We start from the raw sequence: 48,288 nt of genomic DNA on the forward strand, positions 1-48,288 counted from the left end.
GCGACGACGAGCTCGAGGCCAGGCGGCGCTCCGCCGGGCTCCGCGACCTCGCCACCATCATCTACACCTCGGGCACCACCGGCAGGCCCAAAGGCTGCGAACTGACCCACGGAAACTTTGTGGAGCTGTCCGAGAACGCCCTGGCCACCTCACTGAGGGGCATAGTCAATGAGCAGTCCCGCACCATCATGTTCCTGCCGCTGGCACATGTCTTCGCACGCTTCATCTCGGTCCTGGCGGTGGCCGCCGGCGTCACCGTGGCGCACACCCCCGACATCAAGCACCTGCTGCCCGACCTGCAAAGCTACAAACCGACGTTCATCCTTGCCGTGCCGCGCGTGTTCGAAAAGGTGTACAACTCGGCCCTCACCAAGGCCGAAGACGGCGGCAAGGGCGCAATCTTCCACAAGGCCGCCGACACGGCGATCGCCTACTCCCGTGCACGGCAGTCCGGCAGCATCGGCCTGGCCCTGAAGATCAGGCATGCAATCTTCGACAAACTCGTCTACGGCAAACTCCGCGCAGCCATGGGCGGGGAGGTGGCCCATGCGGTGTCCGGCGGCGGCCCGCTGGGCGAGCGGCTGGGCCACTTCTTCCAGGGCATCGGCCTGCAGATCCTGGAGGGCTACGGCCTCACCGAGACCACGGCCCCCGTCAGCGTCAACACGCCGGAGCGGATCAAGATCGGGACGGTCGGGGTCCCGATTCCCGGCAACAGCGTTCGGATTGCCGACGACGGCGAGATCCTCGTCAAGGGCTCCTGCGTCATGCGGGGGTACTACCAACGGTCCGACCTCACAGACGAGTCGTTCGCCGATGACTGGTTCCGCACCGGTGACATCGGCCAGCTCGACGAGGACGGCTACCTGCTGATTACCGGCCGCAAGAAGGAAATCATTGTCACCGCGGGCGGGAAGAACGTGGTTCCCGCGCTGCTCGAGGACCAGATCCGGGCTGATGCGCTGGTGTCACAGGTCCTCGTCGTGGGTGACAACCGCCCGTTCATTGGCGCGCTCGTGACGCTCGACGAGGAGGCCCTGCCGGGCTGGCTGCAGCGCCACGGCCTGCCGGCGGATACGAACCTGGGCGACGCCGCCGGGCATGCCGAGGTCAAGGCCGCCGTGCAGGAGCTCATCAACCAGGCCAACCAGTCGGTGTCGCAGGCGGAGGCCATCAAGTCATTCCGGATCGTGCCGAGTGACTTCACCGAAGCCTCCGGCCACCTGACCCCGTCCATGAAGGTCAAGCGCGCGCAGGTCATGAAGGACTTCGAAAGCGTGATCGAGGACATGTACAAGTCGCCGAAGCCAACCCGCGCCTGATCGGACTTCGCGGCCGGCCGGAGTTTTTGTCCACTTATCGGGACTTCCGGCGCCTCCAGAGGCCAATAAGTGGACAAAAACTCCCGACGGCGCCGGGTCAGGCCTGCTGCAGCTCGTCCACCACCAGCGCGGCCAGCTCCACGGCTGCGGCGCGGGTTGCCGGCTTCAGCTGGCCCAGCCGGATCCGCGAGCCCTCCGCCAGGTGCCGGTCATGCGGAATCCGCACCACGTTCTTCACCCGTGACAGGAAGTGCTGCTCGATTTCGTCGATGTTGACCAGGGTGCGGTTACCGGCAGCCATATTGATGACCACTGTGGCCTTGGCGACCAGATCCTGGCGGCCGTGGGCTTCTAGCCAGGACAGCGTTTCGGACGCCAGCCGGGCCTCATCCACGCTGCCGCCCGAGACGAGAACCACGGCATCGGCCTTCTCCAGCGTGCCCTTCATGACCGAGTGCACCATGCCGGTGCCTGAGTCTGTGAGCACGATCGAGTAATACCGGCCCAGGATGTCGGTAACTGCGCGGTAGTCGGCGTCGTCGAAGGCGTGCGCCACCATAGGATCGGTGTCCGAGGCGAGCACATCGAGGCGCGAACCGTCCCGCGCCGTGTAGTTGGACAGCTGCGCGAACGAGTCAACCGTGAACCTGTCCTTCACCAGCTGGCGGGCCGTGAAATCAGCCCTGCCCGGCGACCGGTCCGAAAGGGTGCCCCGGTCCGGATTCGCGTCCATCGCGATGACCCGGTCCTCACGCAGCTCAGCCAGCACCATGCCGAGCAGGGTTGTGACCGTGGTCTTGCCCACGCCGCCCTTGCGCGAGAGCACCGGCACATACCGGGTCCGCTTCCCCAGGCGCATGGCGATGCGGTGCTCCATGGCCCGCTGGATCCGGACCTGGTCCGAGTCGCCAAGGTTCACGTAGCCCAGCGTTGCCTGGTACAGCCAGCGGCGCCAGCCCGACACCGGGGCGGCTGCGGCCCTGGTCAGGAGGCGGTCAGCGGTCAGGGCGGCAGCAGGCTCCGGCCCCTCGGGCCGTTCACGGCGCCCGGGAAGGTCCTTGGACTCTTCACCTTCATCAACTGGCGCGGGAAGCGGTTCAACGGGGGCCGGTGCGTCAGCTAGGTCTTTGTGCTCCGCGATGGCTCCACCGGGACCGGCGGTCACAACGGGCATGGCCGATGTGACCGTCCCCCGCTGCACCACGCCGCCGACTGCCGGGAGCGATCCGGCAGACGTACGGTCCTGGGCGTCGGAAACGGTCACCACACTGATGTCCCCTGCCGAAGCCACGTCACTGGTCAGCGCGACGTCTGCCAGGTCCGCTGCGTCCGCCGGAGACACCCCTCCGGGACCGGTGACGGGCTCCGCCGCAAGGTCGACGACGCTGCCTTGGGAGATCGAAGGCCTCCGGTCAGGGCGCGGCCCGGGCTTGGGCGTATTGGTCTGCGTCATGGCTTCCGCTCTGTTTCGTACTGGCTGCCGGATGGGTTTGCGGCAGCCAGTGTGGTTCGGAAATAGCTGTGGGGGCGGCTTAGCGCCGTCCCCCACAACCTTTTTCTGTCTACCACCCTACCTGCAGGGCGGCCACCGGCCGCCCTGCAGGCTATTCAGCGGTCATTCAGCCGCCAGTCACGTGCTCAACAGTCATCTATTCGACCGCCGTTTATTCAACAACGATCAGCAGGTCACCGCCCTGGACCTGTTCCACGGCGGAAATGGCCAGCCGCGTCACCTTGCCGCCCACCGGCGTCGTGATGGAGGCCTCCATCTTCATCGCCTCAATGGTGGCAATGGTGTCGCCGGCGTTGACGGTGTCGCCCGCCTTGACGGTGACCGTCACGGCGCCAGCGAAGGGAGCGGCGACGTGGCCCGGCACGGACGCGTCAGCCTTCTCCGCCGCCTTCACATTGCTGACCACGGACTTGTCGCGCACCGAGACCGGGCGGGACTGGCCGTTGAGCGTGCACATGACCGTGCGCATGCCCTTCTCGTCCGGCTCCGACACAGCTTCCAGGGAGGCGATGAGGCGCACACCCTTTTCGAGCTGGATCACGTGTTCTTCGCCGCGCTGCAGGCCGTACAGGTAGTCGCGGGTGTCCAGGACCGAAACGTTGCCGTACGTCTCCCTGCTCTTGAGGTAGTCCTTGGTCGGACCGGCGAAGAGCAGCCGGTTCAGCGTCTGCTGGCGGGTCTTCGAGTCACCGCGGAGAGCTTCGCTGTCCTCGGCGCTCAGCTCGACGTCGCGCACCTTGACGCTGCGGCCCTGGAGGGCCTTGGTGCGGAACGGTTCCGGCCAGCCTCCCGGAGGATCGCCCAGCTCGCCGGACAGGAATCCGATGACGGAGTCGGGGATGTCGTAGTTCTGCGGGTTCTCGTTGAAGTCGGCCGGGTCTGCGTTCAGGCCCACGAGGTGCAGGGCGAGGTCGCCCACCACCTTCGACGACGGGGTCACCTTGACCAGGTGGCCCAGGATCCGGTCCGCAGCGGTGTACATGTCCTCGATCGCCTCGAAGCGCTCGCCCAGGCCAAGCGCGATGGCCTGCTGGCGGAGGTTGGACAGCTGCCCGCCCGGGATTTCGTGCTGGTACACGCGTCCTGTCGGACCCGGCAGGCCCGATTCGAAGGGGGCGTAGACCCTGCGCACAGCTTCCCAGTACGGCTCGAGGGAGCTGACTGCCGCCAGGCTGAGCCCGGTGTCGCGTTCGGTGTGGGCCAGGGCCGCAACAAGGGCCGACGCCGACGGCTGGCTGGTGGTGCCGGCGAGGGATGCTGAGGCGACATCCACGGCGTCGACGCCCGCATCGACTGCCGAGAGCAGGGTGGCGAGCTGGCCGCCTGCGGTGTCGTGGGTGTGCAGGTGCACCGGAAGGTCAAAGCGTTCCCGCAGCGCGGAGACGAGCTTCGCCGCAGCTGCCGGACGCAACAGGCCTGCCATGTCCTTGATGGCGAGGATGTGGGCGCCCGCTTCGACGATCTTGTCCGCCAGGCCCAGGTAGTAGTCCAGCGTGTAGAGCGTCTCGTTCGGGTCCAGCATGTCACCGGTGTAGCACAGTGCCACCTCGGCGACGGCGGTGCCGGTGGCCCGGACGGCGCGGATGGCCGGCGCCATCTGGCTGACGTCGTTGAGTGCATCGAAGATGCGGAAGATGTCGATGCCGGTGGCCGCTGCCTCGTTGACGAAGGCCTCGGTCACTTCCTCGGGGTACGGGGTGTAGCCCACGGTGTTCCGGCCGCGAAGCAGCATCTGCAGGCAGACGTTCGGCAGGGCCTTGCGCAGCGCGGCAAGCCGGTCCCAGGGATCCTCGCCGAGGAACCGCAGCGCGACGTCGTAGGTGGCACCGCCCCAGGCCTCGACGGAGAGCAGTTCCGGCAGCAGGGTGGAGACCGCAGGCGCGGCGGCCAGCAGGTCCCTGGTGCGGACGCGGGTGGCCAGCAGGGACTGGTGGGCGTCGCGGAACGTGGTGTCGGTGACGGCGACGGCCTTCTGCTCGCGCAGCGCCTTGGCGAAGCCCTCCGGTCCGAGTTCCAGCAGCCGCTGGCGGGAGCCGGGGCGTGCCTCGGCGCCGGCGACGGACGGGAGCTTGTCCGCGGGGTCGGTGCGGACCGGAAGTTCGCCGTTCGGCTTGTTCACCGTCACCTCGGCCAGCCAGGTCAGCAGCTTGGTGCCGCGGTCGGCGGACACGCGGGCCTTCAGCAGTTCGGGCCGTTCGTCGATGAAGGACGTGGCCACGTTGCCGGCGATGAAGTCGGCGTCGTCAAGGACGGCCTGCAGGAAGGAGATGTTCGTGGAGACACCGCGGATGCGGAACTCCGCCAGCGCACGGCGTGCCCTGGCCACCGCGGAGGGGTAGTCCCGGCCGCGGCAGGTGAGCTTCACCAGCATGGAGTCGAAGTGCGGGCTGATTTCGGCACCCGAGTAGACGGTGCCGCCGTCGAGCCTTACGCCGGCACCGCCGGCGGAGCGGTATCCGGTGATCTTTCCGACGTCGGGCCGGAAGCCGTTGGCCGGGTCCTCGGTGGTGATGCGGCTCTGAAGCGCGGCGCCCTTGAGGTGGACGGTCTCCTGGGAGAGCCCCAGGTCAGCCAGGGTCTCGCCCGCGGCGATGCGCATCTGCGACTGGACGAGGTCGACATCGGTGACCTCTTCCGTAACCGTGTGCTCCACCTGGATACGGGGGTTCATTTCGATGAAGACGTGCTGGCCGGCGCGTTCGCCCACGGTGTCCACCAGGAACTCGACCGTACCGGCGTTGACGTAGTTCAGGGCCTTGGCAAACTTCACGGCGTCCCGGTACAGGGCCTGGCGGATGCCTTCGTCCAGGTTGGGGGCCGGGGCGATCTCGATTACCTTCTGGTGGCGGCGCTGGATGGAACAGTCACGCTCGAAGAGGTGCATGACGTTGCCCTCGGCGTCAGCCAGGATCTGGACCTCGATGTGGCGCGGGCGCAGCACCGCCTGCTCAAGGAACATGGTGGGGTCACCGAAGGCGGCGTCGGCCTCGCGCATGGCAGACTGCAGCGCCTCCGGCAGGGCTTCGCGGGTGTCGACGCGGCGCATGCCGCGCCCACCGCCGCCCGCCACAGCCTTGGCGAAAATGGGGAAGCCGATCTCATCCGCAGCAGCGATCAGTTCGTCAAGGTCCTTCGAGGGCGCGCTCGACTTCAGCACGGGGACGCCGGCCTTGCGGGCGGCCTCCAGTGCCGCCACCTTGTTGCCGGCGAGTTCCAGGACCTCCGCGGGCGGACCCACGAAGGTGATGCCTGCGGCCTTCGCGGCACGCGCCAGGTCCGGGTTCTCGGAGAGGAAGCCGTAGCCGGGGTAGATGGCGTCCGCCCCGGCCTCCTTCGCCACGCGCACCACTTCGTCGACGTCCAGGTAGGCGCGGACGGGGTGGCCCTCTTCGCCAATCAGATACGCCTCATCGGCCTTCTGGCGGTGGATCGAGTTGCGGTCCTCGTTGGGGAACACGGCGACTGTCTTGGCGCCCAGTTCGTAGCCGGCGCGGAAAGCCCGGATTGCGATTTCTCCGCGGTTGGCCACCAGAATCTTGGAAAACATACTTCTCCTGCATCATTGCGGGTGTATCGGTGAGTGGTCACAGTGTGTAAGACGGGCCGGACGAAACACAAATCATTGTGTCTACCGTCACAGAATTATCCGTCATGTCCGGGCCATATTCACTGCCAAGCCCGTATTTAGTGCTGTTTTCTGCCGCCGGACGACGACGGAGGGACGTCCGGCCGGCGAGGCATGCCCGGATCCGCAGAAGAAGGGAATCCGGCCGAGGTCAACATATGATGAATGGGGCGGCGGAAGCCTGCCCCTGTTCCTGCAGCCGGTTCCGGCAGCACCGGAACGGAACGTACCCCAACACGGCAACCGGCGTTAGGTATTGGTCTCTCAAGTGCAAGTAGTCAGCATCAGCAGCCTCAAGGGCGGTGTCGGCAAGACATCCGTTACAACCGGACTGGCGTCTGCGGCACTGGCCGCAGGCATCCCCACCCTCGTAGTGGACCTCGATCCCCATGCCGACGCCAGCACAGCCCTCGGCGTGCAGCCCAGTCACAAGCTGGACATCGGCAGGATGCTGAAGAATCCGCGCAAGGCCAAGATCGCCGAGAACGTCGTGCCCAGCGGCTGGATCAGCCGGGCAGCCGTCAACGGTTCCGGCCCAGCGGTGCTCGATGTCGCCGTCGGGTCCGCGTACACCGGTATCTACGACCGGCCGGACCTCGGCAAACGTGATTTGCGCAGGCTGTCCGCGGTGCTCTCCGGCGCAGACGCGTATGAACTCGTCCTGGTGGATTGCCCGCCGTCCCTGAATGGCCTGACCCGTATGGCCTGGTCCGCCAGCAACAAGGTGGCGCTGGTCGCTGAGCCCGGGCTCTTCTCCGTGGCCGGCACTGAACGCACCATGCGGGCCATCCAGCTGTTCCGGCAGGAATTTGCCCCGAATCTCTCCCCCGCCGGGATCGTCGCCAACCGGGTACGCTCCGGGTCCTCCGAGCACGCCTTCCGGCTTTCTGAGATGCAGGCCATGTTCGGCGACCTCCTGCTGGCTCCGCACATACCGGAGCAGGCGAACTGGCAGCAAATCCAGGGCGCGGCGCACTCCGTCCATCACTGGCCCGGGGACTCAGCCAAGACCGCGGCCGGGCTCTACGACACGCTGCTGGGAAATCTTCTGGCCGCCAACAAGACCAGCCGCAGCCGCAGCGCCCGGTAAGCAGCCCTGGTTCCGGGGCCAGCCTGATGCCGGATCACGCCGAAATGTTGAGACAGAGAAGGCCGCCTCCCGACGGGAGGCGGCCTTCTGCTTATTCTCGTGGCTGGCGCCGCTAGCCGATCTTGCGGGCCGCGCGGCGCTTGCTAAGTTCGTCGTCCGGGAACGTCTGGTCGCCGGCGTGCTCGCTGGGCAGCGAGGCGAGGCTCCCCTCGACTTCGCGCCACACCCGGCCCACAGCGATGCCGAACACGCCCTGGCCGCCCTGCACGAGATCGATGACCTCGTCCGCGGAGGTGCATTCGTAGACGCTGGCGCCGTCGCTCATGAGGGTGATCTGGGCCAGGTCCTCGACACCACGTTCACGGAGGTGCTCCACCGCGCTGCGGATCTGCTGCAGCGATACGCCGGTGTCCAGCAGCCGCTTGACGACTTTCAGGACCAGGATGTCGCGGAAACCATAGAGCCGCTGGGAACCGGAGCCTGCTGCGCCGCGGACTGCAGGCTCCACCAGGCCGGTGCGGGCCCAGTAATCGAGCTGCCGGTACGTAATGCCGGCGGCCTTGCAGGCAGTGGGGCCGCGGTAGCCGGCGTCCTCATCCAGAACCGGGAGATCCTCAGTGAAGAGAAGGCCCTGAGCACCGCTTGCGGGCACGGCTACGCCGGCCGTCGAGGGTTGCTTCAGCTCGCCTGCTTCGCCTTTCGGACTCACGTGGATCCTCCTTGTCATGAGCTCCCCTGGGGAAGTTGCCGCAACAGCTGCTACGCGCATGAAGTCCGGTTGAAATTCACGCTTGTAATTCGGCCGGAGTAGCACTTTCCAGTGTGACTTGCGCCGCTGTCGTATGCAATGGGAACTTGGTACCTTCGACGTTAGGCCTGCCATGGCCCAAGGTCAAAGACGTTCGCATGATTGGTGGGGCGTGTCGAAACTTTCAGCCTTAACTTTAACCTTAACGTGACCTTAGCCGTCGAAATCCTCGGGCTCGACGTCGTCAAGGAACTCCCGGAACCTGCGGAGCTCGCGCTCCTCCTCCACGGTGGGAGGACCGGGTTCCGTGTCCTCGCCCTCGTCGTGTTCGGTGATGCGCACGCCGGCCTCGTCCATGACGGAGTCAGCGCACCAGATCCGGCATTTGGCCCGCAGCGCGATGGCCAGGGCGTCGGATGCCCTGGAGCTCACAGTGGCCCCGTTGTCGAACTGGAGCTGGCCGTAGAAGATGTTGTCCTCCACGGCCACGATGTTCACGCTGACCACGGAATGGCCAAGCGTCTCCACCACGTCCACGAGCAGGTCGTGGGTCATGGGCCGCGGCGGCACCACGCCCTGCTGCGCCAGCGCGATGGCGCTTGCCTCGGGCGTCCCGATCCAGATGGGAACGTGCCGCTCTCCATGCATCTCGCGGAGCAGGACCAGGGGCTGGTTTGAGGGCAATTCGATGCGGACGCCTACAATCTCGACTTCGATCATCAGATTTCCATCCGCGAGATACGGTCCTGGACAAGGGCGCGGTGCAGGGTGAGGCAGAGGTCGCTGATTTCCCTGGCTGCTTCCGCCGCGCGGGCCTGCGACGCAGCGTCCCTGCGCGAGGTCAGGGTGGCCACGGCGCGTTCCACGAGTCCGAACTCGCGCTCCGCGGCAGCCTGGAAGGGGCGGAGGTGCCGGGGCTCCAGGCCGTGGCTCTCCAGCTGGACACAGGCGCGGGCCACCTGGAGGGCGTGCTCGTCGAATTTGCCGTCGGTGTGCCCGATGAGGCCGAAGCTGAGCAGGGACTGCAAAAGCGGCACGCTGGCACCCGACTCCGCGCGCAGCTGCTCCTCGCTGAGCCTGCGCGCCTTGTTCTGCAGTTCCGCGGCGAGCTCGTCCGAGACGATCCGCGGGGACACGGTGACCCCGGGCGGGAGGTTCTCGGGCCGCTCACCCCGGTCGATCGCGTCAAGGTAGTCCTTAATGACCTTGAGCGGCAGATACTGGTCGCGCTGAAGCGACAGGACGAAGCGCAGCCGTTCGACGTCGCTGTCCGAGTACTGCCGGTAGCCCGCGGGCGTACGCCGGGGATTGATGAGCCCTTTTTCCTCAAGGAACCTGATTTTCGACGCCGTCATGCTCGGAAAGTCGTCGCTCAACTGAGCGAGCACTTCCCCGATGTTCAGGACCAGTGGTCCCCGGCGCTCCGGTTGTGCCATTGCCACAGGCAGCCGCTCCGAATCAGACGCGTCCTGCTGCGCGGGCAGGGCTCAGGTAGAAGGTGAGGCGGAACTTGCCAATCTGGACTTCGTTTCCGGACCTCAGTTCCACGCTGTCCACGCGGTCATGGTTGACGTAGGTGCCGTTCAGGCTTCCGGTGTCCACCACCTCGAAGCTCCGCGGTGTGCGCCGGAACTCGACGTGGCGGCGGGAGACCGTCACGTCGTCGAGGAAAATATCAGCATCCGGGTGCCGCCCGGCCGTGGTGACATCGGAGTCAAGGAGGAAACGGGCACCCGAGTTCGGCCCGCTGTGGGCCACGAGCAGGGCCGAACCGGAGGGCAGTGCCTCGACGGCAGAGCGTTCCTCCGGGGAGAGCTTGGGTACGATCGTCGGCTCGTCATGAACCGGAGTGAGGTTGATCGAGGTGGTTTCCGAGGCCCTGCCCGCACCTGTGCCGTAATCGCCGCTGGTGTGGTTCTGTTCGCCGCCAACCATGGATTCCTCCTCTTTCGTTGCAGATGTCCCCCTGCAATCAACGCGTACCGTCCGGAACTGCCTGGCAGAACCGATATGCCGCCCGCCGTCCGGCCACAGGACTCCATGGCTGGACTCCGGTGGCCGGGCAGCGGGACCGGTTAGCTTTAGCCTACCTGTTGTTCGTACTCCGATGCACTGAGCAGGGAATCCACTGCATCAGGTTCGGCCAGCTTGACTTCAATGAGCCAGCCGTCCCCGTACGGATCGGAGTTGATGAGCGCAGAATCGCCGTCGAGCGCCTCGTTGCGGGCCACAATCTCGCCGGAGACAGGAGCATAGATGTCGCTGACGCTCTTCGTGGACTCCACCTCACCGACGACGTCGTTTGCCTTAACAGTGGTGCCAACTTCGGGCATCTGGGCGTAGACGACATCCCCGAGGGCGTCCTGTGCGAAGTCGGTGATCCCCACGCGGACAACACCATCGGCGTTCGGTGCGGTCACCCATTCATGTTCGGCGGTGTAGGACAGATCAGAGGGAATGTTGCTCATCAGGGGCCTTTCATCGGGTCAATCACCAATGTCAACGGAGGCGTAGGGAACAGCCACCGGTTGAAAGTATATGCACAACTCCCTGGCCGCCGGATGCGCCGGTATGCCTGCGGGAACCGCCCAATCCGGCCTACCGTGTGGCAAAGTGGTGCCATGCCGGAACTACCCGAGGTGGCCGCACTGAGCACGTTCCTCGACACACGGCTGCGCGGCGCGGTGCTGGAGAAGATGCAGATCCTGTCCGTGGCGGTCCTCAAGACGGCCGACCCGCCCTACACGGCGCTGGCGGGCCGGGTTATCACCGGAGTCGAGCGGTTCGGGAAGTTTGTCAGCATCAACGCTGACGGCCTGTATCTCGTCTTTCACCTCGCCAGGGCCGGCTGGGTCCGCTACACCGAAAATCCCTCGCCCGATCCGCTCCGGCCCGGCAAAGGTCCCATTGCGGCCCGGCTGCACCTTGCGGACGGCGACGGCCGGAAGGTGGGCATCGACCTGACCGAGGCCGGCACCAAGAAGGGCCTGGCAATCTACGTGGTGTCAAAGCCCGGCGACGTTCCCGGCATCGCAGACCTCGGGCCGGATCCGCTCGTGCCGGCCTTCACCCGGGAGATGTTCGCCGAGATCCTTGCCGGGCACGCGCACCAGATCAAGGGCGTGCTGCGGAGCCAGAGTGTCATTGCCGGCATCGGAAACGCGTACAGCGACGAGATCCTGCACGCAGCGAAAATTTCCCCGTTCGCCATGGCCAATTCCCTGGAGCCGGCGAAGGTCGGGGTCCTGTTCGACTCCATCCACACTGTCCTGGGAGCCGCAGTGGCCCAAGCCCAGGGAAAGGCGCCCGCGGACCTCAAGGATGCGAAACGGAGCGGCATGAACGTGCATGGCCGCGCGGGCCAGCCCTGCCCGGTATGCGGGGACACGGTCCGGGAGGTGTCCTTTGCGGATACTGCACTGCAGTATTGCCCAACCTGCCAGACCAACGGCAAGATCCTGGCCGACCGCAGGACGTCGCGCTTCCTCAAGTAGCACGCTGCCGCGTGGACGACGGCGGGCAACCAGCCGGCGTCGTTCTCCAACCTCAGACTCGGGGCAACAGAAAACCCCGCCAACCCTGTTGGGTTGGCGGGGTTTTCATGCGGTCGGGCTGACAGGATTTGAACCTGCGACCCCTTGACCCCCAGTCAAGTGCGCTACCAAGCTGCGCTACAGCCCGTCAGTTCCGCCGTTCTCCGCCAGATGAATCTTCCGAAGAATTTCATCTAAGCAGTCCGGCCGAACCACCTAGAAGAGCTTACACGATTCCGGCGGGTGCCAGTGACACTTTCCGGTATTCGCCGCCCGGTGTGTCGTAATTAACGCTTCTTGCCGCGCTTTTCACGAACCCGCATGCTGACTTCGATGGGCGTACCCTCGAAGCCGAAGGTTTCCCGCAGGCGGCGGGTGATGAACCGGCGGTAGCCCGGGTCCAGGAATCCCGTGGTGAACAGGACGAACTTCGGCGGCCGGCTGGAAGCCTGCGTGCCGAACAGGATGCGGGGCTGCTTGCCGCCGCGGACCGGGTGCGGGTGCGCCGCCACCAGCTCGCCCAGGAAGGCGTTGAGCCGTCCGGTCGGAATGCGCCTGTCCCAGTTTTCCAGCGCCAGCTCCAGCGCCGGCACCAGGCGGTCCTTGTGCCAGCCCGTCTTGGCGGAGATGTTGACGCGCGGCGCCCACTCCACGTGGGCCAGGTCCTGCTCGATTTCGCGTTCCAGGTACCGGCGCCGTTCGTCGTCCAGAAGGTCCCACTTGTTGAAAGCGAGCACCAGGGCCCGCCCCGACTCAATGGCCAGCTGCAGGATGCGGACGTCCTGCTCGCTGAGCACCTCATCAACAGCAAGAAGAACGACGGCGACCTCCGCCTTTTCCAGCGCGCTCTGGGTCCGGAGCGAGGCATAGAAATCGGCGCCCTGCGCCATGTGCTGGCGCCGGCGGATGCCGGCGGTATCCACGAAACGCCAGGTTTGGCCGCCGAGCTCGATGAATTCGTCGACCGGGTCGCGGGTGGTGCCGGCAGTGTTGTCCACCACCACGCGCTCGGAGCCGGCAAGCTTGTTCAGCAGGGAGGACTTGCCGACGTTGGGGCGTCCGATCAGGGCAATCCGGCGCGGGCCGCCGGAGCGTTCTATGCCCTCAACGGTGGAGAACTCCGGCAGGGTGTCCATAACGTGGTCGAGCAGGTCGGCGACGCCGCGGCCGTGCAGCGCGGAGACGGGGTACGGCTCGCCGAAGCCCAGGCCCCACAGGACTGCGGAGTCGGCTTCCTGCACGAAGTCGTCCACCTTGTTGGCCACGAGGATGACAGGCTTCTTGCTCCGCCGGAGCATCTTCACCACGGCCTCGTCGGTGGCGGTTGCGCCAACTGCCGAGTCGACGACGAACAGCACTGCGTCAGCCAGCTCCACTGCCATTTCGGCCTGCTCCGCCACCCGGGCATGGATGCCGCGGGCATCGTGCTCCCAGCCGCCGGTATCCACCAGCGTGAAGTTGCGCCCGTTCCAGTTCGCCGAGTACATCACGCGGTCGCGCGTCACACCGGGGGTGTCCTCCACGACCGCCTCGCGGCGGCCCAGGATGCGGTTGACGAGGGTGGACTTGCCAACGTTCGGGCGGCCGATGATGGCGAGCACGGGGTCGAGCTTGAGCGGACCCTCGAACTCGTCCTCGTCGTGCAGGCCGCTGAGGAGCGCGGCGTCTTCTTCGTCGAGTTCGTAGTCGTCCAGTCCGGCGCGGAGGGAGGCGGCACGAAGCTCCGCCTCGTCGTCGTCCATGGCCGCCAGATGTTCAGCCACCTGGTCTGTGCCGGTGGGCGTGTATTCGTCTTCGCCGGCGCCGGAGTGGCCGGAAGTTTGAGTCGTATCGCTCATTGCGCTTTCCTTAATGGTGGTCTGCCGGCGGTCCGGCTACTGCGGTGGAACGTTGGTGCGGATGATCCGCGGAGGGCAAAGGGATTCCGCTGTGCCGGACGGTAGTCCTGACATGCGCGGCCAGAGTGTCCCGGATTTGCGTAGCCGCCCTGTCCATTGAAGCACGCCCGGTTTCACCCGGATTCCGGCCGAGCGCGAGGGGTTGGCCGAAGCTGACGTGCAGCCGGCGGCCGGGTTTCGGGATGCTGTCCAGGTGTTCGCCGCCCTGCCGGGTGCCCAGGATGGCCACGGGCACCACAACGGCGTCCGAATTCAGGGCGAGCCATGCCACCCCGTTGCTGATGCCGGTTGCCGTGCCGCTCCCCCGGGTCCCCTCGGGCAGGATGCCGATGCAGCGCCCGGCGTCGAGCACATCCTTGCTGAGCTGCAGGACGGACCGGTCCCCCGCACGGTCAACCGGAAGCTGGCCCGAGGCCCTCAGCACGCGGCCAAGGAAGCCCTTGAACATCTCCTTCTTAACGAGGATGTGCATCGGCCGGGGTGATGCGCCGAACATGACGGGTCCGTCGAGGAAGCTGATGTGGTTTCCTGCGAAAATCACCGGCCCCGCGGCCGGAACGTTGTAGCGCCCGGTGACGGAGGTGCGGTAGACGGCGTTGTTCAGGAACCCGCCGACCGGCCGGCTCCAAGCCATGGTCCACAGGCCGGGAACAACAGTCCCCGGCAGCCCGGCCCGGGTCTCCCTGGCGGCATCACTCATGGTTGATGACCTTGGTGACGATGCGGAGCGCGGCAACCACGGTTTCCTCGAAGTCCAGGTCGGACGAATCCAGCGTCACCACACCGTCCGCCGCCTGGGTGAAGTTCACCACGGTGGAGTCCTTCGCGTCCCGCTGGGTAACCTGGGCGGCCAGTTGCTCGGCGCTTTGCGTCCCGCCGAGCTGGATACCGCGGCGGCGGAGCCGGGCTTCCTCGCTGGCGGTCAGGAGCATGCGCACCTGTGCACCGGGCACGACGACTGTGGTGATGTCCCGGCCCTCCACCACCATGCGGCGGTTGTGCTTTTCGATCAGGGCGCGCTGGCGGCGGATGAGTTCGGTCCGGGCACCAAGCGTGGTGGCGATGGCGCTGACGGACGAGGAGATGCCCGGTTCCCTGATGGCGTCGGTGACGTCGGCGCCGCCGACCCGCACAAACTCGGTGTGCGGGCTGGTGCTGATGTCCAGCGGCAGTTCTTCGGCTGCCAGTTCGACGGCGGTGGCGTCGGCAAGGTCCGTTCCGCGGTCGAGGCAGTACCAGGTGAGGGCCCGGTACATGGCACCGGTGTCCAGGTAGGCGAGGTTCAGGCGCCGTGCCACTTCCTTGCTGACGCTGGATTTGCCCGAGCCTGATGGCCCGTCGATGGCCACGACCAGCGGCCGGCCCAGCCGGAGGGCAGGCAAAGTGTCGATCAGTTCCTGTGTCATTACTGAAGTACCCGCCATCCACGGTCGCTTAGTGCTTCTACAAGTAGGTCATGCGCGCTCGGCAGCACCGAGATCTCCACCATGCCCACGTTCTGTCCGGAGGAGTGGTCCAGCCGGAGGTCTTCGAGGTTGACGCCAATCTCACCGATCTCGGTCAGCAGCCTGGCGATCTGGCCGGGCCGGTCATCGACAAGCACTGTGAGCCAGGAATAGGCCTGCGGAGGTCCGCCGTGTTTACCCGGGATTCTGGCCTGCCCTGCATTGCCTTCGCTCATCAGCTGGGCCAGGTCAAGACGGGCCCCGGCAGCCGCGGGGTCTTCCAGCGTCCCGATCAGCCGGTTGAGGTCTTCGCGCACACCGTAAAGAATCTCCACCACCTTTCGGGCATTCGCCCCCAGGATCTGGACCCACAGCGTGGGGTCGCTGGCTGCGATGCGGGTGGTGTCGCGGAGCCCGTTCCCGGCAAGGGAAAGGGCATGCATCGGAGTGTCCTGCAGCCGGCTGGCCAGCAGCGAGGACATCACCTGCGGCAGGTGCGAGACCAGGGCCACGGCCCCGTCATGTTCCTCGGCCGTGAACTGCGAAACGAGGCCACCCAGGTCGGTGGCCAGCGCCCGTGCGGCCTGGACTGCCCCCGCCGAGGATTCCTCGGTCGGGCACATGACCCACGGCATGGAGGTGAAAAGCTCGCCCCGGGCGGCGACGGGCCCGGACTTTTCGCGTCCAGCCATGGGGTGGGTACCCACGTAGCGGCTGAGGTCCGCGCCGCGGCTCCGCAGGTCATGCAGGATCGCTGCCTTGACGCTGGCGATGTCGACGACGGTCGCGTCCGGATAGTCTGCCAGCGCACGTTCCACAACGTCCGCGGTCACGTCCGGCGGAGACGCGACCACGACGAGTTCAGGACGTTCGTCACCCATGGCAGCCAACGGGACACCCGCGCCGATGTCGACGGCGACGGCCTGGTTGGTCGGCGACGGATCGGACAGGTACACGGCAACGCCGCGGCCGCGCAGGCCGAGGCCGATGCTGGTGCCGAGCAGGCCCGTGCCGATAACGACGACCGGGCCATTCAGATGGCCGCGGCCGTGCGTACGGAAAGCCGACATCCCTTACAGCCCCACGGATGCCAGCAGGTGGCCGACTTCCTGCTTGCCGAGGTTGCGGATGCTTCCCTGGCGCTGATCGCCCAGGCCGATGGGGCCGACCTTGACGCGCACCAGGCGCAGTACCGGGAACCCGACGGCGTCGAACAGGCGCCGGACGATGCGGTTCTTGCCAGAGTGGAGCACCACTTCGATCAGGACATGGCCCGGGGTCGAGTCGACCAGGCGGAAGGAGTCGACCGAGGCAAAGCCGTCCTCGAGTTCTATGCCCTCCTTGAGCTGCGCGCCGATGCCCTGCGGGAACGGCCCGCGGACCTGGACCAGGTAGGTCTTGGGGACCTCATAGGACGGGTGCGTCAGCCGGTTGGCCAGCTCGCCGTCGTTGGTCAGCAGCAGCAGGCCCTCGGTGGCGACGTCAAGGCGCCCGACGTGGAAGAGCCGTTCGCCTTGGTTGTTGCGGATGTAGTCACTGATGCACGGCCGGCCTTCGGGGTCCTCCATGGTGGACACCACGCCCTTGGGCTTGTTGAACACCATGTAGACCAGCGTGTCATCGAGCTGGATGCGCAGGCCGTCCACGTGGATGACGGCGGTCTTGGGATCGATGCGTACACCGAGCTCGGTGACGACCTTGCCGTCGACCTCAACACGGCCCTCGGCGATCATGTCTTCGCAGACGCGGCGGGAGGCGACGCCGGCGGAGGCCATGACCTTCTGCAAGCGGACGCCGTCGGCGTCGTGGACTTCGGACTGCGGCACCTCGGCGCGCGGTCCGCGGGTGCGGGAGGGCCGGCGGACCGGCCCCAGGTTCTGACCGAAGCGTTCGCTGCCGAAGGCGCGCGAACCCGCTGCCTTGGGGGCGCCCGACTTGGGCTTCAGTGCGCCGGGGGTGCCGGGGGCCCTGTTCGCGCCGGGCTTCCGGGCGGCGGCGGCATTGCGGGCGCCGGTCTTGGGTGCACCTGTCCTGGCTGCGGGGGCCTTGGCGCCGCCCTTCCAGTCACCGGCGGGCCGCCGGCCGGCGGGTGCCTCGTCGGGATCGACGAAGCGCTCCTCGCGGGGCTTGGCCTTGAAGGTGCGGTCGCCGAAGGGGCGGTCGCCGCCCTTGGGGAAGTCGCGCTTCCCGGCGCCTGCGCCTGCGCCGCGGCCTTGTGCCGCGCCGCGTGGAGCGTTGCGCTCCGGACCTTTACGTCCGGAGCTGTTACGTGGTGAACCCTGGCGTCCCGCCTGTGTCATGACCCGTCCTCTGTGATTTTTGACCGGCAAAGGTTGTCCAAAGACAACACTAGCCAGCCGTGCAGATTAAATCTGCCCTGGTAAAAACTGCTTTGCAGGCGTGCCGCCTACATACTTCCGGCGTCGTAGAACTCTTCAATTCCTTCAAGCCCCGGAAGGTGCGGTGAAAGCTGAGGCAACTCAGCCACCGAGCCGATTCCCATGCGTTCAAGGAAATACGACGTCGTGCGGTACAGGACAGCGCCCGATTCCGGATCTGTTCCGCCATCCTCGATTAAGCCGCGCTGGGTTAGCGTCCGCACAACAGAGTCAACGTTGACTCCCCGAATTGCAGAAACCCTTGCCCTGGATACCGGCTGCCGGTAAGCGATGACGGCCAGTGTCTCGAGCGCCGCCTGGGTCAGCCTGGCCGTCTGCCCCTCAAGGACAAAAGCACCGACGACGTCGGCGAATTCAGCCCGTGAGTAGATGCGCCAGCCGCCGGCGACATTCCGCAATTCAAAACCCCGGGGGCTATAAGCGACGTCATGTTTAGGTCCGTTGCTGCCAGTTTCCAAATCCGGGGCTTTAACAGTATAGCCGTCATAGTCGCGCTGCAGATCCAGCAGCAGTTCCTCGACGGCTGCCACCGTCAGGTTCAGTCCGGCGGCCAGGTCGGTGGCAGAGGCGGGCTCGTCCAGCACCATCAGCACCGCCTCAAGTGCGGCGCGTTCCCGGCCCGCAACTGGATCCGTCATTGCTGCTCCTCGTATTCTTCGCTCAGGTGCTCCCCCGTCCATCCGGTGCCATCCGCGGTCCAGCGGACAGTCAGGTCTCCCAGCGGCGCCACCTGGTCGAAGGCCACCACCTGGTCCCTAAACAGCTCCAGCAGCGCCAGGAAGCGCGCCACCACAACCAGCGTGGATTCGGCGTCGGCTATCAATGCACGGAACGTCAGGGGCCGGCCGTCCTGCAGCCGCAGGCCGATGAGTTCAGCCTGTTCCCTGACGCTGACCGTGCTGCCGTGCAGGTGGGCCACGCCCACCTCTGTCGGTGCGGGGTCCTTTGGCTTGAGCGCTGCCTCGGCCAGCGCCGCGAACTGTGCGGGGCTGTGCTTCCAGACCAGCTCCGGCAGCATCGCTGCGAAGTGTTCCTCGAGGGCCACCTGCCGCGGATAGCGCCGGGACTCCAGTTCCAGGGTGGCGTCCATCAGCGCGGCAACCTTCTTGAAGGCCTTGTACTGCAGCAGCCGGGCAAAGAGCAGGTCACGTGCCTCGAGAAGGGCGATGTCGTCATCGTCCTCCACTTCCCCGGCCGGCAGCAGGCGCGCCGCCTTCAGGTCCAGCAGCGTGGCCGCGATGACCAGGAACTCACTGGCCTCGTCAAGGGCCCACTCCTCCCCCAACTCCTGGAGGTTCCGGATATACCGGATGAACTCGTCGGTGACCGTGGCAAGCGCCACCTCGGTGATGTCCAACTGGTGTTTGGAGATCAGCCCCAACAGGAGGTCGAAGGGGCCGCTGAAGTTGGCCAGGCGTACTTCGAAGCCGGACCGCCTGGCCTCGGCGGCGGGCGTTGCCGGCTCTGCGGTCATCCGGGCTAGGGCGCGCCGCCGCGCGAAATCAGTTCCTTGGCGAGGCGGCGGTAGGCGTCGGCACCCACGTGGTTTCCGGCATAGCTTGTGATGGGCTCGGCAGCCACGGTAGCGTCAGCGAACTTGATGGAACGCTTGATGACGGTTTCGAAGACCTTGTCGCCGAAGGCCTCCACCAGGCGGCTGATGACCTCACGGCTGTGCAGCGTGCGGGCGTCGTACATCGTGGCCAGCACGCCGTCCACCTGCAGCCGCGGGTTGAGCCGGTCCTGGACCTTGTCGATGGTTTCGACCAGCAGGGCCACCGCGCGCAGGGCAAAGAACTCGCAGATGAGCGGGATGATCACGCCGTGGGCCGCGGTCAGGGCGTTGACGGTGAGCAGACCGAGCGAAGGCTGGCAGTCGATGAGCACGACGTCGTAGTCGTCCTCGACCTTCTTGAGCGCCCGGTCCAGGACCTGCTCACGGGCCACCTCGTTGACCAGCTGAACTTCCGCCGCCGAGAGGTCGATGTTGGCCGGCAGCAGGTCCACGTTCTCCACGCCGGTCTGGTGGATGGCGTCCCGGATGTCAATCTTGCGGTCCATCAGGACGTTGTAGACCGTCAGATCGAGTTCATGGGGGTTGACGCCGAGCCCGGCGGACAGCGCACCCTGCGGGTCGAAATCCACCAGGAGCACGCGGCGGCCGTACTCGGCCAGCGCTGCGGCAAGGTTGATGGTAGAGGTGGTCTTGCCCACCCCGCCCTTCTGGTTAACCATGGCTATGACGCGGGCCGGTCCATGGGAGGACAGCGGCGCGGGCTCCGGAAATTCGCGGTGGGGACGGCCGGTAGGACCCATGACGGCGTCTTCCAGGTCGAGGTCCGTGCCTTCCAGAGTTGCTGAACCCTGTTCGCTGCTCACGTATCTATCCACACTTTCGATGACGGTGATTCTTCTGCCGCTGTCTGCCAGCGCCCCTGCTTCTTCCACCCCAAGGCTACAGCGCCCGACACGGCATTCCATGAACCTTGACTTTTGACGGCGTTTGAGCCTTTACCTTGTACCTGAGGTCGAAGGTTGACTTTTCTGACGGCATGAAACCGCCCGCACAGGCGAGGCCTGTGAGGGCGGTTTCACTTTGTCTGTACTGGCGCCGGGCCCTAGGCCTTGGCCGGCATGGCGGGAGCGGCTGCTTCCACCGCGCCGTGGTGGTGCGCCACCATGGTCTGTTCGTCGAACGGTTCCTGACCGGACAGCACCCGGTTGACCTGTTCGCCGTCGACCTCCTTGACCCAGGTGCCGACCAGCAGGGTGGCGACGGCGTTGCCGGTGAAGTTGGTCAGCGCACGGGCCTCTGACATGAAGCGGTCGATGCCGACGATCATGCCGACGCCGCCCAGGAGCTCGGGCCGGTGGGCCTGCAGGCCGGCGGCCAGGGTGGCCAGTCCGGCGCCGGTAACGCCGGCCGCGCCCTTGGATGCAATGATCATGAAGATCAGCAGGGAGATCTGCGCGCCGAGGTCCAGCGGGGTGCCCATCGCGTTGGCCACGAACAGCGACGCCATGGTCAGGTAGATGGCCGTGCCGTCCAGGTTAAAGGAGTAACCGGTGGGAACCGTCACGCCGACAACCGGCTTGGAAACGCCCAGGTGCTCCATCTTGGCGATGAGGCGCGGCAGGGCGGCCTCGGAGGACGACGTCGAGAAGATCAGCAGGTATTCGCGGGCCAGGTACTTCATCAGCTTGAAGATGTTCACGCCGGTGACAACCTGCAGCAGGCCGCCCAGGATGACGACGATGAACAGCGCACAGGTGATGTAGAACGCGATCATCAGGGTGAACATGCTCACGATGGCCTGGAAGCCGGTGGCGCCGACCACGGCGGCGATGGCACCGAAGGCACCCACCGGGGCAAGCCACATGATCATGATCAGGATGCGGAAGACCAGGGCCTGGCCGTGGCCGATGGCCTTCAGGATCGGGGCGCCCTGCGGGCCCATCTTCTGCAGCGCGAAGCCGACGAGGATGGCGGCGAGCAGGGTGGGAAGCACCGGAATGTCGCCGGGGATGATGCCCAGCAGGAAGTCGACGGTGCTGTCCGTGGCGGCCTTCTTGTTGGGGTCGTACGGCGTGAGCTTCAGGCCTTCGCCCGGGTGGATGATGTTGCCGACGACGAGGCCGATCGCCAGCGCGAAGGTGGACATCACGACGAAGTAGCCCAGTGCCAGGCCGCCGACCTTACCGACGGTGGCCGCCTTGGCGATGGAGCCGATGCCCAGCACGATGGTGCAGAAAATGACCGGGGCGATCATCATCTTGATCAGCTTGATGAAGCCGTCACCAAGGGGTTTGAGTGATTTTCCGACCTCGGGGAACAGCAGTCCCACCAGAGCGCCGAGGATGACGGCTGCGATGACCGCGATATACAGATAATGGGACTTGTCGAGTCCCTTACGCTCGGCTTTAGCCGGCGCTGCCGACTCTCCTCGTTGAGAAGCCATCTTGTCTCTCCTTATGGATAATCTGGAAGACGCTTCGGCACAATCTCTGGGCTCCGCGCGTCGGTCCTTTGTGATTTCCATCATTCGCCACAGGGTGACTTGGCTCACCGTTGCGTTCATATTGGTCATGGGAGGTGTTGATGATCCACCGCTGGAGCATCGCGAGGCGGCTGTTCGTCGCGAACCTGCTCTTTATGCTGGCCCTTACGGCTATCGTCGGCACGGCGGTCTTTGTAGACGCCAGGGACCATGCCTACGAGGAGGCCGGCCGGCGAATGGGCGCCCTCGCTACGTCCATTGCCGATAACCCGCTGGTTCTGCAGGCTGCCGGCTCCGGGAACCCCTCGGCGCAGCTGCAGCCGTACGCCCTGAAAGTCATGGCCGATTCCGGAGCGGATTTCATCACCATCATGGCGCCGGACCGGACGCGGTGGACGCACCCGCTGGACGAGGAGCTTGGCCGGCCCTACATCGGTTCGATCGAGGAGGCCCTCCAAGGACGGGTGTTCACCGAGATCACCGCCGGAACGCTGGGTCCGTCGGTGCGGACGATCGCCCCGGCCAAGGACGCCCGCGGCACGGTCCGCGCCCTCGTGGCAGCCGGGGTGACCGTCAATACCGTGGACGTGGCCATCTCTGGCAGGCTGCCGGCGCTGCTGGCCGTCTCAGGCTTCCTACTCGCGGCCGGATCGCTGGCGTCGTGGTTTCTTGGCCGCTACCTGCGGCGCGTGACAAGGGGGTGGGGTCCCGAGCAGCTGGCCCAGCTCTTCGCCTACTACGAATCGGTGCTGCACTCGGTCAGGGAAGGTGTCGTACTGATCGACCCGGCCGGAAGGGTGGTCATCTACAACGACCAGGCGGCCGAACTGCTGGGGCTGGAGCCGCGGGAAGCTGAGGACGATCACGCGGCCACGCCATTGCTCGCCGACCTGCCTTTGGCCCCCAGTCTCAAGGAACTCTTCGAGTCGGGACGCACGGCCCACGACGAAATCCACCTCACGCGTGACGGCGTGCTGGTGGTTAACCAGCGGCCGGCAGTGGGGCCGGGATCCTCCGCCGGACGGCAGCGGGGCCCGCTGTTCGGCACCGTTGCCACTATCCGCGACCGCACGGAGATCGAATCCCTGGGCACCGAGCTTGAGAGCATGCGGACGCTTTCCGATGCCCTCCGTGCGCAGACCCACGAGCACGCAAACCGCCTTCACACCATGGTCTCCCTGCTGGAGCTGGGCCGGACTGATGAGGCCCTCGACTTTGCCACGAAGGACCTGGAGCTGAGCCAGCAACTGACGGACGACGTGGTCGGTTCAGTCCAGGAGCCGGTGCTGAGCGCACTGGTCATGGGCAAGGCAGCCGAGGCCCACGAGCGCGGCGTCGAGCTGGTGGTCGAGGCGTCCGGGCCGGCCCTCAGCGGAGACTTGGCCGTACAGGACCTGGTCACCGTCCTTGGTAATCTGCTGGACAACGCCATCGACGCTGCCGCCGAGGTCCCCGCACCACGGCGGGTGGAGCTGCTGGTGGACACGGCGGGCGGAAGCCTGGACATCACCGTGCAGGATTCGGGCAAAGGCATTGATCCAACAGCTGTGGACGACGTGTTCCGCTACGGTTTCAGCACCAAGACGGCCGGGCCCTTCGGACGGGGCCTCGGCCTGGCACTGGTGAAACAGGCCGTCCAGCGCCTGGCCGGTACCATGAGCATCAGCAACTCGAGCACCGGCGGGGCGCGCTTCCACATCGCGCTTCCGGCCACGATCGCTTCGGACACGTTGCTCCCAGACACACTGCTCCCAGACACCTTTCCACCTAGCACACCGCCGTCCGGCACAATTCCATCCGGCACATTCCCGTCCAGCACATTCCCGTCCAGCACGGCCGCATCGAGCCCCCCGGAGGAGCACGCGTGACAGACATCCGAGTCCTCGTCGTCGAGGACGAGCTCATAGCGGCTGCGGCACACGCCGCCTACGTGGGCAGGGTGGACGGCTTCACGCTGGCGGGAACGGCCCCGGACGGCCAGTCGGCGCTCCGCATGCTCACCGAATTTTCCGCCGCTGGCAGCCCGGTGGAGCTGGTTCTGCTGGACATGAACCTGCCGGACCTGCATGGCCTCGACATCGCCCGGCGGATGCGCTCCGCCGGGCACTTCGCCGACATCATCGCGATTACGGCTGTTCGGGAACTGGCGATTGTCCGCAGCGCCGTCTCCATCGGCGTAGTGCAGTACCTCATCAAGCCGTTCACCTACGCGACGTTCGCGGACAAGCTGGAGAGCTACCGGCAGTTCCGTGAGCAGTTGGCAGGACCGGCGGCGGGGTCGGCGAAGGCAGCCGCCTCGCAGAGCGATGTGGACCAGGCCTTCGCCAGCCTGCGGGCGCCGTCCGAGCTGCCGCTGCCGAAGGGCCTGGCCCCTTCAACGCTCGACGCCGTCCGCGATTTCATGAAGGAGCAGCCCGGGGCCGTCTCGGCCACGGAAGTCATGACGGCGTTGGGGATGTCGAGGGTTACGGCGAGGCGCTACCTCGAGTACCTTGCCGACGCCGGAACGGTCTCCCGCACGGCACGGTACGGCGCTCCGGGCCGCCCGGAGAACGAGTACCGCTGGTCCCGGGCCTGACTTCTGCCGGGCACCGTGATACGCAGATCCGCCCTCAGGCGGCCGTGGGTGAGGACCAGTAGGGCCAGGGATCCAAAGGCAGCGGTGGATCCAGGCCGTCGGGCATATCCGGAGGCTCCAGCTCCTCGTCCGGCTCAAGCCAATCCTGGCCGGGTGGCAGCTCCCGCCAATCCTGGCCGGCTGGCAGTTCCTGCAAGTCTTGGATTGGCGGCGGTTGTGGCCATTCCGGTGGTTCCCAGTCCTGGTGTTCGGCGGGGTAGTGACGGCCGGATGGTGAGATCCAGCCGGGCGGGCCTTCCCGGGTGGCGCCGACCGGTCTCCATGCCGTGGTGTGTTTGAGGCGGTGGTGTTTGGGGCAGGGCTGGCCGAGGTTGGTCACGCCGGTGCCGCCGCCGTCTGCCCAGGCGAGGATGTGGTCGGCGTCGTTATCGAGGGAGTGGTTGTTGCAGTTGGGGAATGTGCATTTGGCGTCGCGGAGGCGGAGCCATTGGCGCATCGGTTTGGTGAGCCGGTAGCTGGTGCGTCCGATCTCCAGCGGTGCGCCGTCCTGCGGATCAGTCAGCACCCGCAAAAACGAGGTCGCGCCGTTGGCGACGAGCCGGCGGGCCGTGGAGGCCGGGATCGGCCCGTATCCGTCGAGCATGGCTGGCTCGTCGGTCTGACCGAGCAGCGCGAACACCGGAACGGTGACAAGGACCTGCGCCCGCGGGGACTGCACATCACCGGGGACGGAGTCCGCGGAGGATCCTGCAGCTACGCCGTCACCACTGGAACCTGCCGTTAACAGCCATCCTGCAGTGACATCGGCGCGCAACTGCGACAGGGTCCGGGATTCGGTGGGCCCTTGAAGCCCACGTGCGATGGCTGTGGTGTGATTCCAGATCCCGGCGGCCTGGTCAGCGGGCAGAAACACCGACAGCCAGGCCATGCCGTCCCGGTCCGGCTGGTACTCCAGCCGGCGGTCCTTGGCACTGCTGCGGTGCCGGGCTTCGATGCTGTCCTGGTGGTGCCGTTCCCGCCAATACCTTGCCTTCGCCCGGAACCTCGCCGGTGTCAGCTCCCAGGCCGGGCAACCGCGCGCCGGATTGGGAGCCTCCGGGTCCAGGAAGTGGGCCTCAAAAGCCGCCGCGGTTTCGGGTGTCAGCCCGTCGGTTTCGTCGCACATGATCCGCCCGTGCTGCCAGGACAGCGTTCCCGCCTGCATCGCGGCCAGCGTCAACGGCAAATCCGAACTCAATTTGGCGGACTCAACCAGAAACCGTGCCGCCGCACCCTCACTCACCGTCAACGCGCCGGCCACCTCCGCGGTCACGGACATCTGCCGGACAGAACGGTCCTGCGGGGTCAAAGCCGGCGCTGCCATCGCCGCATCCGCCGTGGCGTATCCGGTGGCCAGCTGCACCTTCACAGCCGCAAGCCGGGCTTCCATCCCGGCCACATCCGTCAGGCCGTCCAGGAATGCAGTCGCCTGCTCTCCAAGAGGGTCAACATGATCCGGCAGCGAATCCGCGTCCCCCGGACCCGGATCAGCCGTCCTGCGCAGCTCGGCAGCCAGCGCCAGGGCCGAGGCACTAATGGCCTCCAACGCCTCCGCAGCAGCCGTGCTGTTATCCATGTCCACAGTATGAGCGGGGGCACTGACATTCTTAGCCGCACTAGCGGAGGTCACCCGGCTGCCCCTGCCATCGCCGTCGTTCCCTGCCATAGAAGTCAGGCCACCGCCTCCCGGCCCCACGGCCCGGTGCGGGGTGCCCCCAATACCTTTCATAGACCCATTCTGATCCCAGGGACTGACATTCTTGCCGGCCCGACCGGGGGCCGGGCCATACCTGTCCCTCTGGTGCAGCCCCACCGCCAGCAACGGCATCCTGCCCCGCACTCGAGTCCACCTAGCAACAGGCTTGTGTATACAGAGAATGAGGGGATTCCCTGTTTCGCCTGCTGAGGCTAGGCAAACTCGCGCCCTCTGTATACACTCGGGATAGATTCAAGCGAAGAAAGGAGGCAAGATGCGTGCCAGTGACAGGGCCTATGCCGCGCTGCGCGAAGACATCATCGAATGGCGCCTCCTCCCAGGCACCGTACTCGCCGAAGTCGAACAATCCGAACGCCTCGGCGTCTCACGCACCCCGCTCCGGGAGGCGCTGAGCCGCCTGACGGCGGAAGGGCTGACGACGGCGGGCGGCCGCGGCGTCGTCGTCACCGATATCTCACTGGAGGACATCGACGAGCTGTTCGAACTCCGTGAAACCCTCGAGGGAAAAGCTGCCGCACTGGCAGCCCAGCGCGGGGATGCCGACATCTTCCTCCAGCTCCAGAGCGAGCTGCTGGACGCGCCCGCCCTGCTCAGCTCCCCGGATCCCGCCCGCCACGACTATTACGAGCTTGTCGGCCGCCTGGATGCAGCCATCGATGCTGCCATCGCAAACTCCTACCTGGCGCAGGCCATGCGGAGCCTGCGCGTCCACCTTGTCCGGGTCCGCAGGCTGGCCGCCGACGACCACGCCCGGCTCACAGCCGCAGCAGCTGAACATGCCGCCATCGCCGAAGCCATCGCCGAAGGCAACTCAAGGCTTGCCGAAGCAGCCACCACCGTCCATCTGCACCGCAGTCTTTCCCATGTCAAAGCCGCCCACACATCCGCCCAGAAGGAGTCCCATGGTTAAGGAACACCACGTCCGCGTGTACAAGAGCGAGGAAAACCTCCCCCGCGAGGATCAGCTCGCCCACAAGATCGCCGTGGTCGCCGCCGACCCGGTAGCGGTTACCGCCGACGTCACGGACATGGTCATCAACCGGATCATCGACAACGCCTCCGTCGCCATCGCCTCTCTGAACCGCGCTCCGATCGTTGCGGCCCGGGCCCAGGCGCTCACACACGCCCCGTCCAGCGGCGGTAAAGGGGCCAAGGTCTTCGGCATCGGCGAACGCGTCTCCCCGGAGTGGGCAGCATGGGCCAACGGCGTGGCGGTCCGGGAACTGGACTACCACGACACGTTCCTCGCCGCGGACTACTCGCACCCGGGCGACAACATCCCGCCGATCCTCGCTGTCGCCCAGCACGTGGGCTCCAGCGGCCAGGACCTGATCCGCGGCATCGCCACCGGCTACGAGATCCAGGTGAACCTGGTGAAGGCGATCTGCCTGCACAAGCATAAGATCGACCACGTCGCCCACCTCGGCCCCGCCGCGGCGGCCGGCATCGGCACCCTCCTGGGCCTGGATGTGGAAACCATCTTCCAGTCCGTGGGGCAGGCCCTGCACACCACCACCGCCACGCGGCAGTCCCGCAAGGGCGAGATCTCCACCTGGAAGGCGCACGCCCCGGCCTTCGCAGGGAAAATGGCCGTCGAAGCCGTCGACAGGTCCATGCGCGGACAGACCTCCCCGGTACCGATCTACGAAGGCGAGGACGGCGTGATCGCCTGGATGCTGGACGGCCCGGACGCCTCCTACGAGGTACCCCTGCCCACGCCCGGCGAGGCCAAGCGCGCCATCCTGGACACCTACACCAAGGAACACTCGGCCGAGTACCAGGCGCAGGCGTGGATCGACCTTGCCCGCAAGCTGAACAGGGAACACCCCGAGGCGACCGATCCGGCCAACGTGAAGTCCGTCCTGATCAAGACGAGCCACCACACCCACTACGTGATCGGCTCCGGCGCCAACGATCCCCAGAAGTACAGCCCCACCGCGTCCCGGGAAACCCTGGACCACTCCATCCCGTACATCTTTACTGTCGCGCTGCAGGACGGGGCCTGGCACCACGTCGACTCCTACTCCCCCGACCGCGCCGGCCGCCCGGACACGGTGGAGCTGTGGCAGAAGGTGTCCACGGTGGAGGACCCGGAGTGGACCCGCCGGTACCACTCCCTGGACATCAGCGAAAAGGCCTTTGGCGGTTCGGTCGAAATCACCCTGTCCGACGGCACCGTCATCCGGGACGAGATCGCCGTCGCCGACGCCCACCCGCTGGGCGCCCGGCCCTTCACCCGCGAGCAGTACGTCAATAAGTTCCGCACGCTGGCTGCCGGGCTGGTGACGGAGGATGAAATCGAAAGGTTCCTTGCCGCCGTCGAACGCCTCCCGGAACTGGGGGCAGGCGAGCTGGACCAGCTCAACATCACTGCGGCGCCCGGCGTCATCGATTTCAGCGCCGCGCCCAAGGGGCTGTTCTAAATGCTGTACTCCGCGGCCACCCCCGAACAGAAGCGGTTACGCTTCCGTGAACTGCTGGCTTCCGGAACCATCCAGCAGTTCCCCGGAGCGTTCAACCCGCTATCGGCCCGGCTGATCGAGGAGAAGGGCTTCGCCGGGGTGTACATCTCCGGCGCCGTCCTGGCCAACGACCTCGGCCTGCCCGACATCGGCCTGACCACCCTCACCGAAGTCGCAACAAGAGCCGGCCAGATCGCCAGGATGACCGACCTGCCGGCCATCGTGGATGCTGACACCGGCTTCGGCGAACCCATGAACGTGGCCCGCAGCGTGCAGGAACTGGAAAACGCCGGGCTCGCCGGCTGCCACATCGAGGACCAGTTCAACCCCAAGCGCTGCGGCCACCTCGACGGCAAGAACGTCGTGGACCTGGACACCGCCACCAAGCGGATCCGCGCCGCCGCAGATGCGCGGCGGGACCCGAATTTCCTGATCATGGCCCGCACCGACGTCCGTGCGGTGGAGGGTCTGGACGCGGCGAAGGACCGGGCCAGGGCCCTGGTGGAGGCTGGCGCCGACGCGATTTTCCCCGAAGCCATGGCCACGCTGGAGGAGTTCCGGGCCATCCGCGACGCCGTCGACGTGCCGATCCTGGCCAACATGACCGAGTTCGGCAAGAGCGACCTCTTCACCGTGGACCAGCTGCAGGATGCGGGCGTGAACATGGTGATTTATCCGGTGACCCTGCTCCGTAGTGCCATGGGGGCGGCTGAGCGTACGCTGGACTCAATTAGGGCTGACGGAACGCAGGAAGCGCAGGTAGGGAGCATGCTGACGCGCGCGCGGCTGTACGACCTGGTGGATTACGAGGCCTACAACCGTTTTGACACCGGTGTCTTCAACTTCCGGATCCCCGGGACCGACTGACACCCAAAATCCCCGCAGGACCACCGGCCCCTCCGGCCGGTAATCGGACGCAAGGAACGAAGGAGTTCAGCATGGCTGAAGCAGAGATCAAGAAGGGCCTCGACGGCGTCGTGGTGGACTACACCGCAGTCTCGAAGGTCAATCCCGACACCAACTCATTGCTGTACCGCGGCTATCCCGTCCAGGAGCTCGCCGCCAGGTGCAGCTTCGAAGAGGTCGCTTACCTCCTGTGGAACGGCGAGCTGCCGTCCTCCGGCGAGCTGGCTGACTTCACGGCACGGGAACGCGCCGGACGGAGGCTGGACCCCGTGGTCAAGCAGGTGATTGATGCCCTGCCGACGACGTCGCACCCCATGGATGTCTGCCGTACCGCGGCATCGGTGATGGGCGCCCGCCACAGTCTCGCAGAGGATTCCTCCCGGGAGGCCAACATGGCCAAGGCCCTGGACCTGTTTGCCGCGATGCCGGCCGTGGTGGCGTACGACCAGCGGCGCCGCCACGCGGCGGGACGCCCCGTTGAACCGGTGGAACCGAGGGACGACCTCGGTTACTCGGCCAACTTCCTGTGGATGACCTTCGGCGAGGAGGCCGTCGCCGAGGTGGTGGAGGCCTTCAACGTCTCCATGATTCTTTACGCGGAGCACTCCTTCAACGCCTCCACCTTCGCCGGGCGCGTCATCATGTCCACGCTGTCCGACCTCCATTCGGCGGTGACCGGGGCCATCGGTGCTCTCAAGGGGCCGCTGCACGGCGGGGCGAACGAGGCCGTGATGCACACCTTCGACGAGATCGGCATCCGGCCCGAGGAATCCCTCGAGGAAGCCGCCGAGCGCGCCAAGGCATGGATGGAAAACGCCCTGGCCCAGAAAAAGAAGGTCATGGGCTTCGGGCACCGGGTCTACAAGCACGGCGACTCCCGCGTGCCCACCATGAAGGCCGCACTCGACAAGATGATCGCGCACTACGGCCGGCCCGAACTGCTGGGCCTGTACAACGGGCTCGAATCGGCCATGGACGAGGCCAAGGGCATCAAACCGAACCTCGACTACCCGGCCGGCCCCACGTACCACCTCATGGGCTTCGACACGAACATGTTCACGCCGCTGTTCGTGGCCAGCCGGATCACGGGCTGGACCGCCCACTTCATGGAGCAGTTGAACGCGAACTCGCTCATCCGCCCGCTGAGCGCGTACAACGGTCCGGATGAACGGCACGTGCCGTAGCCCCTCACCCGTAAACGCGTACGACGCCGGGCCGGTCACCTTTTGCGGTGGCCGGCCCGGCGTCGTTTGTTGCTGGGTCCGTTTTGGGCGGGTCAGGACGAGATCTGCAGGCTTTGGATCATGGCCTTCAGCTTCCTGTACTCCGGTGTCTCCATGTAGGCTCTGGCCTCAGCAATGCTGGCAAATGTTGGCTCGGCGGCCTCCTGTACGGCCCGGTCCGCGAAGGACAGCATGCCCCGCGGAGCACCTGTGACCACTGTGTACATCAGGCAGCTGTCCTGCGTTCCTCCGCTTGAGTTGTCCACCAGCCCCATCTGGTAGCTGAGACCCTTGCCAGTCGAGGTCTTGTCCATGACGCGGTACGAGAACCGGACTCCCCGCTGGACGGCCCAGCCTGCGGTAAGGGATGACGAGTCAGTATCAAGTTCGGTGATCTTGTAAGTCCCGGCGTTGCAGGCGCCGCCGAGGCCGCCGGCAGCAGAGTGCTGGAAGTTTGCCACGGTCTTGCCGGCTTCGTCGGAAACCGCGATTCCCGACCCCGGGTACTCAGGCGTTCCGACTGGGAGGTCCTTCGCCGTCCAGCCCTCGGGGAGAACGAAGCTGGCCTGCCCGTCCTCGCTGACGAAGCGCTTGCTTGTTGTCGCCGTTTTGGCCGGCTGCAGCGCCAGGGAGATCAGCATGCGCTTGAGGTCCCGGTACTCCTGCGTTCCCATGTATGCCTTGGCCTCGGCCACCGAGTCGAACGCGAGCGGGGCGTCCTTTCCGTCCGCCGTGAGCCAAAGAGTGTCGCCAAATTGCGCGAACGGGACGTTGTCCGGGCCGAGGATGCCGTTGTACAAACCGCAGGTTGTGGTCTGCTGAGCCAAGTCTCCGTCAGTCAGGGCGAGGGACCCGTAGACCTTGTCTCCCTGGATTACGCGGAAGACAAAGGCGGACGGGCCTCGGGGGTGTTCCCTGAGCTTGGCCGCTTTCTGCTGAATGTCGACAACCACCGAGTCGAGCGTCTGGAACGGCTTCGGGACCGGGCACACCGGACCACCCGTGGCTTCATAGACGAGGCGAAGTGTGGCCACGGTCTTGCCGGCGGCGTTCTTCACTTCAACGATGTTGTACGAGCCACCAGCGATGGTCGCCGGCGTTTGAGCCACGGTCCACCCCAGCGGGTGCTCGAAGGTGGCCTGGCCGGTGGCGTCCGTGAAGGTGGTCCACGAAACTGCGGCTGCAGGAGGGGGCGGCGCCGGCGTTGCTGTCGCCGTCCGTGTCGCGGAGGGCGTAGCCGTCACCGTTGGCGTTACCGGCTCCGCCGATGTGGAGGCGGAGGCGGAGGGCAGAACTGTGCCCGCCGGGGCGGGGGCCGATGTCAGCGATCCGAGGTTCGTCGCCACCAGAACACCGACGGTCACCGCTGCCGCGGCCAAAGTGAGCACACCGGCGACTCGGGCCCGCCGCCGTTTCCGGTCGCCGAACTGCAGTACGTTCGCCGGCAGGCTGTCCGTGAATATCGGGGCATCGGTGGTCACCCGGCGCAGGACCTCATCGGCGTCGGGAGTACCGGCAGGATCGTTGCGGAGCGGGTCTGACCCGGAAATCATGTTCTTGATCGGATCCATCTCATGCCCCCATCTTCTGTGTGACGGATTTCTGTCCGCCCGGGTTCTGACTGCCGGGGTTCTGACTGCCGGGGCTCTGTCTTCCCGAGCTCTGTATTCCCGACTCCGCGGGCACCGGCATTTGCTTGCGGAACGCCGCCCTGGCTCGGTGCAGGCGCACTTTGGCAGCAGTTTCGCTGCACTCCAGAACGCCGGCGATCTCCGCCATGGTCAGCTCGTCCCAATAGGCCAACTGCAGGATGTCGCGCTCACTGTCGCGCAGGGCGGCCATGGCGTCGTGGACCACCAGATCCTCGGAGTCGGTCCCGGAACGGAGCTCGGCGGATGCCCGGAGTTTTGCCTGCAGGGCCACCTGCCTGTCACGGCTCCGGTATGCATTTCCGACAAGGTTCCGCGCCACGGTCAGCAGCCACGCGATGTCCGCGCGTGGCTGGTCCTGCCATTTTTGCCATACGACGCGGAACACGTCGGCGGCAAGCTCTTCAGCGAGCTCGGGCGATTCCACCCGCCGCCGCACATATCTGTATATCCGCGGATAGCTGTCCCTGTGAACGGCGATGAACGCCCGTTCGCGCTCCGAATCCACGTATCCCCCAAACGTAAAAAGTAGTGTCCTGACTTGGCAGGCTAACCGTATAGTTTCCGCCAGGGCACGGGCGGTTACACGGCCCGGAAAGAATATTCGGCGGACGCCACGGTCTCGTTGTCCCCGTTCAGGGTGATGACAGCATCGACGACGCTCCCGGCCAGAGCCAGGGGCAGCCAGTGCTCAGCATCCTGCCACATGCGCTCCAGCGGAAGGGAGGACACCAGGAACCACTCCGGAATGATCTCTGAGCTCTCGACGGGCTCACCGGCCCACCGGCGGGTGGTGAACAGGCTCGTGGACATGTTCCAGTCAGGGCGGGCGGGAAAAATGAACTCCACTGTGCCCGCGTCCAACAGGTCCTCCTCGAGGACAACGACGCCGGATTCCTCCAGCACCTCGCGGCACGCCGCCTGGGCATCGGTCTCGCCGGCCTCCACGTGGCCGCCGAGTCCAACAATTTTGCCGCTTCCGAAGCCGGTCCGCTTCAGGCCAAGGAGCACCTCAAGCCCGGCCTCCGCGCGTTCCCGTAGCAGGAAGCAGAGGGTTACGGGCACGGAAGTCATGCAGACCAGCCTAGCGGTGCCGGCGCTATACGCGCGTTGACGCAGGAGCCGGGATTACCCCAGGGCCCGGGGGTGCGCTGCGGCATAGACTTCCCGCAGCGTGTCGGCGGTGACCAGGGTATATACCTGTGTGGTGGTCACCGAGGCATGGCCAAGCAGCTCCTGGACCACGCGGACATCCGCTCCGCCTTCGAGCAGGTGGGTGGCGAAGGAGTGCCGCAGCGTGTGCGGGGAGACATCCTTGGTGACCTGGGCCTTGTCCGCCGCGGCTTTCAAAATGGTCCAGGCGCTTTGCCGGCTGATGCGCCCGCCCCTCGCGTTGAGGAATAGCGCCGGGGTGCCCTTGCCCTTCCCCGCGAGCAGTGGGCGGCCCCGGACCAGGTAGGCGTCGAGGGCGCGGGCCGCGAATGAACCCAGCGGGACCAGGCGTTCCTTGGAGCCCTTTCCGAACAGCCGCACGATGGCCGGGCCGGATTCGGCGGCCTGCACCGAGAGGTCGTCGACGTCCAGGCCCACGGCTTCGCTGATCCGGGCTCCGGTGGAGTAGAGGAATTCGAGCAGCGCCCGGTCGCGGAGACCGGTGGCGGTGTCTGTGCCGGCGGCTTCCAGGATCCGCGTGACCTCGTCCACGGTGATGGCCTTGGGGAGCCGCTTGCCTGGCATCGGCGGGTGCACATCGCTGGCGGGGTCCGCCGTCGTCGTTCCTTCCAGCGCCCAAAAGCGGTGCAGTCCCCGAACGGCCACCACGGTCCGCGCCGCGGACCGCACTCCCAGCGGGGTACCGCCGTCGGCTCCGTCAGAGAGGGCCTGGGCGAAGCCCGTCACGTGGTGGCGGGTAATGTCAGCCGGGCTGCTGAGGCCCTGCCCGGCGAGGTAGGTCGAGTACCGGGCGAGGTCGCGGCGGTAGGCGGACAGAGTGTTTGCCGCCAGGCCCCGTTCGACGCCCATGTGCTGCAGGTAGTCGGTCACGCCGCGGTCAATGGCGGTGCGCGGCCGTGGTGGCGGTGCGGCTTCCGCGCCGTCTGCCAGACCAGGGTCTACCAGCGCAGAGTCCGCCGTGGCGGATGAATTCTCCGGTGCAGCCGTGTCCGCGGACATCAGCGCTGGCTGGGGTGGGCCGGCCAGGGGGCGTCGCCCGGCCGTAGCCCGCGGAAGCCGTCCGCTTTCGCGGCCGCGGCCGCGAGGATTCCGACGACGGCGGACGGGTTGTGCAGGCGTCCCTCCAGCACTGCGGCCACGGCATCCTCCAGCGGGATCCAGTGCAGCTCGATTTCCGCTTCCTCGTCCGTGCGGACGTGGAGTTCATGATGCGGGACCTCGGTGAGGCCGCGGGCCAGGTAGATGCGGATCGCCTCGCTGGAGGATCCGGGCGAATTGTAAAAGTCGACCAGGACGTTCCAGTCACTGGCGATCAGATCGGCTTCCTCGGCGAGCTCCCGTGCCGCGCCCACTACGAAGTCCTCCCCCTCGACGTCGAGCAGGCCAGCGGGAATTTCCCACAGGTCCATGCCCACCGGGTGGCGGTACTGCTTGATCAGCAGCACCTCGCCGTCGGCGTTCATGGGGAGCACAGCGACGGCACCGGGGTGCTCGATGTAGTCGCGGACCAAGGGGTCGCCCTCGGCGGTGAGCTTGAAGCTGTCGCTGACAACGTCCCAGATCCGGCCGTTGTAGACCCGCTCCCGGGAGAGCAGACGGCGCGGGCTCGGCGCATCCGAAACCTGCCGGTCAGCAGGGGTGTCTTCAGAATTACCGGGCATCGCGCCGTCCTTACTCTATGGGTGCTGTGAAATTACTCTGCCGGGATCTACTCTGCGGCGGCTTCGCCGGAGCCCGCCGCGGCGGGTTCGAAACCGCTCCCGGCGTTGCCGCTCTGGTGGTCCAGGGCCGCCTTCACCAGGCCGGCAAAGAGCGGGTGCGGCCTGGTGGGCCGCGAGCTCAGTTCCGGGTGCGCCTGGGTGGCCACGTAGTAGGGGTGAACCTCGCGGGGCAGTTCCACGTATTCCACCAGCTTGCCGTCCGGTGACGTGCCGGAGAACACCAGGCCCTCGGCAGCAATCTGCTCGCGGTACTTGTTGTTCACCTCGTACCGGTGGCGGTGGCGTTCGCTGACGGTGGTCTTGCCGTAGGTCTCGGCGATGACCGAACCCTCGTCCAGCTTGGCCTCGTAGAGGCCAAGGCGCATGGTGCCGCCGAGGTCGCCGCGGCCCTCGACGAATTCCAGCTGCTCTTCCATCGTGGCGATGACCGGGTACTTGGAGTCCGGCTCGAACTCACTGGAGGAGGCGCCCTCCAGGCCTACGACGTTGCGGGCGTACTCGATGACCATGCACTGCAGGCCAAGGCAGAGACCCAGTACGGGCAGTCGTGATTCGCGTGCAAACTTCAGCGCGCCCAGCTTGCCTTCCAGGCCGCGGATGCCGAAGCCGCCGGGAACGCAGATGGCGTCAACGCCTTCGAGGGAACGCACTGCGCCCTCGTGGGTTTCGCATTCGTCGGACGGCACCCAGCGAATCTTGACCTTGGCGTCGTTGGCGAAGCCGCCGGCGCGCAGGGCCTCCGTGACGGAGAGGTAAGCGTCCGGGAGGTCGATGTACTTGCCCACCAGGGCAACCTCGACCTCGTGCTTGGGGTTGTGGACAGCTTCGAGGAGCTTGTCCCAGCTGGTCCAGTCCACGTCCTTGAACGGCAGGTCCAGCGCCCGGACGATGTACGAGTCCAGGCCCTGGGTGTGGAGGGTCTTGGGGATGTCGTAGATGCTGGGGGCGTCGGCGGCGTTGACCACTGCGTCGATGTCGACGTCGCACATGCGGCCGATCTTCTCGCGCATGGCATCGGGAACTTCGCGGTCCGAGCGGATCACGATGGCTTCCGGCTGGATGCCGATGGAGCGGAGGGCGGCCACGGAGTGCTGCGTGGGCTTGGTCTTCAGTTCCTGCGAAGGACCGATGTACGGGACCAGGGACACGTGGAGGAAGAAGACGTTGGTCCGGCCGATGTCCTGGCGGACCTGGCGGGCGGACTCGAGGAAGGGCTGCGACTCGATGTCGCCGACCGTGCCGCCGATCTCCGTGATGATGACGTCCGGTGCGTTCTTGCCCTCGGCGGGAAGCCGCATCCGGCGCTTGATCTCATCGGTGATGTGCGGGATGACCTGGACGGTGTCCCCGAGGTACTCGCCGCGGCGTTCCTTGGCGATGACGGTGGAGTAGACCTGGCCGGTGGTCACGTTGGCCGAGCCCTCGAGGTTTTCGTCGAGGAAGCGCTCGTAGTGTCCGATGTCGAGGTCGGTTTCAGCACCGTCGTCTGTGACGAAAACCTCGCCGTGCTGGAAGGGGTTCATCGTGCCCGGATCCACATTCAGATAGGGATCGAGCTTCTGCATAGTTACAGACAAGCCGCGTGCCCGCAGCAGGTGGCCGAGGCTTGATGCCGTCAGTCCTTTGCCTAGCGAGGACGCCACACCGCCGGTGACGAAGATGTGTTTGGTCGTCTTGGACGAGCCCGGGAACCGGGAATTTACACGGGAATTTGATCGCTGCACCACGGAATTCGAGCCTATCATCAATTGAGCCTTCCACGGATCGGGTATGCGTCCCCAAAGGCTTCAGTTTTCCCTGTCCGCGCGCTCCCGGCAAGGGGTTGGCACGCGGCTGCAGGGCCTTCACCGGGCTCAGGCCTGCTGGGGCAGGAGCTTGGCGTCGTCCAGAAGCTCCTGGGCGTGGGCCTGGGCGGTTTCGGAGTCTTCCTGGCCTGCCAGCATCCGGGCCAGTTCCCGAACGCGTTCGGCCTCGTCCAGGAGCTGGACGTCGCTGGAGGTGAAGCCCTTGGCCGTGGAGCCGTCGGAGCCGCGGACAGAGGTTTTGGTCACACGGATGTGCTGGTCGGCGAACGCGGCGACCTGGGGCAGGTGCGTTACCACCAGGACCTGGACGTGGCGCGCCAGCATGGCCAGCCGCCGGCCGATCTCGACGGCGGCACGCCCGCCCACCCCGGCGTCGACCTCGTCGAACACGAACGTTGGCACGGGGTCCACGGCCGCCAGCACCACTTCGATGGCCAGCATGACCCTGGAAAGCTCACCGCCTGACGCGCCCTTGCCCAGCGGCCGGGCCGGTGCGCCGGAATGCGGCTGCAGCAGGAAGGAGATCTCGTCCGCACCGTAAGGTCCCAGCTGGGCGGCGGCCTCGATGGTGATCACCAGCGTGGCGTCTGCCATGGCGAGGGCCTTCAGCTCAGCGCTGACCCTGGCGGAAAGGTCCTTGGCCGCTTTGGCGCGGACCTTGCTGATGGCCGCGGCCTGTTTCTTCAGCTCGGCCGCGGCCCTGGCCACCTCGGCTTCCAGGTTTTCGATCCGGGTGGAGTCGCCCTGCAGTTCGTCAAAGCGGGCCCGGGCGGTCTCCGCCCATTCGAGGACCTCGTCGATGCTTGGCGCGTACTTCCGGACCAGCTTGGCCAGGGACGCCCGGCGCTCTTCGATTTCGGCCAGGCGCTCCGGGCCCTCCGAGTCGAGTCCGGCCTGGTAGCTGGCCAGCTCGGTGGCGATGTCGTTGAGCAGGAATCCCACCTCGGCGAGGCGGGCGGCGGCAGATCCGAGTTCCTCATCGTGTTCGGCCACGTGTTCCAGGGTCCGCTTGGCCGCATCGACGAGCGACGTGGCGTCGCCGGACTCGCCAAAGTCCTCGGCAATGAGGGCCTGGTGCGCGGTGGTGGCGGCGATCCGGAGTTCCTCGACGTTGGCCAGCTTCACGGCCTCGGCCTTCAGGGCCTCGTCCTCCCCCGGCTGCGGGTCCACGGCGTCGATCTCCGCCAGCGCGGCTTCCAGGGACTCGGCCTCCCGGAGCCGCTCGCGCTCCGCACTCCGGAGTGAGTCCAGCTCTGCCTGGCTGGATTTCCAGGAGGCGTAGAGGTCCTGGAATCCGCCGAGCGCCGCCGCCAGCCCGTCCCCCGCGAACTTGTCGAGGGCTTCGCGCTGTGCGGCGGCGCCCTTGAGCCGGATCTGGTCAGTCTGCCCGTGCACCACCACGAGGGATTCGCCGATTTCGGCCAGCACGCCCACCGGGGCGGCCCGCCCGCCGAGGAAGGCCCTGCTGCGTCCGTCGGCACCCAGGCGGCGTGACAGCAGCAGTTCCGCGCCGCCGTCGAACTCCTCAATCTCAGCACCGGCGTCCCTGGCGCGTTCCAGGGCGAGGTGCCCGGAAGCCAACTGCACCACGGCCTCGGCAGAGGCGCTCTTGGCACCGCTGCGCACGGCGCCGGCGTCCGAGCGGGCGCCCAGCAGCAGCCCGACGGCGGTGACCACCATGGTCTTGCCGGCACCGGTCTCGCCGGTGACCACGCTGAGCCCGGGGCCCAGCGGCAGCGTGGCGTCGGTGATGACGCCGAGATCGCGGATTCTCAGTTCTTCAAGCATGGTTCACTCTTCAGTCGGAGGATCGGATTCTGGACCGGGTTCGGACGGCCGAAGGCCCGAGGGCGGCGCCATGGTCCGGGGCGTGCGGACAAGCGGCACCGGACCGGTATGGATCTCCTCGGACTGCGGTACAGGGCCGCGCCAGCCATGGATGGGAAGCTGGAACTTGCGGACCAGCCGGGCAGAGAACGGGGTCTGGTGCGTGCGGGCCAGGCGGACAGGGGTGGCTGACCTGGTGACCTCGACGCGGGCGCCGGGTGGCAGGTCCACAGATCGCCTGCCGTCACACCAGAGCACGCCTAGGGCATCGGTCCGGTTGAGGACTTCCACGGCCAGCCGGGACCGGGGCGAGACCACCAGCGGCTTGGCGAAGAGGGCGTGCGCGCTGATGGGCACAATCAGGAGGGCTTCCACTTCGGGCCATACAACAGGGCCGCCGGCGGAGAAGGCGTACGCGGTGGACCCTGTTGGGGTGGCCAGCACCACGCCGTCGCAGCCGAAGGAGGTCAGCGGGCGCTCGTCCACCTCCGTGACCAGTTCGAGCATCCGCTCCCGGTCGCCCTTTTCGATCGCAGCCTCGTTCAGCGCCCAGGTGTGCCAGATCTTCTGGCCGCGGACCCAGACCTGGACGTCGATGGTCATGCGCTCCTCCACCGTGTACTCACGGCTGGCGATCCACTCGACTGTCTGGGCGAGGTCCGCGCGCTCGCTCTCGGCGAGGAAACCGACATGGCCGAGGTTAACGCCCAGCAGCGGTACATCGAATTCGCGGACCAGCTCAGCCGCCCGCAGGATGGTTCCGTCCCCGCCCAGCACCATGACCAGTTCGACGTCCGGAAGCTGGATATGGTCGTCGAGGATCTCGACCGGCTGGTCCATGGCGCCGAAGAAGCCCTCCATGTCGCCCAGTTCGGACTTCTGCATGACGGGGATGATGCCGAAGGCGTGGAGCTGGGCGCACGCTTCCCAGGCCGCCTTTAGGGATTCCTCGCGGCCGGTATGGGCAAGTACCAGTACACGCCTGCTCATCGGGTTCCGCTCTCTAGTGGTTCGGCCAGATCTTTCCCAGCAACGCAGCGACAGCTGCGTCCCGCTCTTCGATCTTAGGCAAGTCTTCGGACATTCTTTGCGTTATCCACAGGAAGTATTCGACATTTCCGTCCTGGCCGGGCAACGGGCTGATGGCCAGCCCCCGCAGTTCCAAACCGGCGTCGAGCGCCGCCCCCGCCACTTTACCGACAGCCAGCCGCCGTTCGCGCTCCGAGGTGACCACTCCCGTACGGCCAAGCCGTTCCTTGCCGATCTCGAACTGCGGCTTGACCATGAGGACCAGGTCGCCGCCCGGGGCGGTGCAGGTTGCCAGCGGGGCCAGCACCAGGGTCAGGGAGATGAAGGACAGGTCGGCAACCGTGATCTCGGCCGGGCCGCCGATCTGTCCCGCGTCCATGTAGCGGACGTTCAAACCTTCGTGCACGCTCACGCGCGGATCGCTGCGGAGCTGCGGCACCAGCTGGCCGTGCCCGACGTCGACAGCCACCACGTGCGCGGCTCCCCGCCGCAGCAGGACGTCGGTGAAGCCGCCCGTGGAGGCTCCGGCGTCAAGGCACCGTTTGCCGCCGACGGCGACCTCGGGGAAAGCGTCGAGCGCGCCGGCCAGTTTGTGGCCGGCCCTGCTGACGTAGGCGTCCGCTGCGTCTTCCGCAACGCACAGTTCACGGTCGTCGCCCACCTGCAGCGACGCTTTGGCGAGGACGTCGCCGTCGGAGGACACCTTGCCTTCGGCGATGAGCCGGGCGGCGTGCGTACGGGACCGCGCCAGTCCCCTGCTGACGAGCAGTTGGTCGAGTCTGGGCATGATCAGGCGGCACCCGCACGACGCTGCGGCTTTTCACGCGGCACGTCATGCTGCGGCTCTTGATTCAGGGCTTCCAGCAGGGCGTCGTGCATGTCTGCATAGGCAACCGGGTGCTCCGAAACCGGGAGGCCGGGGACCTCGCGGACCCGGTCCAGGATGGCCAGCACCGCGGGGTCGGCCACGCCGGCACCAGCGGGGCTGCCGGGCTGGGGCAGCTCCGGCCAGGCGGTGTCCGGCACAGCGGTGCCATGAACTGCGGTGTCATGAACTGCGCCGTCCGACGCGTTGTTGTTCAACTCGGGCATGGCACCAGTTTATTGATCCAGCCACTGGAGTTCGGCAGCCGTGGGGCTGTCGGCGTCGGGCCGGGCCGCCCACCACGCGGCACATGCCGCGCGCCACGAGTCAAGGTTGTCCTTGTGCCCGGTGATGCGAATGGCGTCTCCGTCCACGGTTGCCGTGGCGTTCCCGCAACGGAACGTCCCGCCGTCGTTATCAATTTCCGGATACGCCTCGTAGAGGCCGGCGAGGTCCCGGATGATGTAGCGGGGCCGCTCGTCGGTCCGGGCGGCCAGGATGGTTTCCAGTGTGTCGACGCCGGTCAGCACGGCCACCGTGGCGAAGCCTGCCCGGTTGCCGCCCAGGATGTCGGTGTCCAGCCGGTCGCCGACCACAAGCGGCCGGTCCGACGACAGCCGCTTGGCCGCGGCGTGAAACAGCGGAGCCTCCGGCTTGCCGGCGACGAGCGGCCGCCGGCCGGTTGCCGCGGCCACGGCAGCCACCAGGGTTCCGTTGCCGGGAGCCATCCCGCGGGCCTGCGGGATGGACATGTCGGTGTTCGTGGCCACCCAGAGTACGTCCGCATCGGCCAGGACGAATGCTGCCTCAGCGAGGTCCTTCCAGCCGATCGCAGGGTTGAAGCCCTGCACCACGGCCACGGGATTGTCCTGCGCGCCGTGGACCGGCTTCAGGCCAACGAGCTCAACCTCGTGGGCCAGCGCCGGGCTTCCGGTAATGAGCACGGCAGCGCCCGGGGGCAACAGCGACGCCAGCAGGTCGGCCCCGGCCTGGGACGAGCTCACCACCTGCTGGTCCTCGGCGGGGGCGCCAAGCTCGCGCAGGTGGGCGGCCACCTGCGCCGGGGTGCGGGAGGCGTTGTTGGTGACGTATCCCAGGCCGACGCCGATTCCGGCCAGCCGCTGCAGCGACTCCACCGCTCCCGGGATGGCGTGGGCGCCGGCGTAGACCACACCGTCCAGGTCGGACAGCAGCGCGTCGAACCGCGAGATCAGCTGGGCATCACTCATGCCGGGCTAGTCCTCCGAGCCGTCGTGGCGGCGGTCGTCATCCTGCTGTTCGGTGTGCCCGGATTCTGCGGCTTCAGCATCGCCGGCTTCCTCGTCAGGCTCGGCAGAATCCTCGTCAGGCTCGGCGGAATCCTCGTCGGATTCGGCATCGTCGGATTCGAAGTAATCCGCTTCGGCGTCGTCCAGGTTTCCTTCTGCCGCGTCCGCTGAGGGACGCTGGGCGGCAGCGTCCTCCTCCGCGCTGATCGCGGGGGCCGCCTGGCTGTCGGAAGACTCGGTTCCCTCCTGCGCCGCCGCGCCTGCGGCATGTGCAATCCGCTTCCGGCGTTCGGCTTCTTCCCGGGCTTCCTCTTCCTCGTCCCAGCCAAGGTCGATGATGTCGGGTTCCTCCGCCATGCCCTGGCCGAGGGCTTCCTCGGCAACGACGGCCTGCCGCTGCCACTTTCCGGCCTCGGTTTCGCGGCCAACGGCTGTCAGGGCATCGGCGTAGGCGCGGAAGAGGCGCGGGCTGTAGGAAAAGGCGCGGTTGATGTCCAGCTGCGGAATCTCCAGCTCTGCCACGGCGGCGTCCAGTTGGCCAAGGTCGCCGCGGGCGCCGGAGGCGACAATTGCCAGTTCCACCTTGCCAGGCGCGTCGAGGTCCTGGGCCTCTTCGGAACGGACGACGTCCAAGGCGCGGTCGGGCCGGCCCAGGCCACGTTCGCAGTCCGCCATGACGGGCAGGTGGACGTTGGAACCGCTGATCCGCCGGTAGGTGCGGAACTCGCGCAGGGCCTCGCCGTAGTGTCCGGCGGCATAGGCCGTCAGGCCCACCGCCTCGCGGACGGCGGCAAGGCGTCCCCCGCGGCGGCTGGCTGCGAGGGCATGCTGGAAGGCCAGTTCGGGCTCGTCGTCGATGAGCCGTCCGGCCATCACCAGGTGGCGGGCCACCCACTCCGCGCTGTTGGCCTCCAGAGTCTTGATCTGGTGCTGCGTGGCGCGGTCAAGTTCCTTGCCCGTGACGTCCTCATCGATTTCGGGCGAACGCTCACGGTCCGGGCGGTTCGCGCTGCGAAGGTCGCGGGCGTTGGGTACGCGCACGGGGCGGTCCTCAGCCCTGTCGCGGCCGAACTGGCGGGGGCCGGAGTCGCCGCGGTCGAAGCTACGGGGGGCGCGGTCCTCGCGGGGTGCACGGTCCTGGCGGTCGCCGAACGGGCGGCGGTTTTCTCCGCCGCCGAAGCTGCGGCGGTCGCCGTCGCCCTCACGGCGCGGACGGTCACCGAACGGCTTGCGGTCACGGTCACCGAACGGCTTACGCTCCCCGCCACCGAAGCTGCGGCGGTCGCCGTCGCCCTCACGGCGCGGACGGTCAGAGAATGGCTTACGCTCCCCGCCACCAAAGCTGCGGCGGTCACCCTCGCCCTCACGGCGCGGACGGTCACCAAAGCTGCGGCGATCGCCGTCGCCCTCACGACGCGGACGATCACCAAACGGCTTGCGGTCACGATCACCAAAAGGCTTACGCTCCCCACCACCAAACCCGCGGCGGTCCCCCTCGCCCCCGCCTTCACGACGCTCGCCACCGCCAAAGCTGCGGCGGTCCCCCTCGCCTTCACGGCGCGGACGATCACCAAACGGTTTACGGTCACGATCACCAAACGGCTTACGCTCCCCGCCACCGAAACCGCGGCGGTCACCCTCGCCCTCACGGCGCGGACGATCAGAGAACGGCTTACGCTCCCCGCCACCAAAGCTGCGGCGGTCACCCTCGCCCTCGCGGCGTGGGCGATCACCAAACGGCTTACGCTCAGGGTCACCGCTGGAACCGCGGCCTTCACGGGCGCGGAAGCCCCGGGGATCCCCGCCGGAATTGTTGGTCCCCCTAAACGGGCCCCCCTGCCGTCCCCGGTTGCTTCCCGAGTCCCCCCGGTCATTTCCGCCGCGGTAACCGCCGCCCTTGTGCTCAGCCATGGTGGATTCCTCCTGTAGTGAGCTGACCACTGGCGCGATGTGCAGCCGCTCTTGTCCGTGTTTGGTTGTCCTGCGCGACCCGTGGTGAAGCATCCGGTGTCCGCATATCTCTAGCAATTCTAGGTGAGAGCCGGTGCCAGCCACTAACGGCGAGGGCCTTCCACGGGCAGGCGTGTGCATCCTCACAGAGTATGTGCCGACGAAAGGCCTGCCCGCCGAGGACTGCCGGGCCGCTGCGGCCATTCGCGTTTTCGCACGTCCGGCTGAACGCGCCAGCCCACAGGGAAAATCCAAGGAGGCGTGGCAAGACTGGCCCTCACAGCATCCGCCAAGGGGGAACCATGAAGAAATCACGGACGAAGCCGGTGGCCGCTGCTGCCATGATCCTGGCATGCGGGCTATTGGCTCTGTTTATTGCCTACTCGACCCAGGCAGGCAAAGAAGCAGCGCTCCTGGACCGGACCGGCGCAGCGGTCATCTGGGGGCTCCCCGTTGCCAAACTTATTTTCAATGTCGCCGCCGCCGGTACTGTCGGGCCACTCGCTTTGGCGCTGTTTGCCCTGCCCCCAAAGGGAAGAGCGTTCTCGAAGGCACTGGCCCTTGCCGGTGTTTCTGCTGTGCTCTGGACAGCAGCCGCAGCCGCCATCAGCGTTCTCACCTTTCACTCGTTGGCTAACCTGCCATTGTTTTCGGAAGGTTCCGGGGCGATATTTGTCAGTTTCCTGACGGACGTTGATGCTGGCCGCAGAGGCGCGCTAACAGTCCTGATCACGGCAACCGTGGCGCTCCTGTGTTTTGGCATCCAAGGACAGCGGGCTGTTGCCGTCACGGCTGTGCTGGCATCCACGGGGCTGGTACCACTGGCTCTGAACTCCCATGCTGCGGGCGGCGCGAACCATGCCGACAGCACGGTTTCGGTGGTCATGCACATGGCCGCCGCAGCCATCTGGATCGGCGGTCTGGCAACCCTCGTCCTGCTACGCCAGACGCTGGGAACTGACTTGCTGGCTGCGGTCCGGCGTTACTCGACGTTGGCGCTGCTGTCCTTCCTTGCCCTGGCACTCTCGGGTGTAGCGGCTGGGCTAACAGGCATCGGAACAGTTCAGGGGCTGGCTTCACAGTACGGCCTGATTCTCTTGGCCAAGACCGCCGTTCTGGGACTTCTGGGCCTGTTCGGGGCGCTGCACCGAAGGTGGATCCTCACGAAGCTGGAATCGAGCCCGGGCAAGGCACGGACCGCTTTCGCAACCCTGGCTGTGGCCGAGCTCGCCGTCATGGCAGCCGGATCGGGACTCGCTGCCGCCCTGGCACGCACTCCGCCGCCAACGGTCTCACAGGCCGCACCGGCCCAGGTATCCCTGCGCGTTCCGGGTGTTGTGGATATGTTCAGCAGCTGGAAGCCCGACGCCCTTTGGATCTTCCTCTGCGCCGTCGCAGTGTTCCTGTATGCGGCCGGAGTACGGCGCATACGGAACCGTGGCGGGCACTGGCCTGCCTACCGAGCCGGCCTTTGGTTCACCGGAGTCGCGTTGCTGTTCCTGGTCACCAACGGAGGACTCCGCGTTTACCAGGAGTATCTGATCAGCGCGCACGTCGTGACCCAGATGTTTCTTATCGCGGTCGTTCCTCTCCTGCTGGTTCCCGGCGCCCCGCTGACGTTGGCCCGGCTCGCCGTTGCGGCCAGGCAGGACGGAACAATAGGCGGTGCCGAGGCTCTTACCACGACGCTGCGTCCGGTTCTGAGTGCCGCGTCTGCGCCCTACTTCGCAGCCGCCGGCCTGGCGGCCGTAATGGCGGTCCTGTACTACACGCCTTTACTGGACTATTCGTCACGCACCCAGTTCGGGTATCAGGGCATGGCCCTGCTGGCATTGTTTTCCGGCTCCCTCTTCACGGCTTCCCTGGCCCCCCGCGCCGCTGACGGTCCAGCGCCGTCACTGGCTTCCAGGCTGCTGACGATAGGTGCCGTGGCCGCGCTCTACACGGTGCACGGCTGGGCCCTTGCCCAACAGGCAGACCAGCTTCCCGATTCCCGCCGGCAGGAATGGGTGGTCACCGCGGGCCAGCCATGGGACCAGCCTGTTCTGGCGCTCGTGGAGCCTGCGGGCATGGCCATGTGGATCATCGCTGCCGGCACGCTACTTGTAGCGGCCGCGGCTGTGCTGTTCCAGGCTCGCCGACACCGCGACGCGGAAGCTCGGAACCGTTCCGCTTCTGAGCGCGCCCACGACCTTGTGATGTCCTCAGAATCCTGATCGGCCCCTGTCCCCAACCGTGTTCCCCTGGGTGGCTTCCACCCAAAGAAGGCCACTGCCACCCCTCACAGCCTCAAGGTTTCCGCAGGGTAGGTATTACATCCTTCAACTAAATCAATTGGACTTTCTAACGACCTCGGAGGTAGTCGTGTCAGTTACACGCCGTCAGGCACTGCAAATAGGTGGAGTGGGAATCATCGGCGCGTTTGGCCTGGCCGTCCCGCTGACGTCGGTTAACGCCAAGTCAGCAAGCCAGCTGGCATCCCGCAACATGCCGAAGCCATACCAAAGGGCACTTCCCATTCCTTACGTGCTTAAGCCCAAGAGCACCGTGGTGGACCCGGACGGCCAGAAGAGGCACCTGTACCAGATCCAACAGAAGGCAGCTTTCGCCAACATCGTGCCTGGCCTCAGCACACCTATCCTCGGCTACAACGGAACATTTCCGGGCCCGACCATCAAGGTGAACCAGGGCGAACGCATCACCCTGGAAATGGACAACGTGCTGCCGCTGTTTCATCCGCAGTGGGGGTACCGGCTGGATACCTCTACCCACCTGCACGGGTCGGCGTCGCTGCCGCAGTTCGACGGCTACGCCAACGACCTCACGGGCCGGGACTACTGCAAGGATTACGAGTACCCGAACTTCCAGCCGGCACGGACCCTGTGGTACCACGACCACGCGGTACACAATACGGGCCAGAGCGTCTACTCCGGGCTGGCCGCCCAGTATCACCTGCACGACGAGGTGGAAGGCAACATTCTTCCGCAGGGCAAGTTCGATGTACCGCTGACCGTTTCTGACGCGATGTTCGCCGCCAACGGCTCCCTGGGTTACAACGACAACACGCACTCCGGGCTGTGGGGCGACGTCATTCTTGTCAACGGTGCGCCCTGGCCGGTGATGAAGGTCCAGCGGAGGATCTATCGCTTCCGTATCCTCAATGCGTCCATTGCGCGCTCCTACCGCTTCTCCCTGAGTACGGGGGACCCCATGACCATCGTTGCAACAGATGGAGGCCTGATGCCTGCCGCACAGAGCGTGACGTCCTGGCGGCACGGCGGCGCTGAGCGCTACGAGGTTCTCATCGACTTTTCGAAGTATCCCGTCGGCAAGCGGGTGGAACTGCGCAACCTGTCCAACAAGAACAATGTTGATTACGACTTCACCAACAGGATCATGGCTTTCGATGTGACGGACGAACCTGTCGACACATCCGGACCCGGCGCCAGGGTGCTGCCGACGCTCCTCGCCCCGAGCACCACCATGAGCCTCAAAGCCGCAGAGTCCGTCAAAACCCGGCGCATGCGGGTGAAACGGGACAACGACGTCTGGACAATCGGGGGCATGACCTGGGACGAAGTGGTCCAGAGCGGCTACAAGAAGGTCCTCGCTGATCCGGAATTGAACGATGTGGAAATCTGGGAGATAGAGAACAGCTCGGGTGGCTGGTTCCATCCTGTCCACATCCACCTGGTGGACTTCCAGATCCTGAGCCGCAACGGACAGGCTCCGATGGCCCACGAACGCGGACCCAAGGACGTGGTCTACGTGGGCGAGGGTGAGACGGTTCGGCTGCTCATGAAATTCGAACATCACCGTGGGCGCTACATGATCCACTGCCACAACCTGCCTCACGAGGACCATGACATGATGGCCCAGTTCAGCGTTGGCCTCGACACGAACGACGTAGACCCCAATCATCCTGTCGAAGCGGTCCGGCCGCATCCGATCGGCCAGACTGCACCCGCACAAGGCACGGCAGAGGCACAGGACACGGCAGAGACACCGGAAACCAGCACCCAGCCGACGGAGGTGGCTGCGCCAGTAACCACCGCCCCGGCTGCGCCGCCGGTGGCATCGCAGCCGGCGCCCGCCCCCGCCCCTGTCCCTGTCCCTGTCCCGGCTGCGGTACCTGCGGGACAGAAGGACGTGGTGACCATCACCTCCTCCCGGCACCGCCTGAGCAAGGACATGACCTTCAGCGGAACTTCCAAGTACGCCGGATCGACGGCGGCAACTTCGGCTACCGTGGTGCTGTACGACGTGACGCCGGGCCGCGCCTCCACACGTTTGGCTACGGTGAAGGCCAACTCGCTTGGAGCCTGGACGTTCACGGCCAAGCCCGGATCAAGCAAGCAGGTCACAGCCGTCAAGGCCGAATCGAGCCTCGGCGGGGCAGCGACCGCGAGTGTAAGGACCAGCTAACGCTTAAATGCGGGAGAGCCCCGACCAGGGTGTCTGGTTGGGGCTCTCGACCGTTTTAATGGTTGTCCGGCGGTGACCTA

41 protein-coding genes and 1 tRNA gene (1 of these 42 only partly in view) are annotated in these 48,288 nt (G+C 66.4%); 12 read left to right on the forward strand and 30 right to left on the reverse strand.

Features of this window, described 5'->3' with window-relative positions:
* Window positions 1-1,322, forward strand: the 3' portion of a protein-coding gene (locus tag ACTHQX_RS18190) for an AMP-dependent synthetase/ligase (RefSeq protein ID WP_440158549.1). It extends 499 nt beyond the left edge of the window; only the last 1,322 of its 1,821 coding nucleotides appear in the window; its start codon lies off the left edge, out of view; it ends in the stop codon at window positions 1,320-1,322.
* 97 nt (window positions 1,323-1,419) lie between these two features.
* On the opposite strand, the gene ACTHQX_RS18195 is transcribed toward ACTHQX_RS18190, so the two are convergent.
* Together ACTHQX_RS18195 and ACTHQX_RS18200 are read right to left on the reverse strand one after the other, a co-directional pair.
* On the reverse strand, window positions 1,420-2,775 hold the full coding sequence (locus tag ACTHQX_RS18195) for a nucleotide-binding protein (RefSeq protein ID WP_440158548.1): 1,356 nt from the start codon (window positions 2,773-2,775) through the stop codon (window positions 1,420-1,422).
* A gap of 211 nt (window positions 2,776-2,986) precedes the next feature.
* A complete protein-coding gene (locus tag ACTHQX_RS18200) occupies window positions 2,987-6,382 on the reverse strand; it encodes a pyruvate carboxylase (protein ID WP_440158546.1) in 3,396 nt (1,131 codons plus the stop codon).
* 346 nt (window positions 6,383-6,728) lie between these two features.
* On the opposite strand from ACTHQX_RS18200, the gene ACTHQX_RS18205 reads away from it, so the two are divergent.
* Entirely contained in the window at window positions 6,729-7,550 is an 822-nt protein-coding gene (locus ACTHQX_RS18205) for a ParA family protein (RefSeq protein ID WP_440158545.1), read from the forward strand.
* Window positions 7,551-7,662: 112 nt separating this feature from the next.
* Here the strand turns inward: ACTHQX_RS18205 and ACTHQX_RS18210 are convergent, their stop codons facing one another.
* The 5 genes from ACTHQX_RS18210 to gcvH all read right to left on the reverse strand — a co-directional run bounded on the left by ACTHQX_RS18210 (window position 7,663) and on the right by gcvH (window position 10,766).
* Window positions 7,663-8,259: a MerR family transcriptional regulator gene (locus ACTHQX_RS18210; RefSeq protein ID WP_236807959.1), complete on the reverse strand. Its 597-nt coding sequence runs from the start codon at window positions 8,257-8,259 to the stop codon at window positions 7,663-7,665.
* 252 nt (window positions 8,260-8,511) lie between these two features.
* Entirely contained in the window at window positions 8,512-9,018 is a 507-nt protein-coding gene (locus tag ACTHQX_RS18215) for a bifunctional nuclease family protein (RefSeq protein ID WP_102973947.1), read from the reverse strand.
* Window positions 9,018-9,734: a transcriptional regulator FtsR gene (ftsR, locus tag ACTHQX_RS18220; protein ID WP_043418625.1), complete on the reverse strand. Its 717-nt coding sequence runs from the start codon at window positions 9,732-9,734 to the stop codon at window positions 9,018-9,020. Before ftsR ends, ACTHQX_RS18215 begins: the two co-directional genes overlap by 1 nt.
* Window positions 9,735-9,756: 22 nt before the next feature.
* Entirely contained in the window at window positions 9,757-10,233 is a 477-nt protein-coding gene (locus ACTHQX_RS18225) for an FHA domain-containing protein (protein ID WP_111903683.1), read from the reverse strand.
* A 146-nt stretch (window positions 10,234-10,379) separates the two neighbouring features.
* Window positions 10,380-10,766, reverse strand: a complete 387-nt coding sequence (gene gcvH, locus ACTHQX_RS18230; RefSeq protein WP_111903684.1) for a glycine cleavage system protein GcvH — start codon at window positions 10,764-10,766, stop codon at window positions 10,380-10,382.
* A gap of 153 nt (window positions 10,767-10,919) precedes the next feature.
* Here gcvH and ACTHQX_RS18235 point away from each other — a divergent pair, with 153 nt between their 5' ends.
* A complete protein-coding gene (locus ACTHQX_RS18235) occupies window positions 10,920-11,792 on the forward strand; it encodes an Fpg/Nei family DNA glycosylase (RefSeq protein ID WP_236807958.1) in 873 nt (290 codons plus the stop codon).
* A gap of 113 nt (window positions 11,793-11,905) precedes the next feature.
* Here ACTHQX_RS18235 and ACTHQX_RS18240 read toward each other — a convergent pair.
* From ACTHQX_RS18240 to ACTHQX_RS18285, 10 genes are all read right to left on the reverse strand, one after another.
* A tRNA-Pro gene (locus ACTHQX_RS18240) sits at window positions 11,906-11,979 on the reverse strand.
* Window positions 11,980-12,118: 139 nt separating this feature from the next.
* Window positions 12,119-13,669, reverse strand: a complete 1,551-nt coding sequence (gene der / locus ACTHQX_RS18245) for a ribosome biogenesis GTPase Der (protein ID WP_440158544.1) — start codon at window positions 13,667-13,669, stop codon at window positions 12,119-12,121.
* Between the two features lie 10 nt (window positions 13,670-13,679).
* Window positions 13,680-14,363 carry a lysophospholipid acyltransferase family protein gene (locus tag ACTHQX_RS18250; RefSeq protein WP_440158586.1) on the reverse strand — a complete coding sequence of 228 codons (684 nt, stop codon included), beginning with the start codon at window positions 14,361-14,363 and terminating at the stop codon, window positions 13,680-13,682.
* Between the two features lie 58 nt (window positions 14,364-14,421).
* The gene (gene cmk / locus ACTHQX_RS18255; RefSeq protein ID WP_236807956.1) at window positions 14,422-15,135 is read right to left on the reverse strand and encodes a (d)CMP kinase; all 714 of its coding nucleotides are present in this window, start codon (window positions 15,133-15,135) and stop codon (window positions 14,422-14,424) included.
* Complete coding sequence (locus ACTHQX_RS18260; protein WP_102973940.1) at window positions 15,135-16,244, reverse strand: prephenate dehydrogenase; 1,110 nt, start codon at window positions 16,242-16,244, stop codon at window positions 15,135-15,137. Before ACTHQX_RS18260 ends, cmk begins: the two co-directional genes overlap by 1 nt.
* Window positions 16,245-16,247: 3 nt before the next feature.
* Entirely contained in the window at window positions 16,248-17,474 is a 1,227-nt protein-coding gene (locus ACTHQX_RS18265) for a pseudouridine synthase (RefSeq protein WP_440158543.1), read from the reverse strand.
* A 107-nt stretch (window positions 17,475-17,581) separates the two neighbouring features.
* Window positions 17,582-18,211, reverse strand: coding sequence for an SMC-Scp complex subunit ScpB (gene scpB / locus ACTHQX_RS18270; RefSeq protein ID WP_440158542.1), 630 nt, complete (start codon window positions 18,209-18,211; stop codon window positions 17,582-17,584).
* Entirely contained in the window at window positions 18,208-19,047 is an 840-nt protein-coding gene (locus ACTHQX_RS18275; protein WP_440158541.1) for a segregation and condensation protein A, read from the reverse strand. The genes scpB and ACTHQX_RS18275 overlap by 4 nt, the downstream gene beginning before the upstream one ends.
* A 5-nt stretch (window positions 19,048-19,052) precedes the next feature.
* The gene (locus tag ACTHQX_RS18280) at window positions 19,053-19,952 is read right to left on the reverse strand and encodes a ParA family protein (protein ID WP_440158540.1); all 900 of its coding nucleotides are present in this window, start codon (window positions 19,950-19,952) and stop codon (window positions 19,053-19,055) included.
* A gap of 239 nt (window positions 19,953-20,191) precedes the next feature.
* Window positions 20,192-21,532 carry a cation:dicarboxylate symporter family transporter gene (locus ACTHQX_RS18285; protein ID WP_440158539.1) on the reverse strand — a complete coding sequence of 447 codons (1,341 nt, stop codon included), beginning with the start codon at window positions 21,530-21,532 and terminating at the stop codon, window positions 20,192-20,194.
* 140 nt (window positions 21,533-21,672) lie between these two features.
* On the opposite strand from ACTHQX_RS18285, the gene ACTHQX_RS18290 reads away from it, so the two are divergent.
* Together ACTHQX_RS18290 and ACTHQX_RS18295 are read left to right on the forward strand one after the other, a co-directional pair.
* Window positions 21,673-23,439 (forward strand): sensor histidine kinase, encoded by a 1,767-nt coding sequence (locus ACTHQX_RS18290; protein WP_440158537.1) that lies wholly within the window; start codon window positions 21,673-21,675, stop codon window positions 23,437-23,439.
* Window positions 23,436-24,149 carry a response regulator gene (locus ACTHQX_RS18295; RefSeq protein ID WP_236807949.1) on the forward strand — a complete coding sequence of 238 codons (714 nt, stop codon included), beginning with the start codon at window positions 23,436-23,438 and terminating at the stop codon, window positions 24,147-24,149. The genes ACTHQX_RS18290 and ACTHQX_RS18295 overlap by 4 nt, the downstream gene beginning before the upstream one ends.
* A gap of 34 nt (window positions 24,150-24,183) precedes the next feature.
* Here ACTHQX_RS18295 and ACTHQX_RS18300 read toward each other — a convergent pair whose 3' ends face one another.
* Window positions 24,184-25,764: a DUF222 domain-containing protein gene (locus ACTHQX_RS18300; RefSeq protein ID WP_440158536.1), complete on the reverse strand. Its 1,581-nt coding sequence runs from the start codon at window positions 25,762-25,764 to the stop codon at window positions 24,184-24,186.
* 394 nt (window positions 25,765-26,158) lie between these two features.
* Between ACTHQX_RS18300 and ACTHQX_RS18305 the strand changes: the two genes are divergently transcribed.
* From ACTHQX_RS18305 to ACTHQX_RS18320, 4 genes are all read left to right on the forward strand, one after another.
* Window positions 26,159-26,815: a GntR family transcriptional regulator gene (locus tag ACTHQX_RS18305; RefSeq protein WP_440158535.1), complete on the forward strand. Its 657-nt coding sequence runs from the start codon at window positions 26,159-26,161 to the stop codon at window positions 26,813-26,815.
* Entirely contained in the window at window positions 26,808-28,328 is a 1,521-nt protein-coding gene (locus tag ACTHQX_RS18310) for an MmgE/PrpD family protein (RefSeq protein WP_440158534.1), read from the forward strand. Before ACTHQX_RS18305 ends, ACTHQX_RS18310 begins: the two co-directional genes overlap by 8 nt.
* Window positions 28,329-29,234: a methylisocitrate lyase gene (prpB, locus tag ACTHQX_RS18315; RefSeq protein WP_440158533.1), complete on the forward strand. Its 906-nt coding sequence runs from the start codon at window positions 28,329-28,331 to the stop codon at window positions 29,232-29,234.
* A 71-nt stretch (window positions 29,235-29,305) separates the two neighbouring features.
* Complete coding sequence (locus ACTHQX_RS18320) at window positions 29,306-30,457, forward strand: bifunctional 2-methylcitrate synthase/citrate synthase (protein WP_440158532.1); 1,152 nt, start codon at window positions 29,306-29,308, stop codon at window positions 30,455-30,457.
* Between the two features lie 92 nt (window positions 30,458-30,549).
* Here ACTHQX_RS18320 and ACTHQX_RS18325 read toward each other — a convergent pair whose 3' ends face one another.
* The 12 genes from ACTHQX_RS18325 to ACTHQX_RS18380 all read right to left on the reverse strand — a co-directional run bounded on the left by ACTHQX_RS18325 (window position 30,550) and on the right by ACTHQX_RS18380 (window position 42,874).
* Window positions 30,550-32,067 carry a hypothetical protein gene (locus ACTHQX_RS18325; protein WP_440158531.1) on the reverse strand — a complete coding sequence of 506 codons (1,518 nt, stop codon included), beginning with the start codon at window positions 32,065-32,067 and terminating at the stop codon, window positions 30,550-30,552.
* 1 nt (window position 32,068) lies between these two features.
* Complete coding sequence (locus ACTHQX_RS18330) at window positions 32,069-32,653, reverse strand: RNA polymerase sigma factor (RefSeq protein ID WP_440158530.1); 585 nt, start codon at window positions 32,651-32,653, stop codon at window positions 32,069-32,071.
* A gap of 74 nt (window positions 32,654-32,727) precedes the next feature.
* Window positions 32,728-33,219, reverse strand: coding sequence for an 8-oxo-dGTP diphosphatase (locus ACTHQX_RS18335; RefSeq protein ID WP_440158529.1), 492 nt, complete (start codon window positions 33,217-33,219; stop codon window positions 32,728-32,730).
* Window positions 33,220-33,273: 54 nt separating this feature from the next.
* Window positions 33,274-34,317: a site-specific tyrosine recombinase XerD gene (xerD, locus tag ACTHQX_RS18340; RefSeq protein WP_440158528.1), complete on the reverse strand. Its 1,044-nt coding sequence runs from the start codon at window positions 34,315-34,317 to the stop codon at window positions 33,274-33,276.
* Window positions 34,317-34,979, reverse strand: a complete 663-nt coding sequence (locus tag ACTHQX_RS18345) for an NUDIX domain-containing protein (RefSeq protein WP_440158527.1) — start codon at window positions 34,977-34,979, stop codon at window positions 34,317-34,319. The genes xerD and ACTHQX_RS18345 overlap by 1 nt, the downstream gene beginning before the upstream one ends.
* Window positions 34,980-35,026: 47 nt before the next feature.
* Window positions 35,027-36,784 (reverse strand): CTP synthase, encoded by a 1,758-nt coding sequence (locus ACTHQX_RS18350; RefSeq protein WP_236807939.1) that lies wholly within the window; start codon window positions 36,782-36,784, stop codon window positions 35,027-35,029.
* A 108-nt stretch (window positions 36,785-36,892) separates the two neighbouring features.
* Window positions 36,893-38,632, reverse strand: coding sequence for a DNA repair protein RecN (gene recN / locus ACTHQX_RS18355; protein WP_440158526.1), 1,740 nt, complete (start codon window positions 38,630-38,632; stop codon window positions 36,893-36,895).
* 3 nt (window positions 38,633-38,635) lie between these two features.
* Window positions 38,636-39,661 carry an NAD kinase gene (locus ACTHQX_RS18360; protein ID WP_236807937.1) on the reverse strand — a complete coding sequence of 342 codons (1,026 nt, stop codon included), beginning with the start codon at window positions 39,659-39,661 and terminating at the stop codon, window positions 38,636-38,638.
* 13 nt (window positions 39,662-39,674) lie between these two features.
* Entirely contained in the window at window positions 39,675-40,487 is an 813-nt protein-coding gene (locus ACTHQX_RS18365) for a TlyA family RNA methyltransferase (RefSeq protein WP_440158525.1), read from the reverse strand.
* A 2-nt stretch (window positions 40,488-40,489) separates the two neighbouring features.
* Window positions 40,490-40,792 carry a hypothetical protein gene (locus tag ACTHQX_RS18370; RefSeq protein ID WP_440158524.1) on the reverse strand — a complete coding sequence of 101 codons (303 nt, stop codon included), beginning with the start codon at window positions 40,790-40,792 and terminating at the stop codon, window positions 40,490-40,492.
* A gap of 9 nt (window positions 40,793-40,801) precedes the next feature.
* Window positions 40,802-41,794, reverse strand: a complete 993-nt coding sequence (locus tag ACTHQX_RS18375; protein ID WP_440158523.1) for an HAD-IIA family hydrolase — start codon at window positions 41,792-41,794, stop codon at window positions 40,802-40,804.
* 6 nt (window positions 41,795-41,800) lie between these two features.
* Complete coding sequence (locus ACTHQX_RS18380) at window positions 41,801-42,874, reverse strand: hypothetical protein (RefSeq protein WP_440158522.1); 1,074 nt, start codon at window positions 42,872-42,874, stop codon at window positions 41,801-41,803.
* Between ACTHQX_RS18380 and ACTHQX_RS18385 the strand changes: the two genes are divergently transcribed.
* From ACTHQX_RS18385 to ACTHQX_RS18395, 3 genes are all read left to right on the forward strand, one after another.
* A complete protein-coding gene (locus tag ACTHQX_RS18385; RefSeq protein ID WP_440158521.1) occupies window positions 42,761-43,762 on the forward strand; it encodes a hypothetical protein in 1,002 nt (333 codons plus the stop codon). The genes ACTHQX_RS18380 and ACTHQX_RS18385 overlap by 114 nt on opposite strands.
* Window positions 43,763-44,085: 323 nt before the next feature.
* A complete protein-coding gene (locus tag ACTHQX_RS18390) occupies window positions 44,086-45,999 on the forward strand; it encodes a cytochrome c oxidase assembly protein (RefSeq protein ID WP_440158520.1) in 1,914 nt (637 codons plus the stop codon).
* Between the two features lie 187 nt (window positions 46,000-46,186).
* The gene (locus ACTHQX_RS18395) at window positions 46,187-48,208 is read left to right on the forward strand and encodes a multicopper oxidase family protein (protein WP_440158519.1); all 2,022 of its coding nucleotides are present in this window, start codon (window positions 46,187-46,189) and stop codon (window positions 48,206-48,208) included.
* Window positions 48,209-48,288: the final 80 nt, after the last annotated feature.

The organism is Arthrobacter sp. SAFR-023, assembly GCF_051965295.1.
In the GTDB taxonomy this organism is placed as follows: domain Bacteria; phylum Actinomycetota; class Actinomycetes; order Actinomycetales; family Micrococcaceae; genus Arthrobacter.

Excerpts from the sequence above, each read along its gene's own strand:
- ACTHQX_RS18195 (WP_440158548.1), bottom strand. The coding sequence starts at position 2,775 with ATGACGCAGACCAATACGCCCAAGCCCGGGCCGCGCCCTGACCGGAGG.
- ACTHQX_RS18200 (WP_440158546.1), bottom strand. The coding sequence starts at position 6,382 with ATGTTTTCCAAGATTCTGGTGGCCAACCGCGGAGAAATCGCAATCCGG.
- ACTHQX_RS18215 (WP_102973947.1), bottom strand. The coding sequence starts at position 9,018 with ATGATCGAAGTCGAGATTGTAGGCGTCCGCATCGAATTGCCCTCAAAC.
- ftsR (WP_043418625.1), bottom strand. The coding sequence starts at position 9,734 with ATGGCACAACCGGAGCGCCGGGGACCACTGGTCCTGAACATCGGGGAA.
- ACTHQX_RS18225 (WP_111903683.1), bottom strand. The coding sequence starts at position 10,233 with ATGGTTGGCGGCGAACAGAACCACACCAGCGGCGATTACGGCACAGGT.
- gcvH (WP_111903684.1), bottom strand. The coding sequence starts at position 10,766 with ATGAGCAACATTCCCTCTGATCTGTCCTACACCGCCGAACATGAATGG.
- ACTHQX_RS18235 (WP_236807958.1), top strand. The coding sequence starts at position 10,920 with ATGCCGGAACTACCCGAGGTGGCCGCACTGAGCACGTTCCTCGACACA.
- der (WP_440158544.1), bottom strand. The coding sequence starts at position 13,669 with ATGAGCGATACGACTCAAACTTCCGGCCACTCCGGCGCCGGCGAAGAC.
- ACTHQX_RS18250 (WP_440158586.1), bottom strand. The coding sequence starts at position 14,363 with ATGGCTTGGAGCCGGCCGGTCGGCGGGTTCCTGAACAACGCCGTCTAC.
- cmk (WP_236807956.1), bottom strand. The coding sequence starts at position 15,135 with ATGACACAGGAACTGATCGACACTTTGCCTGCCCTCCGGCTGGGCCGG.
- ACTHQX_RS18260 (WP_102973940.1), bottom strand. The coding sequence starts at position 16,244 with ATGTCGGCTTTCCGTACGCACGGCCGCGGCCATCTGAATGGCCCGGTC.
- ACTHQX_RS18265 (WP_440158543.1), bottom strand. The coding sequence starts at position 17,474 with ATGACACAGGCGGGACGCCAGGGTTCACCACGTAACAGCTCCGGACGT.
- scpB (WP_440158542.1), bottom strand. The coding sequence starts at position 18,211 with ATGACGGATCCAGTTGCGGGCCGGGAACGCGCCGCACTTGAGGCGGTG.
- ACTHQX_RS18275 (WP_440158541.1), bottom strand. The coding sequence starts at position 19,047 with ATGACCGCAGAGCCGGCAACGCCCGCCGCCGAGGCCAGGCGGTCCGGC.
- ACTHQX_RS18285 (WP_440158539.1), bottom strand. The coding sequence starts at position 21,532 with ATGGCTTCTCAACGAGGAGAGTCGGCAGCGCCGGCTAAAGCCGAGCGT.
- ACTHQX_RS18290 (WP_440158537.1), top strand. The coding sequence starts at position 21,673 with ATGATCCACCGCTGGAGCATCGCGAGGCGGCTGTTCGTCGCGAACCTG.
- ACTHQX_RS18300 (WP_440158536.1), bottom strand. The coding sequence starts at position 25,764 with ATGGATAACAGCACGGCTGCTGCGGAGGCGTTGGAGGCCATTAGTGCC.
- ACTHQX_RS18305 (WP_440158535.1), top strand. The coding sequence starts at position 26,159 with ATGCGTGCCAGTGACAGGGCCTATGCCGCGCTGCGCGAAGACATCATC.
- ACTHQX_RS18310 (WP_440158534.1), top strand. The coding sequence starts at position 26,808 with ATGGTTAAGGAACACCACGTCCGCGTGTACAAGAGCGAGGAAAACCTC.
- prpB (WP_440158533.1), top strand. The coding sequence starts at position 28,329 with ATGCTGTACTCCGCGGCCACCCCCGAACAGAAGCGGTTACGCTTCCGT.
- ACTHQX_RS18320 (WP_440158532.1), top strand. The coding sequence starts at position 29,306 with ATGGCTGAAGCAGAGATCAAGAAGGGCCTCGACGGCGTCGTGGTGGAC.
- ACTHQX_RS18325 (WP_440158531.1), bottom strand. The coding sequence starts at position 32,067 with ATGGATCCGATCAAGAACATGATTTCCGGGTCAGACCCGCTCCGCAAC.
- ACTHQX_RS18335 (WP_440158529.1), bottom strand. The coding sequence starts at position 33,219 with ATGACTTCCGTGCCCGTAACCCTCTGCTTCCTGCTACGGGAACGCGCG.
- xerD (WP_440158528.1), bottom strand. The coding sequence starts at position 34,317 with ATGTCCGCGGACACGGCTGCACCGGAGAATTCATCCGCCACGGCGGAC.
- ACTHQX_RS18345 (WP_440158527.1), bottom strand. The coding sequence starts at position 34,979 with ATGCCCGGTAATTCTGAAGACACCCCTGCTGACCGGCAGGTTTCGGAT.
- ACTHQX_RS18350 (WP_236807939.1), bottom strand. The coding sequence starts at position 36,784 with ATGATAGGCTCGAATTCCGTGGTGCAGCGATCAAATTCCCGTGTAAAT.
- recN (WP_440158526.1), bottom strand. The coding sequence starts at position 38,632 with ATGCTTGAAGAACTGAGAATCCGCGATCTCGGCGTCATCACCGACGCC.
- ACTHQX_RS18360 (WP_236807937.1), bottom strand. The coding sequence starts at position 39,661 with ATGAGCAGGCGTGTACTGGTACTTGCCCATACCGGCCGCGAGGAATCC.
- ACTHQX_RS18365 (WP_440158525.1), bottom strand. The coding sequence starts at position 40,487 with ATGCCCAGACTCGACCAACTGCTCGTCAGCAGGGGACTGGCGCGGTCC.
- ACTHQX_RS18370 (WP_440158524.1), bottom strand. The coding sequence starts at position 40,792 with ATGCCCGAGTTGAACAACAACGCGTCGGACGGCGCAGTTCATGACACC.
- ACTHQX_RS18375 (WP_440158523.1), bottom strand. The coding sequence starts at position 41,794 with ATGAGTGATGCCCAGCTGATCTCGCGGTTCGACGCGCTGCTGTCCGAC.
- ACTHQX_RS18390 (WP_440158520.1), top strand. The coding sequence starts at position 44,086 with ATGAAGAAATCACGGACGAAGCCGGTGGCCGCTGCTGCCATGATCCTG.